Raw genomic sequence first — 57,671 nt, forward strand, 5'->3', positions numbered from 1 at the left:
GATCATTGCCGGGTTGCATTCCTACGCAGGGGCAGACTAGGATTGGTCGTTTCGTTTTGTAAAGTTCCGGAGAGAAGTCCATGAAACATATATGTAAGCCCCTGCTTCAATAGGGGCTTTCAAATATTGTTCGCCAGATCGAACATAATAGAAGTGATGAGGAGTTATTGTAAAGGGGCTGGAGTGGAATGGCTGAACATGAGAACCGTATACTGGTCGTGGATGACGAGGAGAGAATCCGCCGACTTTTGAAAATGTATCTCGAAAAAGAAGGTTATGAAATTGATGAAGCAGAAGACGGGGAAACTGCGCTGCGTAAAGCAACTGCGGGTGACTATGGTCTGATTTTGCTTGATGTGATGTTGCCGGGTATGGACGGCGTTGAAGTATGTACTCGTCTGCGTCAGGTGAAATCAACCCCGGTGTTGATGCTTACTGCAAAAGGTGAAGAAATTAATCGTGTTCAGGGCTTCGAAGTGGGAGCTGATGACTATGTTGTTAAACCATTCAGTCCACGTGAAGTGATTTATCGGGTTAAGGCGATTCTGCGTCGTTCTTCTGCGACAGCTTATCTGTCCAAAGAGAGTAATTCAAGCAACAATATTGTGTTTCCTCATTTGGTCATCGAACATGATGCTCACCGCGTAACCGCAGGTGGTGAAGAGATCAGTTTAACACCGAAAGAATATGAACTGTTGCATTATCTCGCGACATCTCCAGATAAAGTTTTCTCCAGAGAAGAGCTGCTGAAGGATGTATGGAACTATGAATTCTTTGGTGATCTTCGTACGGTGGATACACATGTGAAGCGTCTTCGCGAGAAGTTAAACAAGGTGTCGCCAGAATCAGCGGCGATGATTACGACGGTGTGGGGTGTGGGTTATAAACTGGAAGTACCGAAGTAGTTTTAGTTTCTGGAGATCGCTGGTCGGGAAGTTATGGATTACGATTATTTGCCTTGTGGGCTGTGTACTCATAGCATTGGGTCTTTTTTTGCTGCCGTATATTGATACGAATTTTGCGGAGTCTGAGTCGAGAGATATCAAACGTTTGTTCACGTATGTTTGTATTATCGGCTTCAGCTTGACGACCTTTTTTGCGCTGTTTCTTTTTACGAAAATTACGCAGCCGATGCAGCAGTTAATTCAGGCAGCCAATGCGATTCGGAAAGGAAACTACGGTACACGTCTCTCTCTTGTAACGAGCGATGAGATTGGAGAATTAGGTAATACATTTAACCATATGGCTGCACAGCTGGAAGATAACATTCGCAACCTTAACCATGAGAAAGAACACTTGGCGAGCGTGCTCCGAAGCATGACCGATGCGGTAGTTACTTTCGACGGGGAGGGAAAGGTTATTTTGACGAACCCCCTGGAGAGAAAATCATGCAGGCTTGGTGTGATTTGGACTGGGCACAGATGGGCGAGGGACAAGATTCGGAGAATTCTGTAAGCTCTTCTCGAGAGGTGCCGGAACCACTCGTTCCTTTGTTCAAAATGGTGATGGAGCAAGGTGGCGATCAGAACTCTAACGTGCATGTTCAACAGGGAGTCTGGTCTGTTCAGATGGCACCTTTATACGCAGATAGTGTCGTACGGGGCGCTGTAGCTGTGCTTCGTGATGTAACAGAAGAAGTACGACTAGAGAAGATGCGCCGTGATTTTGTCGCAAACGTATCTCACGAGATACGTACTCCGCTATCCATGATGCAAGGGTATAGTGAAGCTCTTTTGGATGGGATGGCGGCTTCTCCGGAAGAAAGTGAAGAGTTGATTCAAGTAATTCATGATGAGTCCTTGCGTATGGGCCGATTGGTTAAAGATCTGCTTGATCTTGCTCGAATGGAAGCGGGGCATACGGATATGGCCGTGAAGGAAGTGGATCTGGTTGAACTACTGGAACGAGTGTACAGAAAGTTCTCGGTACGTTCCAAAGAACAGGGGATCCATCTTCGGTTTGAGTGCAGACAGACTTTCATTGAACTTCATCAGGCCGATGAGGATCGTCTTGAACAGGTATTTACCAATTTACTGGATAATGCGTTTCGTCACACCCCATCAGGCAAAAATGTTCTTATCTCGGCAGAACTGTTAACGGATACTCGAACACCTGTAGCTAAAGTGATTGTAAAAGATGAGGGCGTAGGCATACCGTCTTCTGATTTACCATTCATCTTTGAACGTTTTTACAAAGCAGATAAGGCTCGGGTTCGGGTGAAAGTGTCGGTACGGGACTTGGGCTCGCAATTGTAAAAAATATTGTGGATGCCCATCACGGCACCATTATCGTTAATAGTGTACTTGGCGAAGGTACAGAGTTTATTTTACAATTTCCTGTGGATTCTTCGAAATAGCCCGATTTCATACAAAAAGTGCGAAAGCATCCTCATGCTGAGGGTGCTTTTTTTGTTGAACACTACCGTTTAATCTTGTTCAACGTGGAACAGTATGTTCGCTTTTTTTGTCTCAAAAAATGTGTCCAAGATAATTTTGCCTCTTATTAAACATAAGCTTGAAAAGCGAAGTAGTTAAAGGAGGAGTGGATTAGGCATGCCTGATGAAAGAAAAAGGGTGAATATAAAAGCTTTTCTAGAAGGAAGATCATTTCGAGCAGGATCGCCGTTTATTCCCATAACATCGAGTGAAGTGGAGCAGTTGGAATCCATATTGAAAGCACTGTCCGTGACTATTCCTGCAGCTGTCAGTCAGCGTCTAATATTCTCGCATTGCAAAACAGTTTACGGAGCTTGCTGACCTTTGTTAATACCTCTGGTTTTCGAGCTGGGGTGAAAGCGGAGTTGCAATCCGTACTGGAGCTAACCATAGCAGGTTCTGAAGTTGTGCCTGTTGCCGTCATCAATCTGGCTGGCAACTTGCAAAATTTGCTCGATGATTTATTAAGTGTAACGTTGCTTCTGGAAGTTCCACCTGCAGAAAAAGATAAACTGGTTGGGGTGATTCGGTCCATATCCGTATCATTGAGTCGTGCCACCAGTTCGTTTGGAACCCCTGGAACCCCAGGCCCACCAGGTCCCCCCGGAGTTCCAGGGGTTCCGGGCGTACCGGGCGTGCCAGGTCCTGCCGGGCCAGGAGGAGCCGCAGGAGCTGTAGGTCCAGTAGGTCCTGTAGGACCCCAAGGCGTACCAGGTCCACAGGGGTTACCTGGAGTTGGACTGAATGATATTTTCGTTTTTGATCCAGCTCAGGCACCTGGCTTTGTGGAAGGTCAAGTGGTGTCATATAATGGCAGTCTTTATGTTGTTAATGCGAATGGGCCCACGGGTATACCCGGAAGTTCTCCGGACTACACGTTGTTTTTGTCAGGCGGAACCACTGGAGCAACAGGGGAGGTTTAACGGGGGCGGTTCCGTTCGATCCGACGCTTGCACCAGCTTATCCGGCAGGACAAATTGTAACACTCGGTGGTAGTACCTACATTGCTAATGTGGCGTCACCAACGGGAACCCCGGGTAGTTCACCAGATTATACTTTACTAGCAGCGGCCGGAGCTACTGGAGCTACCGGGGCAACAGGTGTGGGACTCAGTGGCTCTGTGCCGTTTGACCCTGCTGTAGCACCAACGTATCCAGCGGGCCAGATCGTAACATTTGACGGCAGTACCTATATTACTAGTGTGGCTTCACCAACGGGAACACCTGGAACATCACCGGATTATACATTAATTGCAGGTGCAGGTCCCACAGGTGCTACTGGAGCCACTGGGGTAGGCTTAAGTGGTATTGTGGCCTTTGATCCGGCTGTAGCGCCAACTTATCCAGCAGGCCAAATTGTTACATTTGATGGAAGTACCTATATTACCAATGTAGCGTCACCAACGGGAACCCCAGGTACATCACCAGACTACACCTTGCTTGCAGGGGCAGGAGCTACCGGTACAACCGGAGCAACAGGCATAGGCTTGAATGGAGCAGTTCCGTTTGACCCAGCAGTGGCCCCAACGTACCCGGCCGGTCTAGTTGTAACTTTTGATGGCAGTACCTATATTACAAATGTGTCATCGCCGACGGGAACGCCGGGAACATCACCGGATTATACATTAATTGCAGGTGCAGGTCCTGCTGGACCTACGGGTGTAACGGGGGCGACTGGAGTAGGGCTGAGCGGGATTGTTCCATTCGATCCGGCAGTAGCGCCAACGTATCCAGCGGGTCAAGTGGTAACGTTTGATGGCAGTACGTATATTGCAAACGTGGCATCGCCAACAGGCACGCCGGGAACATCACCGGATTACACGTTGCTAGCTGGCGCAGGAGCCACCGGTGCGACTGGAGCAACGAGAGCAGGAGTAACCGGGAAACAGGGGATGCAGGTCCAACGGGAGCTACCGGAGTAGGGCTGAACGGGATCGTTCCATTCGATCCGGTAGTAGCGCCAACGTATCCAGCGGGTCAAGTGGTAACGTTTGACGGCAGTACGTATATTGCGAATATGGCATCGCCAACAGGTACGCCGGGAACATCCCCGGATTACACGTTGCTGGCTGGCGCTGGAGCCACAGGTGCAACAGGTGCAACGGGAGTAGGATTAACGGGTGTAACAGGGGATGCAGGTCCAACGGGAGCTACCGGAGTAGGTTTGAGTGGGATCGTTCCATTCGATCCGGCAGTAGCGCCAACCTATCCAGCGGGTCAAGTGGTAACGTTTGATGGCAGTACGTATATTGCGAATGTGGCATCACCAACAGGTACGCCAGGCACCTCCCCGGATTACACGTTGCTGGCTGGCGCAGGAGCCACAGGTGCGACAGGTGCAACGGGAGTAGGATTAACGGGTAGTACTGGTGATACGGGGGTAACTGGGTTGACTGGAGTTACGGGAGACACAGGAGCAACAGGAGGCACGGGAGCTACTGGCGTTAGTGTAACGGGAAGCACAGGGGCAACAGGTGATCCCGGAGTCACCGGAGCGACTGGGGTTACTGGCGATACAGGAGCAACGGGAGTCACAGGCGTAACCGGAGATACGGGAGCAACGGGAGTCGCAGGCGTAACCGGAGGTACGGGAGCAACGGGAGTCACAGGCGTAACCGGAGGTACGGGAGCAACGGGAGTCACAGGTGCAACCGGAGATTCGGGAGCAACGGGAGTCACAGGCGTAACCGGAGATACGGGAGCAACGGGAGTCACAGGTGTAACCGGAGATACGGGAGCAACGGGAGTCACAGGCGTAACCGGAGATACGGGAGCAACGGGAGTCGCAGGCGTAACCGGAGATACAGGAGCAACGGGAGTCGCAGGCGTAACCGGAGATACGGGAGCAACGGGAGTCGCAGGCATAACCGGAGATACGGGAGCAACGGGACTCGCAGGCGTAACCGGAGATACGGGAGCAACGGGAGTCGCAGGCGTAACCGGAGATACGGACTCGCAGGCGCAACCGGAGATACAGGAGCAACGGGACTCGCAGGCGCAACCGGAGATACGGGAGCAACGGGAGTCGCAGGTGTAACCGGAGATACAGGAGCAACGGGAGTTACGGGAGCTACTGGCGTAAGTGTAACGGGAGCAACGGGAGTCGCAGGCGTAACCGGAGATACAGGAGCAACGGGACTCGCAGGCGCAACCGGAGATACAGGAGCAACGGGACTCGCAGGCGTAACCGGAGGTACGGGAGCAACGGGAGTCGCAGGCGTAACCGGAGGTACGGGAGCAACGGGACTCGCAGGTGCAACCGGAGGTACGGGAGCAACGGGACTCGCAGGTGCAACCGGAGATACGGGAGCAACGGGAGTCGCAGGCGTAACCGGAGGTACGGGAGCAACGGGAGTCGCAGGCGTAACCGGAGGTACGGGAGCAACGGGAGTCGCAGGCGTAACCGGAGGTACGGGAGCAACGGGACTCGCAGGTGCAACCGGAGGTACGGGAGCAACGGGACTCGCAGGTGCAACCGGAGATACGGGAGTAACGGGAGTCGCAGGCGTAACCGGAGGTACGGGAGCAACGGGAGTCGCAGGCGTAACCGGAGATACAGGAGCAACGGGAGTTACGGGAGCTACTGGCGTGAGTGTAACGGGAAGTACGGGAGTCACAGGGGATACCGGAGCGACTGGGGTTACTGGCGATACAGGAGCAACAGGAGTTACGGGAGCTACTGGCGTGAGTGTAACGGGAAGTACGGGAGTCACAGGGGATACCGGGGCGACTGGGGTTACTGGAAATACAGGAGCACTGGGAGTCACGGGAGCTACTGGTGTCAGTGTAACGGGAAGTACAGGAGTTACCGGAGGTACAGGAGCTACTGGAGGTACAGGTACAACAGGAGCAACAGGAGCAACCGGAACTTCTGTAACTTCGAATTCGGCATTTGCTGAGAACACAAGTGGTACCATTATTGTAATTTTGGGTGGAACATTGATTACATTGCCGAATAACCAAAATATAGGCACTGGCATAACCGTCAATGGAACGAATGATACCTTCACTCTTGCCAATGCAGGGCGCTACTATATCTCTTATAAAATAAATCTGACAGCGGCACTTGCTATTCAATCCCGGATTTTACTTAACGGGACAGCAATTCCTGCGAGTGTTGTATCCCCAGTACTCTCTCTCAGTCAGTTGCAATCAGACTTTATTGTGACGGTTACAGCCGGATCTACTATCCAGTTCCAATTATTTGGGCTTGTTGCTACAGCTATCCTTTCTCCACCAGGGGCTACCATAAACATTATTCAATTAGCTTAATGCATGAATTAAGCTCTTAAAAAGAATTTTTGAGTTATAAAGAAGAGACGAACCCGATAAGGTTCGCCTCTTCTTTTTGTCCTATAAGTGAATAATCCCAGTAATTAATTCAAAACGATTTCAACAGCAGTATTGATTTCTGGAAGGGCTGCAAGTTGCACAAGCACGTCTTTTGGAACTTCCTTGTCAACAGTCAAAATCATGATAGCAGCTCCACCAATGATTTTACGTCCAACCTGCATGGAGGCGATGTTAACTTCATTTTCTCCAAGCAATGTCCCAACGCGTCCGATGATACCCGGTTTATCATTATGCGAAATCAAAATTTGATGACTTTCCGGAGCAATATCCACTGGGAATTTGTCCAGACGTACGATTCGCTCTCCGTAACCGGCAAGAAGTGTGCCCGCAACACGACGCTCTTCAGCATCCTGAGTCGTTACAAGTGTGACGGTAATGAGATTGGTAAACCCTTTAGTGGTCGATGTTTGGCTAACCACTACGTTGAGATCCCGCACTTTAGCCAAATGCATGGAGTTGACAATATTGGCTTCCCCGCCTAAATGTCTTGCCAAAATGCCTTTTACAATATAACGAGTCAAAGGAGAAGTATCCACTTCAGACAGATCTCCAGCATAGTCGATCCGAATTTCCTGAACCGCATTTTGAGTGATCTGAGCTGCAAAACTACCCAGTGTTTCGCCCAGTTTAAAATAAGGCTGCAGTTTGTTCATTACGGTTGGGGCTACTGCAGGCATGTTAACCGCGTTTTTGAACGGTTCATTGCGAAGGATATGCAGGACTTGCTCGGATACGTCGATCGCTACATTTTCTTGTGCTTCTACTGTGGATGCACCAAGGTGAGGCGTGACAATAATGCTAGGATGATTCAGGAACGGGTGATCAGCAGCTGGTGGCTCGCTCTCGAATACGTCGAACGCTGCACCAGCAACGATACCTTCATTAATGGCTTCAACAAGTGCCATTTCGTCAACAACTCCACCGCGGGCACAGTTGATAATACGCATGCCTTTTTTCATCACTTCGAATTGTGGGCGGGAAATCATATGGCGTGTCTCAGGTGTTAATGGTGTGTGAACGGTCATGAAATCAGCATTGCGAATGATATCATCCACACTAGCTAACTTAACTTGAAGTTTCTCCGCACGGTCTTGAGTGAGGAACGGGTCATAAGCCAGAATATCCATTCCGAATGCTTTGGCACGTTTAGCTACTTCGCTACCGATTCGTCCCATACCGAGCACACCCAGGGTTTTATTTCTTAACTCCACACCCAGGAAGGTTTTACGATCCCAAGTACCTTGAATGGTTTTGGCATATGCCTGAGGAATATGTCGTGCCAGTGCCATCATCATGGCAAATGTATGTTCACATGTCGTAATCGTATTACCGTCAGGAGCGTTAATAACAATGATACCGCGTTGGGTAGCGGCTTCCAAATCAATGTTATCTACACCTACACCAGCACGTCCGATGACTTTGAGGTTTGTACCTGCCGTCATAATACGATCCGTTACACGAGTCTGACTTCGAACCAGAAGGGCATCATAATCGCCGATAATTGCAACAAGCTCATCTTCGCTAAGACCTGTTTTCTTCTCAACTACAACATCATTTGCATCCACCAGTTGCTGAATTCCCAGATCACTAATGGGGTCCGACACTAACACTTTGTACATGGTTTCTTCCTCCTTAGGTATGTGTATCTATATCGTCAAGGTTTCACCTCACGAAAGAGGCATTCCTTAAAACCGTTGGAACTCTTCCTCTCGACAACGCGGTGTCGCAGCAGAGGAGGAGGGTGTGGCAAATAGGGCAATTCCACGTCTGTACTTTAAAATAAATCAAAAAACTCTCAATCCACATACTGCTTGCGCAATAAGGGACGAGAGTTGTCGTGGTACCACCCTAATTCACCGCCGTTTCGCAACGACAGTCTTAGCGGTCAATGAAGACCGAAGAGGATAACGGGTCTAAACCGATTGCACCTACTCCACTTTCAATGCAATAACTCAGGAGCGCTCAAGATCATCTGCCTGCCACCGATTTGCACCATCCATCGGCTCTCTGTAAGACAAAGCAACGTCTTTTTTCCATCATCGTGTTTAACGTGACTAATTTTTTCATAATGTATCATGGCTGACATGAGCATGTCAATAGGCTTAAATGTTTTAATTCGATTTCCTATAGTCATTTCCTTCAGTGGCAAAGGAAGCATACAAATATTAATAATGGAGCTCCCTAATGGATATAAATAGCTCGATTACAAGCTGTTTTATGAATTGAATTTTAATGCATTAATGAAATAACGCATTCGATACAGCTTCGCTTAAAAAACGGGACTTGGGGCAGGCCTTGAACCAATTTGGTTTTTTGGCTATCATTTAGTATACTATCCGATTGGACAACGAACTTGTTATCCATCAAATATAAGTCAAGAGGACAGACACAGGCGATGAAAAAATTAAAGTTTCCCAAGTTCAAGATTCAGAAGGCTGAACCACAGCAACTTACCGAGCGTTTGCTTCTGATCAATCTATACTTTACACAAGGGTTAACTTTGATCATTGGGGTTGTATGGATTTTATTGCAGAAGAGAAATCTGTTTGATGTGCTTGCTTGGCCTGACAGTTACCATTTTATTTGGTGGGGCCTTGGTCTGGCTGGAATTATGCTTGTTATGGACCTGGTTCTTTCTTATGTTATTCCTCAAGAAAGTATGGACGATGGGGGAATTAACGAGATGCTGTTCCGTCAGCGTCCGATCTGGCATATTGTATGCATAGCAGCCATCGTTGCTGTTTGTGAAGAATTGTTATTTCGCGGAGCCATACAGTATGCGTTAGGTCCTTACTGGACAAGTATTTTATTTGCGGTCATCCATATTCGCTATCTGCGGCATTGGATTCCGACGGGTTGGGTATTTGTCTCAAGCTATGGATTGGGTTGGATTTATATGCAATCCGGCACATTATGGGCGCCTATTTTATGTCATTTCATTATTGATTTGGTGTCTGGATTAGCGATACGTTTTCGGAGGGGATCATGAATCAGCAATTAAGTAGAATGAAAACTTACGGCAGTCAGCGCCATCGTAACTCAGATAAGACAGAGACATCTGAGCGTCCTGAAGCTTCTCAAACAAATCTGGTCGTTGAATCAGCTGCCGCCGCAGAGGTAGGAGAACTTACACCGATTACCTCTGTTTCTATACCAAGATCACAACGCAAGTCTTATACATCATCGCTGGAAAGTCCGGTACTTCCCCGGCGGGCACCAGCACGTGCCAATAAAGAACAAAAGCCATCAGAAGAATCCGTTTCCGAAGCGGGCACACTTCCTACACGGACGGAGCTTCATCCTTCTCGCCGTTTACGGCTCAGTAAACGATTTGTGAATTCACTCATTTTAATATTTGTTTTGCTCACAATCAGTCTGGTTTGGTGGGGAATAAAAGGAGCGCCTCCTCTGAATACTTTTCTTCCATGGCCATGGTAATGCTGGCCTGGGTCGTTGCTGTTATATTGGCAGGGATTGCATTGCTCGTTCATATGTGGAGGGAGGCCCATCTTCACCACATTGTTACAGAAGAGGTTGAAGTGCCGAATTTGCCGTCTTCTTTTGATGGAAGCAAAATACTGTATATATCTGATATTCATAAACGCAAGCTGAAAAACAATGATCTGGAACACCTTCGAAATCAGGTGGACTGGGTTATCATTGGGGGAGATGTGGCGGAAAGGGAATCTCATGGCCCATCGTCAGACATAATATGAGCTTGTTATCATATATTGCACCTGCGTATACTGTGTATGGAAACCATGATAAAAGAGCAGGAATTGCGCAGCTCGAACGTATATTCCGAGATACACGCGTTCAACTTTTACAAGATTCAACCGCCTATCTTCATAAAGGCAAAAGCAAACTGTGCCTGGTCGGAGTTGATTATCGTTCACGGCGAGGGGATTCGCTTCTTGCTGAATTGGATACAAAAGATTGCAAGATTGCCATCGTGCACGACCCCTTACAGGCTCTTCACTTGAATGAACCTGTGGATCTGATATTGAGTGGTCACACCCACGGTGGACAATTGGTAATTCCGGGCGTTGGCCCCGTGTTTCTTAACAAAGCGTACCGCTCCGTGTCTAGCGGGTGGTTCTCTTTGAAACGTGATGATAAGGATAATGAGCAAGAAGGCAAAATGCTGGTTAGCAAAGGATATGGAACAAATCATTTGCCACTCAGACTTTGTTGTCCAGCAGAAATGCATATCATTACATTGAGAATGCTCTCAAATAAACAGCCTTGATCCGCATAGGATCAAGGCTGTTTGAGTTAACTTTGTATGTTGCTTCGGGTCAATTCCAGATTGATCACTAAGACTACACCGATTGTAATTGAAACTCAGCGTGCTTCCAGTTCAATGGAGCGAGGGTCGACGAATGTGTAGCCTTTCTGTTCGAGTTTGGTTAACAACTCATCCAATGCTTCAACCGTCCATGGCAACTCATGCATCAAAATATTACTGCCGGGATTTAATTGATCCAGCACATTCTGAATGACTTTCTCCGGTTTGTTTTTGGTGCTCTTATCCCAGTCCAGTGAGCCATTGGACCATGTCATATATAACATGCCGTTATTTTTGACTGTAGCCTTCAGTGCATCATTTCCGGATCCGAAAGGCGGGCGGAAGAACTGAGGCTCCACGCCAATCGTTTCTTTTACAATTTTTTGCACATCGGTTACCTGTTTGGCGGCTGCCGTAGTGGACATCTTTTTCAGATCTTCATGATCCCAGGCATGATTTCCTACAATCTGACCACGTTTATGAATGATCTCCAGCAACTCGGGATGACTTTTCACGCGGTATCCGTTAACAAAAAATATTGCTTTCGCGCCATGTTTATCCAATGTGTCGATTAATCCGTCAATCATTTTTTCTTCTTTAGGTCCATCATCAAATGTCAACAATACAATCTTGCTTTCGCTAGCTTTGTCGTTGGGTTTGATGTAATAATTGGCGTTCATGTGATACGTTTTTTCAATATTATCTTCGGTTGTTTGTCCAGAAGTGGTGTCATTTCCTTCCTTTTCTATTGTGGACGTTTCGTCACGCCTAGGTGATTCTTGATCAGATGTTGTGTCCGTAGTGGACTTGGACTGGGAATCATTGGTTTGTGTTTCTTCTGTGTCAGTGGCAGTTGGCTCGTTAGATTGCTCCTGCGTCGAAGTAACCGATCCATTGCTGGACATCGTGGATTCAGGCGTTATTTCATCCTTGGCTCCACACGCTGACAACAGCATGCAAACGATCATAATTAAGGCGGTGGTGTGTCTAATCATGACTTCAACTCGCTTTCCTGTATTTATGCGGAATGAGATGACGCGCTCCCGCAAACACTAGTTGTGATTTTAACATTAAAAGGAGGTTGGTGTAATGAAGGCGTCATCCTTTTTCTGGGGTGTTGTAATTGGTGTAGCAGCCACTTCTTGGCTGTCCAAAGGTAAAATGTCTATGCTGTCTTCCGGTTCATCCCGCAACATGATGAATCAGGCCAAACACAAAATGATGGAGATGACGTTCCCTGGTATGGACGGGTTCAGCTCCAAGTCAAACGAACAAAGCGGAGATTCCCACAAAAGTACGCATAAAAAAACAGCAAAACCGATTACTCCGCAGGAAAAAGAAGAGAACATGAACATGCTCAAAGATTTTATTCGCACCAATCCGGATGTTAAACATGAAGTTGAGCAAATCTTAACTCAAACAAACACAACAGTACCGGGTTTATAAACACAAACTTCCCATTAGAATCATCCACAGTCTTGTTTTGATGTGGAATGATTCTTTTTTGTCGATTTTACTTCGTGCATTTGGAGGTATAAAATGATAACATAACTACATAGATTTATTTTCAGCACATATTGTTTTGTGCTTCATAATCTGTTATAAGACTTGCTTATAAAGGGGAGATCCTGTATGAAAATAGAACGATTAAGTCACGATAAGATACGGATTTTCCTGACCTTTGACGATCTGAGCGAGCGCGGAATACAAAAGGAAGATATGTGGCAGGAAATACCTAGAGTTCATGAACTGTTCACTGAAATGATGGACCAGGCTTATTCCGAACTTGGATTTGATGCTACAGGTCCGCTTGCTGTCGAAGTATTCGCACTTCCCGCTCAAGGGATGGTTGTCATTGTTACCCGGGGGAAATATGATCCGCAACAATATGGTTCAGGTAACGAGGATGATCTGCCTGAAGAAGTATATGAGATGGAAGTTACACTGGAGCAAAGCGATTCCATCGTCTATGCATTCAAAGATTTTGAAGTGCTAATTGAGGCTGCACATATGTTGCGTCAGCACGTAACGGATGCTGGAAGACTCTATTCCTATAAAGACAAGTGGTTTTTGCATTTGGAACCGGATGACGTGGATTCCACCAAACACGCAGCGTTGATTGCACTGCTGGCTGAATTTGGTGAAGGGTCTTCAGTTACTCCAGCAGTCATGGAAGAGTATGGAAAGGTTGTTATGCCTGAGCAAGCGATTGAGGTTATTTGCACCCACTTCAAACGTCAGGATTAAGCTCTAGTTGTAATTGCGTTCTTAGTCAGAGGAGGGAATTTCGGTGCTTTTGTTTTCGGTTTTAGCGGCAGCAGTAGCTCCGGGTCTCGCCTTGTTAACATACTTTTATCTGAAAGACCGTTATGACTCTGAACCTCTTCACATGGTATTTCGAGTCTTTCTCATGGGAATTCTGATGGTATTACCTGTGATGATTATTCAGCGTGGCATGATGATCTGGCTTGGAGATAATCCTTATGTTGAAGCCATCCTCATTTCAGGTTGGGTTGAAGAGTTCGTCAAATGGTTTGTGATATACCATATTATCTATAACCATACCGAATTTGACGAGCCTTATGATGGGATTCTTTACTCCGTTGCTGTTTCACTCGGGTTTGCTACGGTTGAGAATGTGTTGTATGCCTTTGCGGGGAATGCTTCCGTCTCTGCCATGTTTATTCGTGCTTTGCTTCCTGTATCGGGTCACGCCATGTTTGCAGTAATTATGGGTTATTACATGGGGCGGGCCAAGTTCACGGATGGCAAGAAAAAACGTTGGTTTCTTATGCTCTCACTCGTTTTGCCGTTCTTCTGGCATGCACTTTACGATGTCATTATGAATACCATGGTGAATCATTGGTTGTGGTTCATTGCGCCATTGATGGCGGGATTATGGTACGGAGCAATCGGCAAGATTACAAGGGCCAACAATCGTTCTCCTTTTCGTTTTGTGAAGCGTGAGGAAGAGATTAAATTATAAAAATACGGACACACTGGTGGACATGGAGCGCAACCTGCGCCTGATGCCCTGGTGTGTTTTTTTTGCTGCAACAATAAAAATTCCCGGGGAAAGACAAATAGAAACGGGGATAAGCGTGATGAGAATCAAAATTAAAATCAGATGCAAACAATGTGGAGAACGTTTTACACTGCGAGGCAAGAAGGAACGCGGAAGAATCGAGACCGGTTTTAAACAGTGTTTGTGTGACAATCGGGATCAGTTCGAAATTGAGGAAGATGGCGGTACAACCTGGGTTCAATTGAATTAAACTAACGTCTTGGAACCATTCGTAATAAGCCCGTCATTGGACAGACTGGAAATCGCATGCATAAGAGGTCTTTCTTCGATCCACAATAGAGGTAGTGGCTTAGAAGAAAGGAGACTCTATCGATGTATAAACGTTTAAGTTCAGTTATGTTTCCGATATTTGCAGTTCTGCTAATCGGTGCTCTCGTATGGGGATACCAAGAGAACCAGGAGAAAAATGCAATTCTGATCAAGGCAGAGAATCAATACCAGCGTGCTTTTCACGATTTATCATTTCATATGGACAAATTGCACTCGGAGATTGGGAATACACTGGCGGTTCATGCCACGTCCCAAGGGATGCATCGTAAAGGTCTGATGAATGTATGGCGACTTACCAGTGAAGCGCAGAATGAAATTAACCAATTGCCGCTCACGATGCTGCCATTCAGTGAAACGGAGGAGTTTCTCTCCCGCATCTCCAACTTTGCTTATCAAGCGTCCATGCGTGATCTGACCAATGAACCTTTAAGTGAAAAGGAAATGGGTAACCTGAAAAAGCTTTATGCGAATTCATCCGAGATTACCAAAAATCTGCAGAATGTTCAGCAGAAAGTCCTTTCGGACCGTTTGCGCTGGATGGATGCGGAGTCGGCTATGGCGACGGAACAGCAAACAATGGATAATACCATCGTGGATGGATTCCGGACGGTCAACAAAAAGGTCCAGGAGTACCCTGAACTTGACTGGGGTCCTTCAGTCTCCAGCATTTATGCCAAACGTTCGGTGAAAAAGCTGGATGGCTTACCGATGACCAAAGAGCAGATCCAAACGAAAGCTGCCAAGTTTTCTGACGCCGAGCATAGTAAGATTCAAGTACAGGAAAATGGGAAAGGCACAGATTGGGAATCGTACACAGCCACGATTAATCAGTCCAAAGACAGTAAATTGATGATGGACTTTACACGTAATGGTGGTCTGCTCATCTCATACAGTGACACTCGTCCGATCGGGACAAAGAAAGTAACACGTAAAGATGCCATGTCAAAAGCGGATCAATTCCTTTCCAATAAGGGTTACAAAGATATGAAGGCGGTCAATTACGATGAGTTTGGCAATCTCGGTAACCTGACCTATGTGCGCAAACAAGGCGATACATTGATTTATCCGGAAAAAATGTCTGTTCGAGTAGGTCTCGATAACGGGGATGTTACCGGCTTCCAGGCAAGTGACTTCGTGTATGAGCATCAGAAGAAACGGGAGATTCCAAAAGCTACACTCACAGTTGAACAAGCCCGCAAAAAGCTGAATCCGGAATTCGAGGAGAGCTATGTTCGTAAGTCACTCATTAAGAATGATTACAGCAAAGAAGTTCTTTGTTACGAATTCGGCGGACGCATTAACGGCACGAAATATAGAATTTACATCAACGCCGATACAGGTATGGAAGAAGCTGTTGAGGAAATCAAACCGGTGAATGAGACCACATAACCTCCAGAAGTCAGCAGCTTGTTAAAAGGCAATTAGATTACGAAACAGACCACTAGTTGGTCTGTTTTTTGTTGTCCACTATGAGAAAGGTCATGGTATAATAGTCCTTGTACATATGATGTCAAGATAAAAAGCTAAGGTGGCGGTGAACAGCTTGTTTCCCAAAATAAATGAAGTTTTATACATCCAGATTGCCTCTGCAGATGAAAAAGAGGAAAGCAAAGAATATAAATCACGCATAGCGGATGTGGATGAGCATAGTTTCCTGATCGAAGTTCCAATGCAACAGGGAAGCAGTCGGTTGAAAAGGTTGTTTTTTGGTGAGGAATTGTCCATTTCTTATATTACGGAAGACGGGGTTCGTCATTATTTCAACACGTACGTTACCGGATTTGAAGAAGATGTGGTTCGTCTTGTACGAATTCGCAAACCTTTGCCGGATGACATTACCAAAATTCAACGTCGCAGTTTTCTGCGTGTTCATGCAAACCTTGAAATGGCTATACAGGGTGAAGATCTGACCCGAGCCGTGGGCTTGACTGAAGATATTGGCGGCGGTGGGTTGTCCATTTACGGTGAACCCAGTTTTCCAATTGCGGAAGGGCAAAAGCTGAAATGCTGGCTGCTTATTCCATATCGTAATGCAGTGATTGAACATGCGAATTTTGAAGCCGAAGTGGTGCGGATCAAAACACTGGAAACGGGCAGACAGTTGTGTATGTTAAAGTTTGTGCAGATTTCGGATTCGGAGCGGCAGAAGATCATCAAGTTTTGTTTTGAACGGCAATTGGATTATCGAACGAAATAAGAATCGTGATTGTCTGGATAAAGAGACAGTGGCGGGCACTGTAATGGAAAAACGGAGGTTCGGGTTGTGAACAATCGTCGCCATGCGTCCCGCAGATACGAGCGCCTATATTATGTATTGTCCAAGCGAATGGAGAGAAGGGCTCTGAAACTGATTACAGCTCTTCTCATTCTGCTTGTGATCTACCAGTTAATACTTCTTGTGCCTGATATAAAAAAAAATATGACCTCTATTGATCGTCTGGAAGGAACACCAATACAGATACAAACGGTGCACGAATAATAGCATCACTGATTTGTCTGTTTTTGCATCCATGTGTATAGTGTGGTATAATTTTGACGATGCAGGCAATGCCTGTTTTTTTATTGAGGCTTATCGTTTGAGGAGGAATGCCCCGTTGGCAAGCCAGAACACATCAGAGAACGGGAAGATGAACGTTGCAATTGACGGACCTGCCGGTGCCGGGAAAAGCACGGTGGCCCGATTGGTTGCAGAGGCGCTCGCGTATATATACGTTGATACTGGCGCAATGTACCGTGCGGTAACCCTGCATATGCTTCGGAAAGGTATTTCACCGGAAGATGTGTCAGAGGTGCTTCAGGAAACCCAAAAGCTGGTCATTGATTTACAACCGGATCCCGACGGACAGAAAGTGTTCTGTAATGGGGAAGATGTAACCTCGGAAATCCGCTCCCGTGAAGTGACGGGAATCGTGTCCCGATATGCGCAAATCGAGGGGCTGCGTACGCAATTGGTGGATACACAGCGGCAAATGGCTTTGCGCAAGGGCGTCGTCATGGATGGACGCGATATCGGAACGACAGTATTGCCCGACGCGGAAGTGAAAATCTTCATGACTGCCAGTGTGGAAGAGCGTGCACTTCGCCGCTTCAAAGAACTGGACCCCTCAGAAGGACTGACGTTGCAGCAACTTGAGCGAGACATTGCCACCCGTGATAAATTGGATGAAAGTCGGGAAGTATCCCCGCTTCGTTGTGCTGAGGACGCTATCGTGCTCGATACAACTGAGATGAGCATCCATGAAGTGGTTGACAAAATCGTGTCTTATTGCACAATGGTCAGAGGAGAGATCGGTCTATGATTTACACATTTTGCAGCACATTACTGCGGATCATTTACACCATTCTTTTCCGCCTGGAGGCAGTTGGACGGGAGAACATCCCGAAAGAAGGCGGCGTACTTTTATGTTCCAATCATATCAGTAACTTTGATCCTCCAACGGTAGGTATCAAGATTAGCCGTCAGGTGCGCTTCATGGCCAAAAGTGAATTGTTTGATGTTCCGGTCTTCGGCCGAATTATCAAAGCCGTAGGCGCTTTCCCCGTTAAACGTGGAGGCGTCAGCAAGGAATCCATCAAGACCTCACTCAACATTTTGCGTGATGGTGAAGTGCTTGGCATTTTTCCTTCGGGAAGTCGACACAATGATGGTGGCATCGGCAAAAAAGGGGCAGCGAGCTTCGCCCTCCGAAGTGGTGCTACAGTTATTCCTGCTGCTATTATCGGTAACTACAAGGTTTTTCGTAAGATGAAAGTGGTCTATGGAGCACCAGTGAATTTGGACGAGTTCAAGGAAGATCCATCCGGCGATGCGCTGGAGAGAGCGACGGAGAAGATTATGTCCAAGATTAATGAAATGGTGCAGACAGGCGTGCCAAGCAAATAATGGCGTCGTCGTCAGACAGCTGAGTGCATGTTTCCATATTTTTGAGGGAAGCTAAAGATGTTCATTCAGTGATGAAAGTGTTTTGAACTCTGCTACAGGCAGGTTTGAATATAATGGGGTTTTTGAATTGAGGAGGGTATTTGACATGTCGGAAGAAATGAAAAATCAAGAAGCAACCCAAGATGAGTTGGATCAATTCGTTTCCTTGAAAAAAGGAGATACCGTAAAAGGAACCATCGTCAAATTGGAAGATAACCAAGCCTATGTGAGCATTGGATATAAATATGACGGTGTAATTCCAATTCGTGAACTGTCTTCTCTGCACGTAGACAGCGCGTCTGATGCAGTTGAAGTTGGACAAGAAGTTGAAGCTAAAGTACTTAGCATCGACGACGAGAAAGAAAAACTCGTTCTGTCCAAACGTGCAATCGACAGCGAAAACGCTTGGGATCAATTGCAAAAGCATTTTGAAGACCAAGACGTATTCGAAGTTGTTGTAGCTGACGTTGTTAAAGGCGGTCTGGTAGCAGACGTGGGCGTACGCGGATTTATCCCGGCTTCCATGGTTGAACGCCATTTCGTTGAAGATTTCAGCGATTACAAAGGACGCACATTGCGTGTTAAAGTGAAAGAGATCGATCGTGAGAACAACAAAGTGATCCTTTCCCAAAAAGACGTACTTGAGCAAGAATTCGAAGCAAACAAAGTTAACGTTATGGCTGGTTTGCAAGAAGGCCAAGTGATCGAAGGTACGGTACAACGCTTGACTCAATTCGGTGCTTTCGTTGATGTAGGCGGAGTAGACGGATTGGTTCACGTATCCGAGCTGGCTTGGACACACGTTGACAAACCATCGGACGTTCTGTCTGAAGGCGATAAAGTAAACGTAAAAGTGCTGAAAGTTGATCCTGAAAAAGGTAAAATCAGCCTGAGCATGAAAGCTGTTCAACCAGGTCCTTGGGAAACAGCTGGCGACAAATTCAACTCTAGCGATATCGTAACAGGTGTTGTAAAACGTCTGGTTGACTTCGGTGCTTTTGTTGAAATCGCTCCTGGTGTTGAGGGACTTGTGCATATCTCGCAAATCTCCCACAAACATATTGGCACTCCGCACGAAGTGTTGAAAGAAGGACAAGAAGTTCAAGTTAAAATCTTGGACATGAACCCTTCTGAGCAACGTGTAAGCCTGAGCATCAAGGAAACTGAAGAAGCTCCTGCTCAAGCACAAAAATCAGAAAGACCAGCAAGAAACAATGCTCCACGTGAAGAAATCAACAACCCGAACGTTTCCATGAGCAATCAAGGTCTGAGCATCACGCTCGGCGAGCGCTTCGGTGACAAACTCAGCAAATTCAAATAAGTTATACATGAATGGTTCTTAGTTATATACTGCATATTTTGCTGAACAATAAAAGCAAGATCGGCGAGCCCCAGCGGGTTCGCCGATTGTTGTTATTGCGAGTATAACGGCATGAAACGTTAGCCAAGACAGGTGTTTTTTGCTATGATGAGTATCGTAAGTATGGACAGGAGGAGTGGAATGTATGGCAAGACCCGTTGTGGCAATTGTCGGGCGACCGAATGTGGGTAAATCCACCATTTTTAATCGGATCATCGGCGACAGATTGGCCATTGTGGAAGACAAGCCGGGCATTACCCGTGACCGTATCTACGGAATCGGCGAATGGAACGGTAAACCATTTAGCATTATCGATACAGGTGGTATCGAAATCGACGGCGAGGACGTCATTTTAAAATCAATCCGGATGCAGGCAGAGCTCGCCATTGAAGAAGCGGATGTTATTGTATTCATGTGTGATGCAAAAGCAGGGATTACGCAATCTGATGAAGAAGTCGCAGAGATGTTGTACCGCTCAGGTAAGCCTATCGTTGTAGCCGTTAACAAAGTGGATAATATCGGGCGCAGTGAGCTCATTTATGAGTTTTATGGATTTGGATTTGGTGATCCAATCGGAGTATCAGGAAGTCATGGTACAGGTGTAGGAGATTTGCTCGACGCCATCGTAGAGAAATTACCTGAACTTGAGGAAGAGACTTACGATGACGATGTCATTCGTGTAGCTCTGATCGGACGTCCTAACGTGGGTAAATCTTCATTGGTGAACGCCATTTTGGGCGAAGAACGTGTTATTGTCAGTGATGTTGCTGGAACAACGCGGGACGCTATTGATACACCGTTTGAAAAAGACGGCCAGCGTTATGTGCTGATCGACACAGCAGGTATGCGTAAACGTGGTAAAGTCTATGAAACCACGGAGAAATACAGCGTAATGCGTGCGATGCGTGCCATTGAGCGTGCAGATGTTGTTCTGATTGTTATTAATGGCGAAGAAGGCATTATTGAGCAGGACAAGCACATTGCGGGTTACGCATTCGAAGCAGGTAAAGCTTCTATGTTTGTTGTGAACAAATGGGACGTTGTCGAGAAGTCTGATAAAACAATGAATGAGTTTGAGAAAAAAATTCGGGATCATTTCCTGTTTATGACTTACGCTCCGGTTGTATTTTTGTCAGCTAAGACAAAACAACGCTTACAAAAATTGTTGCCTGTTGTGCAGCGTGTAGCACAGCAGCATTCTATGCGTGTTCAGACGCATCTGCTTAACGATGTCGTGTCTGATGCAGTGGCGATTAATCCGCCGCCAACAGATAAAGGGCGCAGAATGAGAATTAACTATGTGACGCAGGTTGCCGTTAAACCTCCGACCATGGTTATCTTTGTAAACGATCCGGAATTGATGCACTTTTCTTATGAACGTTACCTGGAGAATAAAATTCGTGCAGCGTTTGATTTTGAAGGGACACCAATTCGCATATTTACTCGGAGGAAGTCCGACGAAGGTTAGGGGAGAAGTTTGTGATTTTACAAATCGCAGCGATTGTCCTGAGTTATCTGCTCGGTTCAATCAGCTTTAGTGTCCTCCTTGCAAAAGCACTACGGGGGATCGATATCCGTCAGCACGGAAGCGGAAATGCAGGAGCCACCAATACTTTGCGGATATTGGGAAAAGGGCCGGCAATTCTGGTACTGCTGCTGGATGTACTCAAAGGTATTGCGGCCGTTTGGATTGGGGTTTGGTTCAGCAACGGTTCCGATTGGATTCCTGCACTTAGTGGTATAGCTGCTATTGCAGGACATAACTGGCCGCTGTACTTCCGTTTCCGTGGAGGAAAAGGAATCGCGACAGCAATCGGTGTGCTCGTGACTCTTGCACTTATTCCTGCGCTGTGCGCCGGGGTATTTGCCATCCTGTCCATCGTATTGACACGATATGTTTCACTGGGTTCCCTTATTTTTGTAGCTTTGACACCGCTCTTCATCCTTGTGTTACCCGGATATTCAATGAGTATCTTCTGGGGAAGTCTGATTATTTGTCTGTTTGCGTTCTGGAGACATCGTACCAATATTGCGAAGCTCGCCAAAGGACAGGAAAATAAATTGGGATCGAAAAACCCTGGAGGGGAAAACGCGTTGTCTAAAAAAGTTGCTGTTCTGGTTGCGGGCAGTTGGGGTACTGCACTCGCCAGTGTATTGGCTGCCAATCAGCTGGATGTGATCATGTGGACACGTGGTGAAGACCAGGCCACAGAGATCAATACTAAACATACCAACCAACGCTTCCTTCCCGATGCAGAGCTGTCGCCCCGTATTCAGGCAACAACGGATATGGCAAAGGCAGTTGAAGGGGCTTCAGCTGTGTTAATTGTTGCTCCTTCATCGGCGATGCGTTCGGTTGCTCATCAGCTTAAGGCCCATTACAAACCGGAAATGTTAATCATTCATGCAACCAAGGGTTTCGAGACAGAAAGCTTGAAACGCATGTCCACGGTCATATCGGAAGAACTTGAATGTGAAGAAGGACGTGTCGTTGTACTTTCTGGTCCAAGCCATGCGGAAGAAGTGGTTAAGCGTTGCCCAACAACGGTTGTTGTGGCATCACTGGATAAAGCTTCTGCCGAGGCAGCCCAAGGTTTATTTATGAATGCTTATTTCCGTGTGTACACAAATCGAGATATGATCGGTGTAGAGCTGGCGGGAGCGTTCAAAAATATTATCGCGCTGGGAGCAGGTATGTCAGATGGCCTTAACTTTGGTGACAATGCCAAAGCTGCGCTGCTAACACGTGGGCTGGCCGAGATCACACGCATAGGTGTGGAGATGGGAGCGAATCCGCTCACGTTCTCTGGACTTGCAGGGATCGGCGATTTGGTCGTGACCGCGACGAGTCAGCACAGTCGTAACTGGAGAGCAGGTTCCTTGCTGGGCAAAGGCCAGAAGCTGGACGATGTTTTGAGTTCCATGGGCATGGTTGTGGAAGGCATTCGGACCACGCAGGCCGCCCACTTTATTTCTCAGAAATACGGTGTGCAAATGCCGATTGCAGATCAGCTTTATCACGTTCTTTTCAGAGAGACAGCCGCGGGATGCGGTTGAAGCATTGATGGGACGTGATCCGAAGACCGAAATGGAAGTCATGACGCTTGAAACCTGGGAGCAGTGGCATTCCTGATGGTCGCGTAGGCGGCTTTCCCGAAATGAGAAAGCTTATTCACCTTTTTTGCGGTGCACTCATACTATACACATGAGTATTGCCGGAGGAGGGGAGACGAATGGCTAACAACATTTCCAAGGAAGCGCTGAAAGCGATCAACAAAAAACAGGGAAACCGATTACGGAAGGTGCCGTCAAAAAATTGGCGAGTACAGTAAAACCGTCCACCATGCAAAATGAAGCTCAGTTGCGCCAACTGATCAAGCAAGTATCCGCCATGGCAAAAGTGCCGGTATCTGAGGATACAGTTCAGGATATCGTGAGTGCCGTCAAAAAAAGCGGATTAAACCCAAACAGTATGGAATCATTAATGAAAATGATGATGAAAAAATAATAGATCGCGCCTGTTCTGCAATCGATCGAGCAAGACAAAAAGACGAGTCGGCATCTGCCGGCTTGCTTTTTGTCTTTTTTTTGGAAAGTGGAGCTAAGTTTCGTGTTATAATAGTTACAATTGTCACAGTGTCAGTGATGAATAACGGACTGAAGGGGAGAACTCTGGAATATGAACGCAATGGACAAGATGTGGCTTTCATTGGTCGCAATCCTCATTATGGGACTTTCTGTATTCCTGATTACGTTTGCTCGTGCCAAAACGAAAGGAATTGTACGGGGAATTCTTTCGTTAATTGCTTTTCTCATTATGCTGATTGGCTTTTTCGGCGGAATAGCTTCTCTAACCTGATCTTTCTCGCCTGAGAGATAACATCCGCATAAACACATCATAAGAGCTGACACAACGAAAACGGATGAAGGGAAGGTGAGCCAATGAGGCCGCATAAAACGGAGGATCGGACAGAGCGCTATCCGGAATTACACGCGGCTTTGCTGGAGACGGCGAAAGCCTGGGATACAGAGCCTCATACGTGGTTGCTTGGGGGCAGCTGTGGATTATTGCTCCAACAGGTGGAGTTACAGCAGGCTCCCAGAGATATTGACATTTACGCTGATATCACCGCTGCGAAGGTGCTGCATAAATCTGCGCCTGGATTGGTGCTGGACGAGCCTGTGGTAGATAAGACTGGACCTTATGCCTCGCTGCTTAGTCATTATCAGGTAGGGGCTTGTGCGTTGGAGCTGGTTGGTGGTTTTGAAGTGTGGGCACGTAAAAGTTGGTACCGTATTGAAATTGAACATGTATTGTTCGAGTATGCACCTGAGGCGAAAGTGGGCTCGTACACATTGCGACTAATGCCGCTTGCGCATGAGCTGTTGTTCAATCTGATGAGAGGTCGAGCCGATCGGTATGAACCCATCGCAAGAGAGATTCGGAAGATGCCCGAATTACATCAACCTCTAATGATTTTATTGGGGCAGCAAAATATTTGGACAAGTCGATTCAGAGCAGAAGTGGAAGAGCTTGTTGGCTTCGAATGGCCTCAGTAGGTTGAGGGAGGAAGAGTTATGGATTACAATATTACTTTTTTACCACAAAATAAGACGATTCGGCTAAAGCCAGGGGTAACGCTGCTAAATGCTGCACGCCGTGCAGGGGTAAAGATAGCAACTCGTTGTGATGGAAAGGCAGCCTGCCTGATGTGTAAGGTGAAAGTAGATGCGGAATATTTTGCTGCGCTGCATCCACCAACAGATGCGGAGAAGCATAAGCTGGGTTCGCTGCTGGATGCAGGCACCCGGCTATCTTGTCAGGCGAAAGTGCGGGGATCCGTAACGGTTCATGTTCCGGAGGACCCCTTGAAGGCGGCGATTCGTAAACAACTGGAGCGTCAGCAGCAGGAAGAGGATGATTGGTTCTAAGAATACGGAGTGGAACGATTCAAGGAGGATACGGATGAACGTGAATATGACGAAGAACGTGAAGCCACGTAGGCAGAGGCGTCAGCTGCAGAAGATGTCCTGTCTACTCGTATTTCTGTTGTTTGCTATGACAGCAACAGGGTGTATGTATCAATCTCAGAGTAATCCCGATCCCAAAGTAGCTTATAAGGAGAGTGTAAGCCGTATTCAAACTGCGGTAGAAGCGTTCCAACAGGATCAAGGGATTTTGCCCATGATCAATGCAGATATGGAAACACCTAAATATGAAAAATTCAGAGTCGATCTGTCCAAGCTGAAACAGCAGGGATATCTGGATGAAATACCCGGAACGGCGTTCGAAAGTGGTGGCAGCGCTTACTTTCTCATTCAGGATGAAGAAGTGAAGCCAACAATTAAAGTCATGGATCTTCAAACCGTGCAGAAAGTAAATGATGTTCAACGAATGGTTAATCAGTATAAGTCCGTACATAACAATCAACTGCCACGCGGGGAAGAACTGTATCCGGATCTATACGTTGTAGATATGGAACAAGCTGCACAGGCTGGTACCCGAGCGGTTACGTTGAGTAGTGTATATTCAGGTCAGGAGCTGCCTTTCATGATGGATGTCGAGGGCAATGTCTATGTGGATTATGCCTTTGACATTATGCAGGCTGTAGAGAAGTCAGAGAAGCCTCCAACGAACGCGGAAGATATGCGTGAATTTTTGCTGGAGCATTCTTACTTTGTCCCTGTCAAATCGGTGGCCTACACGTGGCAGAATAACACTCCGGTTGCAAAAAAGTAATCATGAGGCATTCATTCGATTCGAATGCATGCGATCCAATGATTAGCCCTAAAAGAGATATTCCGCATCACGGGATATCTCTTTCTTGTATGTTAGTTTAAAGTCAAATTATATGGTCCGTAAGTTTTACTCAGATGATCTGTTCAGATCTCCACTTTATAACTCAAGTTAAGTTCATCGCCAGGCAATCCGCGGATACCCCAATGACTGCGTGGTGTTTCAAATATGGTAATTTCCACATCATTGGGCGACAGTTTTAACTGTTCATTTATTCGAGTGAATAATTGCTGAATAAGCTCTTTTTTGACTTGATCTGTTCGGCCTTCGAACATGCTGATTTCAATTATGGTATATCCATTTGATCGATCGGCGGGAAAAGAAAATCCGCTGTGTCCATGGGGAAATAACGATGAAACTTCTTGTTCTCAGCAACGAACCGGCATAAAAGCTTTGGTACGCTCATAAAGTAGATTGAAATAAAGACGCGCAGTCCGAGAGCGGGGCGATTCTCTTAAGGTCACTACCTTGAGAAAAAAACAAAAAATACGCGTCATAATGCTGCATACGGATACATAAGATGATACTAGTCCAATTGCATGTACGAGTTAACGCCGCTTTCGCCGGTTTCATCAGAATGCAACGTTCGGCGGCGGACGACTTCCGGGCACTCACAAAGGCGGCTCTACCGTTGCAGGGATTTCAGTCTTCTGATTGAAAAAACGAAGCGGATGCTCTTTAGCATTTTTCCTTCGGAGTAATTTAGGGAGGGGATTTCATTGGAGAAAGTGGACATTTTTAAGGACATTGCCGAGCGGACCGGAGGGGATATTTATCTCGGGGTTGTCGGCGCAGTCCGGACAGGTAAATCAACATTTATCAAACGTTTCATGGAAACGATTGTGCTGCCAAACATCACAAACGAGGCAGACCGTGCCAGGGCAGTAGATGAACTGCCCCAGAGCGCAGCTGGCAAAACCATCATGACGACGGAGCCAAAATTCGTACCGAATAACGCGGTTCAAATCAAGGTCGCAGAGGGACTTGATGTCAATGTGCGTCTTGTGGATTGTGTAGGTTACGCAGTGGAAGGAGCCAAGGGATACGAGGACGAGAATGGACCACGCATGATCTCCACGCCTTGGTTTGAAGAACCGATTCCGTTCCAGGAAGCTGCCGAAATTGGCACACGCAAGGTCATTCAGGAGCATTCCACACTGGGTGTTGTGGTCACAACAGATGGCACGATTGCGGAGATTGCCCGGAGCTCCTATGTGGAATCTGAGGAACGTGTCATTGCTGAACTGAAGGAAGTGGGTAAACCATTCGTGTTGGTGATCAACTCGACTCGCCCTCGCAGTGAAGAAGCGCTGCAATTGCGCAGTGAGCTTGCTGCCAAGTATGACATTCCGGTCATGACCCTCAGTGCAGCTACAATGACAGAAGACGATGTGACAGGTGTGCTTCGCGAAGTGCTGTATGAGTTCCCTGTACATGAAGTGAATGTGAATCTGCCGAGCTGGGTAATGGTGCTGAACGAAAATCACTGGCTGCGCAGCAACTACGAAAATTCCGTGCGCGACACGGTTAAGGATATTCGCAGGCTGCGTGATGTGGATCGGGTTGTTGCTCAGTTCATGGAATATGAATTCATCGACCGTGCCGGTCTGAGCGGCATGAACATGGGGCAGGGTGTGGCAGAAATTGATCTGTATGCACCGGATGAATTATACGATCAGATCCTCGTGGAAGTCGTTGGTATTGAAATTCGAGGCAAGGACCATCTGCTGCAGTTGATGCAGGAATTCTCCCATGCGAAGAGGGAGTACGATCGCTTCGCTGAAGCGCTGGAGATGGTCAAAACGACCGGCTACGGTATCGCAGCTCCATCCCTCGCCGAGATGGCACTGGATGAACCAGAGCTCATCCGGCAGGGTACGAAGTTCGGCGTCCGCCTGAAAGCAACCGCACCATCCATTCACATGATCCGGGTTGATGTGGAATCGGAGTTTGCACCGATTATCGGAACGGAGAAACAGAGTGAGGAACTGGTGAGGTACTTGATGCAGGACTTCGAGAACGATCCAATCAAGGTTTGGGATTCAGATATGTTCGGTCGTTCGCTGCATTCCATCGTGAGAGAAGGCATTCAGGGTAAAATTGCGATGATGCCAGATAACGCACGATACAAGCTGCAAGAGACGCTGGGACGCATCATTAACGAAGGTTCAGGTGGATTGATCGCCATTATTCTGTAAGGCCAAAAGACCGTAAAGGCCCCCCTTTACGGTCTTTTTCTTGTGTTATTTTCATGATTTTGGATGAACTGGATAAGATGATTTAGTTCCTGAAAAAACTTAGCGAGTTTTAGCTTTAAATTACTAAAACCCATTTACATACTAGGGATTAGCCGTTATATTAATATTCAATGATTGTGATCGAGATCACAGAGAGTGTGAACAGGGGGAGAAAGAGATGAGAAGGAAAGATTCAAAATGGGTATGGTTGAGTGTGCTGCTTGTATTTACATTGGCGCTGTCCGCTTGCGGAATTAAAAAAGAGCCTGCTTCAACTACAGCTTCTGGCACGACAGAGGACAAGCCTCAAACCGAAGCAGTAACAGGTCCACTCAGTGGAAAACGCATTGCATTGATTATGGAATTTAACACAGGTACGTTCTCGCAGCAATATGTGCAAGGGGTTAAAGAAGAAATTGAAAAATTCGGTGGAGAACTGACTACGTTTGTCGCCGATAATGATAAAGCCAAAATGGTATCGTTGCTCGATAGTGCAATTAACCAGAAGTTCGATGCTATTCTGACGGATCACGGGGATTCCTTGCTGGAGCCTGGGGTGAAAAAAGCAGTAGAACAAAAAATTCCGGTTGTTGTGTTCGATGCAGACATTAGTGTTCCGGGAGCAACAGTGTTGTCCCAAGATGATCAGAAGATGGCTGAGCTTACGCTGGAGCAAATGAAAAAGATATTAATGGACAAGGCAACATCGTAAAAGTATGGGTGGCTGGCTTTGCGCCAATGGAACGTCGTCAGGTTGCTTATGGCAAGTTCTTGAAAGAGAACCCGGACATCAAGGAGATTGCAACGTTTGGTTCAGCACAGAATCCGGCGCTGGATACACAAGCCAAAATGGAAGCGATTCTGAAACAATATCCAAAAGGTGAAATTACAGCGGTATGGACTGCATGGGATGAATTTGCCAAAGGTGCAGCGCGTGCTATTCAGCAAGCAGGACGTGACGAGATTAAGGTATACGGTATTGACATGAGTGATGAAGATTTGCAGATGATCCAGGATCCGAAAAACCCTTGGGTGGCTTCTGCTGCCGTTGATCCTACAGACATTGGGCGTGTTCAGGTTCGTTATGCGTACCAGAAGCTGAATGGGGATGAGACAGAGGATCAAGTGGTTCTTAATCCGGTGTATGTACAGCGTGATGCGTTGCCTGACAAACAAATCTCCACTTCAGAGCTGTCCGAGTACGTTGAGGGCTGGGGAGGAAGTACACAGGGAATCAAGGATTGGATGTCAGAATACGGAGTTACTGCTAAATAAAGCAGCGTAACGAGGCGCGTTTTTTCTAACCATGATGAAAATAAAACGACTTGAGAATAGTGATACTCCCAGAGGGGAGCGATTGGAGGTTTGTCTCATGAGTACTGCACCGATTCTGCTTCAAATGGAACATGTCCACAAGCAGTTCGCAGGCATTCCGGCACTGAAAGATGTTAAGTTCTCTGTAAAAGGTGGGGAAATTCATGCGCTGCTTGGTGCGAATGGTGCCGGTAAGAGCACTTTGATGAAAATTCTGTCAGGTGCCTATCAATTGGATCAGGGCACCATCTGGTTAAGTGGGCAAACTCTTCATCTGAATTCACCAGGAGATGCCAAAGCGAGTGGTATTCACTGTGTCTACCAGGAGGTGGATGCTGCACTTGTACCCCAATTGACAGCTGCCGAGAATATTATGCTGGATCAATTGGCATCGCCTGCCGGAGGTTGGTGGAAAAGTCCGCGGAAACTGCAACAGCGTGCGGCCGAAGCTCTGCAGCAGTTGGGAGCGAGCATATCCGTGCACAAAAAAGTAGCTGACCTGACCCTCGCGGAGAAGCAGATGATACTACTTGCACGTATTCTGATTCAGGATGCCAAGGTCATTATTTTTGACGAACCGACTGCGCCGCTGAGCCAGGAAGAGACGGATGCTTTTTTCCGAATCGTACATTTGTTGAAGGAACGCGGAGTGGCATGTATTTTCATTACTCACCGTCTTCCGGAAGTTACAAGTCACTGTGACCGCGTTACCGTTATGAGAGATGGACAACATGTGTTTACGGGTGAGGCACAGGAGCTTACGATCAATGATCTGGTGACGCAGATGCTCGGAAAACCGTTTGAGGAAGAGTTCCCCAAGACAGAAGCACCGGTAGGTGAAGTGCTGCTGGAAGCACGGGGACTTCGGCGTGGAGTCCGGGTCAAGGGTGTGGATCTGTCTGTTCGTCGTGGGGAAGTGCTTGCTGTGGTGGGGCTTGTAGGTGCGGGGAAAACGGAATGCTCCCGCTTGTTAATAGGTGCAGATCGGCTAGAGAGTGGAGAGATTCGACTTAACAATCTTGAACTTCACCTTTCTCAACCTGCTGACGCCGCGGCTCTGGGCATTGTCTCAGTGCCTGAGGAACGGCGGAAACAGGGGATTCTGATTGAGGAAAACGTGGAGCGGAATTTGAGCCTTCCCTTGCTTGGACGTCTCAGCAAATTAGGCTTTGTAAGCCGAAAACGCGAGCGGGAGAATGCGGAATCTTTGGTGCAGCAGCTGGGTATTAAGACATCGTCAGTGCGGCAGGAAGTGAAGTATTTAAGCGGAGGCAACCAGCAAAAGGTAGCCATCGGTAAATGGCTGAATGCGGACGCAGACGTCTTTATCTTTGATGAGCCGACAAAAGGTGTCGATATCGGCGCCAAAAGTGACATTTTTCGCATCATTAACGAACTGGCTTTGGCTGGCAAAGCCGTGATCTATTTTACATGTGAATTGGATGAAGGATTGGGTATCGGTGACCGGATCGCAGTTATGTGTGAAGGGACCATCGTAAAAGAATTTAAACGAGGCGAGACTAATCAAGAACAGCTGCTATACTACGCAAGCGGTGGACAAGAGGTGGAAGCATGAAGGATAAATCATTAGATTTTGCGTTCCGTTATGGTGCGATTATCGTTATTATTGGTGTTATTGCATTTTTCGGTATTAAATTGCCTTATTTCTTTACGTACAGTAACTTGACTGATATTTTGGGTTCTATCTCCATTGTGACATTTGTGGCTATCGGTGTTACCTTATCTCTCATTGTAGATGGATTTGACCTCTCGGTGGGCAACTGTCTCGTTAACCACTGTCGTTACTGCTTCGTTAATGATTTGGTACCAGCAGCCGCTGGCCGTTGTCATTATTGTGCCTCTAATCATTGGGGCTGTAATTGGTTGGCTCAATGCCTTGCTGATCGTGAAACTCCGTATCCCGGATCTACTGGCTACACTTGCCACAATGTACATCATTGGTGGAATTCACAAAACGTATGCTCAAGGCTATACGATCTATAACCATATGCAATTCCCTGACGGAAGCAAGGCAGCCGGAGAGATGGACCCACATTTCTGCAGCTTGGGCAGGGAAAATGGCTGGGAATGCCGATTTCGGTTATTCTGCTGCTCATTGCGGTGATCGGTGTGCATATCTTTTTGACCTATACGAAGTATGGGCGCCAGATGTACGTTACTGGAGGTAATGAGGAAGCTGCACGTCTATCCGGCATCAAGGTAAAAAAGGTGCGTACACTCGCCTATGTAGCTGCTGGAGTGTTTGCTGCAATCGGTGGTATTATCTATGCCTCCAAAGTAGGCTCAGGACAAATTGATGCGGGTTCTCCGTTGTTAATGGAATCCGTAGCCGCTGTGTTTGTCGGCTTCTCCGTATTTGGTGCAGGCAAGCCGAACGTCATTGGAACATTCATTGGCTCTGTTCTAATTGGTGTACTGGTGAACGGTTTGACGATGATGAATGTTCAATATTTCACGCATGATATTGTAAAAGGTGGGGTGCTCGTGCTTGCCCTGGCGGTTACATTTTACGTGTTAAACCGCAACCGCACTTGAAATTGTGTGCTGTCTGTATTAGTATAAAATTTGTTCGGCGTCTGGAACACCCTTGGTTTCAGGCGACATTCTGCCGAAAATGACTGTTGACCGCAGGCCGAGATTTGTGTTCATCACGCTCAAGATGTACGTAGATTTTTTGTGTATGAACGTATATTTCGCTATAAAACGGAAACACAGTATAACATTCAGGACATTGATTCAGGAGGTGAAAAACAAATGAACAAATCAGACTTGATTACACACGTGTCCGAAGCGACTGAATTGTCCAAAAAGGATGTAACGAAAGCGGTTGATGCCGTATTCGAAGCAATCTCTGAGGCTCTTCAAAGCGGAGACAAAGTACAATTGGTTGGTTTTGGGAACTTCGAAGTTCGCGAGCGCTCTGCACGTAAAGGACGCAACCCGCAAACAGGTGAAGAAATCGAAATTCCTGCGAGCAAAATTCCTGCATTCAAACCAGGTAAAGCGCTCAAAGACGGAATTAAATAAGATTTCTACATATTCCATATGTCGACAAAAAGACCGTGACTTGTTCACGGCCTTTTCTTTTGTCCTTTAATCATCTTTCTTCCTGCTGTCCAAAGGCTCTGGCTCATCCGGCTGCTGTGCATAGGCAATCAGAATGAGTTCTTCTCCGGCAGCTGAAGACAGATGCTGTTCAATTTCCTTTAACTGGTGAATATGCTCGTCTGTCAGGTCTGCGGGGGTGTACTTCAACGTGACTCTCCTTTCTGTGGCTGGATAACTTGTAGTATGACCCGGCGGTAACAGATTATTGCGCTCTATTCATATAAGGGCTGGTTGACAAATGAAACAATCTTTATCATCATTAACGCTATTGAACAAGGAGAGGGGATGTGCGTGATGGATCATCCAACCGGCAGTGATTATATCGTAATTAAGGCGGAAGAAAATGGTGTCCAGGTCATTGGCTTAACCCGAGGTCAGGATACCCGTTTCCACCATACGGAGAAGCTGGATAAGGGAGAAGTCATGTTTGCCCAATTTACCAATCATACTTCCGCCATTAAAATCCGTGGAAAAGCCACGCTGATCACCAAGCATGGACAGATTCAATCGGAATAATGAAAATTGCAGGCATAGCCTGCTTTTTTCATTGTACAATGAGGTATGAGCCTTTACCGGACAGACTACACTAACAGGTAAGGGCAGGGAGGCATTTATGAAACCGCGGATGATCGTGACTGCTTCACTGCTGGCAACGGTTGCGGCGGTCCTTCTGCTTGTTGCAATACAAACCTTACATATGCGTACCTTGGGCGGTGAAAACGTACAACCTGTTTCTGCCGCGAGGCATCCAGTCCAGCTAACGGAAGACAATCTGGTGGACGTGCTGAGTACCTTAAAACTTTCCACACCGATTGCCAGTGTGGAATGGAAACGATCCATTTTGACGCTTGACCTAAAGGTTACCGGAACCGACACAAGTTACACCGAAATCTATGGTAATATGGCTGCTGTGGCTGATCTTGGCTTTCGAAGCCTGGATAACGTGGACCAGGTGATGCTGCGTGTAATGGCTGAGGATGAATGGCTTCATAAAAGGCATTTGCTGCTCGCTGCCGATATTCGGCGTGGGGAGTGGCCGATGTATGCGATCGAAACGCTTCGAGACTGGAAAAGCCCGATCCTCTCCGATGAATTGAAGGACTGGTTTCACATGATGGAGACCGAACTTTGGAAGAAGCAATTCGAAATGTCAAGTCAGGGGTAATAGAATAGCAGGATTCAGTGCGTGCCCGATAAACATATGCTATAATATATAAGATTGTAGTGCAGAAAAGGTTTAACAATGCAAATGCTCGGAGGCTGAGAATGAATTCATATCGCGTACCCCAACTAGCAAAGAAATATACGGATTACGACATGATTCGACAACATACGGAAATCCCATCATTTCCGGATAGCCGGGCTCGTCTGCTGCAGGTATTTGTGGGCCGCACAGACGAAAAGGTGCATGATGAGCTATACGCTCTCGCAACCTCGCTCGTTCAGTTGGCCATGGATACGCATGATCGAATCGATACGATCTCTGGAGAGCGTAGAGAACTGGAGATGCGTTCACGCCAGCTGAACGTGCTTGCCGGAGATTATTTCAGTAGCCGTTTCTATCAGTTGCTTGCCCATGCAGGCAAAATTGAAATGATCGGCAAACTTAGTGGTGCTGTATCCGAAGTGAATGCACGCAAAATGACGCTGTATGAACGGATGAAAAAGCTTCTCGTTTCGGCTGAAGAATACTTGCGTGAAACAATACAGCTGAAGATGCAGCTGTTTCTTTCTTTTACAGGCATGATCCGCGATAACGAAGCGTCGTTATGGAACAATCTGCTGGCCGAATTCAGCTGCTGCGAAGCGATTATGGAAGAGCTGCGGCGGATGAATGACGAACAGAACTTTTATCACAGTTATGCCTTCTGGCATATATACGAGTACGGCAATGATGACGAGCGGAATTTGCTGCGCCAGCCCGAGCCGGATGCAAGAGCATGGAGCGGCATGGTGTTGAAGTATCGGATTGGCGATTTGTTGCTGGACAAGCTTCGTGAATGTACACGCCGTATACAACTGTTGCTGCAAGACGAGGAAGATCAACTGGGCCTGGATGAGTTCGATGCAATCCTGGAGCCTTACCTGACGTATTTGCAGCCTTCACATGCGGCAGTTAGGGAAGATTGAGGGGGAGACAGACGAATGGGGAGCGGAGAGACCAAACCGAAAGAAGAATTTGTCCATTCGGTTTTTCAGAGTATAGCCGGGAAATATGATGTCATGAATGACATTCTGAGTTTCCGCAGGCACAAAGCTTGGCGTAAATTCACCATGAAGAAGATGAATATGTCCAAAGGCGATACCGGGCTCGATTTGTGCTGCGGCACTTGTGACTGGACGCTCGCGATGGCAGAAGCAAGTGAAACGGGTCACATGCACGGACTCGATTTCAGCAGCAATATGCTGGAGGTTGGACAAACCAAGGTTAACGCTGTAAATCGACAAAATCAAATCACGCTGGTACAGGGCAATGCGATGTCACTTCCTTTTGAAGACAATTCATTTGATTATGTCACCATTGGATTTGGACTGCGTAATGTACCGGATCTAAGACAGGTTCTGTCGGAGATGAAGCGTGTAGTGAAACCGGGCGGCATGGTGGTGTGTCTGGAATTGTCCAAACCAACATGGCAACCGTTTAAAGGCATTTATTATTTTTATTTTGAACAAGTGTTACCGAACCTTGCCAAATTGTTTGCCAAACGTTACGAGCAGTATAAATGGCTGCCTGACTCACTGGCACTTTTTCCAGGAAGGAAGGAACTGGCCGACATTTTCGCAGAAACCGGATTGCAGCAAGTGCAGGCCTATCCTCTAACCGGAGGCATCGCGGCACTGCATATTGGAACCAAGGAGAATCAGCATGTTTAGGAAAATTCGCATCTTTTTAGAAATGATCAAGATTGAACATACGCTTTTTGCTTTACCTTTTGCATTTATGGGAGCCATCCTCGGTTCCATGGTAGTAAATGATACATTCCCGACCTGGATGCAGATTGTATGGGTACTACTGGCCATGATTGGTGCACGGAGCGCAGCTTTTGGCTTGAACCGTATGATTGACCAGGCGATAGACAAGAAAAATCCACGTACCGCGATGAGAGCAATTCCTGCTGGTTTGTTGAAAAACGGTGAGGTTGTTATCTTTATCGTATTGTCATTTGTACTCTTGTTCTGGGCCTCATCCAACCTTAATGTGTTATCCATGCAGCTGTTGCCAATAGCTGTATTTATGCTGGTATTATATTCATATACCAAACGTTTCACTTGGCTATGCCACATCGTTCTTGGGATGACTATCGGTCTGGCTCCGCTGGGCGGTTGGGTAGCTGTAACGGGTACGATGGATTGGACAGCAGTTGTGCTGTACGTTACGATTGTGTTCTGGACTGCAGGCTTTGATATCATCTATGCATGTCAGGATCTGGAGTTCGATCAGGGAGAGGGCCTTCATTCTATACCTTCCCGTTTCGGTCTTAACAAATCATTGCAGATTGCCAAGGTTTTTCACGTGATTACAGCGGTTGGTTTTCTAGCATTGTTACTGATGACAGATCTGAGCTGGTGGTATGGTGCAGGGATGCTGATTACTTATGGTATTCTTTTCTATGAGCACTATATCGTATCACCAAATGACATGAGCCGAGTACAAACTGCGTTCTTCACGATGAACAGTGTGCTGAGCCTGGTTGTATTTACGTTTACTTTAATTGATCTGGCGGTGAAATAAAGATGCAGCAACCGGACAATAAACGACTTGTTGTCGGAATTACCGGGGCCAGTGGAAGTATATATGGCATCAGATTAATAGAAACGCTGCTTGACCTGGAATACACTGTGCATTTGGTGATATCCAATGCTGGCTGGCGTGTATTGAAAGAAGAAATGGACTGGGATGTTACGAACCGGGACCGTGTACTGGAAGAAAAATTCAGCGGTCGGGCGGGTTCCCTGATCTATCATCCCGTTAGTGATATTGGTGCCTCCATCGCAAGTGGTTCTTTCCTGGCCGAAGGCATGATTATCATGCCATGCTCCATGGGTACTCTTTCATCCATCGCACAAGGGACATCGGACAATCTGATGTCCCGGGCTGCCGATGTCATGATGAAAGAGGGAAGAACACTGATTCTGGTGCCGCGCGAGACGCCGCTGCATGCGATCCATCTGGAGAATATGCTGAAGCTCTCCAGGCTCGGTGTCCGAATGATACCGGCCATGCCCGCTTTTTATTACAAACCCCAGACGATGGACGAGTTGATTCTATTCCTGGTGGGTAAAGTGCTCGATAGCCTGCGCATCCCACATCAACTGTTTACAAGGTGGGGAGAACCGGATGAACGGGGATAGGTGGAGTTCCTTACACATTGATCTGCTGATGAAGTGTAGGGATTTCTTGACCATCCCTGAATCCCGGGGTATTGGTGAGCGCTGATGGTGATGTTTGGATGTGACCACAGCCTTGACCCATGCTCCGGCAGCTTCTGTAATTATGTTTCAGAACAAGTCGCAGAGTTTAATTCCCGGATGTCGGCCTTGACATTCGAAGAAGAGCAGCACGTCTTAGAAGAATACAAGCAGGAAAGGCAAGCCCTGGTTTTTCGTTATGCCTGCAGGCCCGACTTGCTGGAGGGGAAGGTAAGCATGGATTTATGGACTGACAATACGCTGACACGGGTGAACGAATGAAACTATTGGATATTTTCGGGTTGTTAAAAAAGACATGGACTACATTGAAAAGAGCTCTATCGCAGTGTTCAGGGAGAACAGAAGCTGCTGAGCGAAACGTCACTTCACCTGCTCAAGGCAGGAGGTAAGCGGTTGCGGCCGGTATTTGTGTTACTCGGTGGGAAATTCGGTACATACGACATTGAACGTCTGAAGCTTGTAGCGGTTCCGTTGGAACTGATTCATTCGGCTTCTCTGGTTCACGATGATGTTATTGACAATGCCGCGACACGGCGAGGTAAACCAACCGTGAAGTCCAAATGGGATAATCGGATTGCCATGTACACCGGAGATTATATTTACGGCAAGGCACTTGAAATGACTGCGGGTCTGTCCGATCCGGCGATACACCGTATTCTGGCCAAAGCGATGGTGCAGATGTCCATCGGTGAGATGGAACAAATTCGTGACTTTTTCAATACAGGACAAAGTGTACGTAACTATCTCTTGCGAATTCGTCGCAAAACGGCACTTCTAATTGCAGTGAGTTGCCAGTTGGGGGCTTTGGCTACGCGTGCACCGGAACATGAATCTTCGTTGCTGTACACCTACGGTTACAATGTGGGTATGGCGTTCCAGATTCAGGACGATGTACTTGATCTGGTTGGTACCGAGAAACAACTGGGCAAGCCTCCAGGCAGTGATATGAAGCAAGGGAATATTACGCTGCCTGTCCTGTATGCATTGCAGGAGACCAATTTGCGTGAACCTTTGTTGGAGGAGATAACCCGCATCCAACACGAGGAGGGACGGGCGAGTGCATCGGATGCAATAGGAATGATTCGCCAAAGTCAAGGAATTGCTAAAGCAGAAGCCCTGGCTGACCGATATATGAAGAAAGCGCTCGATGCTCTGGATCAACTGCCTAACATCAAGACCACCAAAAACCTGCGGGATATCGCTCATTTTGTGGTCAAACGTACGCATTAATATGTTTGATCACACTCTAATATGGACGGGGCATCTTTTATGAATGAAGAAGGTCCTTGTGTATATGTTCTCACTAAAAAATTAACGTTCGTGTGATATTCCTCATTGGGAGGATTTGGACATGTATGTTACAATCAAAGAGATTACGTTTACATAATGAAATAACTTTGAACCGTGAGTGAGGAGTGAGCCGATGGATCGTACATTTTTGATGGTGAAGCCGGATGGTGTGCAGCGTGGTTTGATAGGACGTATCGTTAGCCGTCTGGAAGACAAAGGATTTAAGTTGGTGGCAGGCAAGCTGGTGCAGATGTCTGAAGATCAGGCCAAACGCCATTATGCTGAACATGAGGGGAAACCGTTCTTCGATGATTTGGTTCGTTTTATCACATCTGGACCTGTATTTGCTATGGTGTGGGAAGGCGACGATATCGTGGCGCTTGCGCGCATCGTCATCGGGAAAACCAATGTGAAGGAAGCGGCTCCGGGTACGATTCGCGGAGATTTCGCCAGCCACACACCGCATAATCTGATTCATGGGGCAGATTCACCGGAAAGTGCCTCTCGTGAAGCAGCAAACTTCTTTGCTCCGGATGAGCTGGTAACGTACGACAAGAGCATCGCAGCCTGGTTGTAATTTTTTAGCCAGAAGGGTGATACGATGCTGGAGCAGGAACAATTACTAGACCCGGATTATTCCGGATTTATTCGGAAAATTAAAGAGAGCACAGGCATTGATCTTGCTCAATACAAGGAAGGCCAGATGAAAAGAAGGCTGACCACACTTCGTAACAAAAACGGATTTCATACGTTTTCTAACTTTTTTGATGCCATGCAGAAGGACAAGTCCCTGTTCTTTGAGTTTCTGGATCGCATGACCATTAACGTCTCGGAATTTTGGCGTAACCCGAATCGCTGGGAGGTGCTGCGTGATGAAATCCTGCCCGAGTTGCTGGGTTCGAAACGGGGCGTTAAAGTGTGGAGTGCCGCTTGTTCCACAGGCGAAGAACCATACACTTTGGCGATGATCCTGGATACGATGGGCATTCTCAAGGGAAGCTCCATTACGGCAAGTGACCTGGATGAAGGTGCTCTCGCCAAAGCTAAGGAAGGGCGTTATATGGAACGCTCGCTCAAAGATGTACCGAAGGATACGGCTAACCGTTACTTCAAGCAGGATGGCTTGGTGTATCGTATTGATGAACAATTGAAAAGCTCGGTCAAATTCATGAAGCAAAATCTGTTGTTGGATCGTTTTGACGAGGGATATGATCTGATTGTGTGCCGAAATGTCATGATCTATTTTACCGAGGAAGCCAAAAACCTGTTGTATCAAAAGTTTGCAACCAGTTTGCGTCCAGGTGGTATTTTGTTTGTAGGCAGTACGGAACAGATTTTTTCCCTGGACAATATGGCCTCGAGACTGCAGAAACATTCTTTTATCGCAAAAAATAAGTTCAATTGATTTCATAACCGTCTGGTGCGCACATGTATATGTGTCCAGACGGTTATTTTCATAATGGATGAATGGATATTTCTCTGACACGTCGGAATCTCAATCAATCCCCAATCGAGTCGAATCCATTTTAGGACAACAAACGACTGGCTTTCTTGTCAAAGCCGGTCAGCTATACTATAATAAGCAAAGAAATTATGGGATTTTAGCAATGTGAAGTTTAACAGTTTAAAGGGGGAACGTATTATGAGTTTACGCTATTTAACCGCAGGGGAGACGCACGGACCCAATTAACCGCAATTATTGAAGGCTTGCCAAGCAATCTGAATATTGACTTTGAAGAGCTGAATTTTCAGCTTCACCGCCGCCAGAAGGGCTATGGTCGTGGACGTCGCATGCAAATTGAGAAGGATCAAGCCAATTTCGTTGGCGGTATCCGTCACGGATATACAACGGGTGCTCCCGTAGCACTGGTTGTACAAAATAATGACTGGAAACACTGGCAGAATATTATGAATATTGAGCCGATTGAAGGCAGTGACGAAGAGAAACGCCGCGTTCATCGTCCGCGTCCAGGCCATGCCGATCTGAATGGCGGACTCAAATATAACCTGAAAGATTTGCGTAATGTACTGGAACGTTCCAGTGCCCGTGAAACGACGGTGCGTGTAGCTTGTGGTGCTATTGCACGTCAATTCCTGGCTGAATTCGGAATCAAAGTCGCTGGACGTGTATTGCGTATCGGAGAAATTGAAGCTCCTTATCAAGATCTGCCGATCGATGAACTGATCGCAGTGACAGAAGCCTCCTCCGTACGTGTGACCGATGCAGAAACCGAGAAGAAGATGGAAGCCTACATCGACCAGATCAAGCAGGAAGGCGACTCCATCGGTGGAATCGTGGAATGTATCGTTGAGGGTGTGCCTGTAGGTCTCGGGAGCCACGTACAATATGACCGCAAACTGGATGCACGAATTGCACAGGGTGTCATGTCCATTAACGCATTCAAGGGTGTGGAAATTGGAATCGGGTTCGAAGCCGGAACCATTCGTGGTTCTCAGGTGCATGATGAGATCGTTCATAGTGAAGAGCGTGGTTACCACCGAGCTACCAACCGTCTGGGCGGATTCGAGGGTGGAATGACGAACGGCATGCCCGTCGTAGTGCGTGGGGTTATGAAACCTATTCCTACGTTGTACAAACCGCTTCAAAGTGTGGATATCGATACCAAAGAAGCATTTACAGCTCAGGTTGAGCGTTCTGATGCATGTGCTGTTCCGGCAGCTAGTGTCGTTATGGAGCATGTAGTAGCCTGGGAAATTGCAAGAGCTTTCCTTGAGAAATTTGGCGGAGACTCCATGGAGGAAATCCGCGCGAACTTTGCCAACTACAATAATCAACTGGAGAATTACTAAGATGCGCCAGCTGACAGTGCAGTTGGAGGAGCGCACTTATCCAATTCTGATTGGCAGCGGCCTGTTGGCTCAAGCGCCTCAATATTTTGAGCAATATGGCTTAACCAAAAAAAGCCCGCTACTCATTATTACTGATGAGCATGTAGCCCCCAAATACTTGTCCGATCTGGAGCAAACGCTGCGTACGGCTGGTTTTACAGTCGTCTCCGCAGTTGTTCCATCTGGTGAAACATCGAAATCCCTTTCGGTATATCAGGATATGATGACTATCGCCATTGAAGGCAAACTGGATCGCAGCTCGGCTATTGTTGCTCTAGGCGGCGGTGTAGTGGGGGATCTTGCTGGCTTTGTCGCAGCTACATATATGCGTGGAATCAAGTTTGTACAAGTGCCTACGACGATCCTCGCGCATGACAGCAGTGTTGGCGGCAAGGTGGCTGTCAATCATCCACTGGCTAAAAATATGATCGGTGCATTCCATCAGCCAGAGCTGGTGCTCTATGATGTGGATACGCTCCAATCTTTGCCGCCCCGCGATGTCTCGGCTGGTTTGTCAGAGATGCTGAAGCATGGACTGATTCGGGACGAAGCTTTTGCATATTGGTGTGAGGAGCATGCGGAGGATCTTCTTGCTCTTGATCCTGAAGCTCTGGAATATGGTTTGGAACGTGGCTGTAGCATCAAGGCAGAGATTGTATCTCGAGACGAACGTGAGAATGGTGAACGTGCATTGTTAAACCTGGGTCATACCATTGGTCATGCCATTGAAGCTATTGCCGGTTACGGCGAATTCCTGCATGGTGAAGCCATCTCGATTGGTATGGTGGGCTCCGCATTGCTCGGCGAAAAATTGGGAGCCCCAGCAGGGCTATATGACGATACGGTTCGTATGCTGCGTTCACTGCGGCTACCGGTGACGATGCCCGAACATCTGGATACGGATGCATTAATGGATGCCATGATGCACGACAAAAAGTTTCGTGAGGGTCATATGGTCTTCATTATTCCTGACCGGATCGGCGCTGCCAGAATTGTGAAGGATGTACCGGTAACGGCAGTGCGTGACGTCATTGAATTACTTAAGAAGGGAGATTAAAAGCATGGTTACTCGGGGAATTCGTGGGGCCACAACGGTCACGCATAACAACGAAGAGCATATTTTGAAAGAAACGGCCGTACTATTGCAGGAAATCGTGGATCGTAACGAGATCACACCCGAAGATATTTGCAGTGTGTGGATTACGATGACTGGAGATCTGGATGCAGCTTTCCCAGCAAAGGCCATTCGCCAGTTGGATGGCTGGGAGCTTGTTCCCTTGATGTGTGCGCTGGAAGTTCCAGTTGAAGGTGCCTTGCCACAGTGCATTCGTTTTATGGTACACGTTAATACAGCAAAAGGTCAGAATGAAATCAACCATGTGTATCTTAACGGTGCACAGTCTCTACGGCCTGATTTGGCGGCACCTTCCAATTCGTAAGATTAGAATGGTTGTCAAACCATTCGGAATGTTGTATAGTGAGAACCAGTTGAGTAGAGAAGAGATTGAGCTGAGAGCAGCTGAGCTGAGTGGAGTATATAGCAGAGTCCAGCGGGTGGTAACCGGAGCAACAGAATCCGGTCAACTGATTCGCGGTACGTCGTGCTACGGGATTATTTGATACAGGATGAAGGAAAGCAAGCGTGTCTAGCGACATCGTTTTGTTTTGGTATAACACGACCGATATCCTCATGGTTTTATGAAAGAATGAATGCCATGGATGAGATTCGTGTATGCCGATACATTTCCTTTGTATTTGATGGATGTATGATGCATCTATACAACAACCTGTGTGATAATTCGGTAAGGATGAATGTATAGGGACTTGTTATTTATGAAGCAACAACTTGTTGAAACAGCTTATAACCAAACCTCTACCTGATGGTAGAGGTTTTTTTGTTGTATATATTACTTTTTCTTCTACCTAATCTGAAAGGACGTGATCTAATGATAACGCCAAACGTTAATCAAGTACTGAAAATGTCGAATGAATATAATCTGATTCCGGTAGTCAAACGGATTTTAGCTGATATGGAGACCCCGATTCGGATTTTTCGCCGTTATGCTGACAACGACCGGGCATTTCTGCTGGAAAGTGTGGAGGGTGGTATTCAATGGGCGAGATATTCCTTCATCGGTACAGATCCGTTCCTGATGATCTCGGCCAAAAAAGGCCGGATTGTGGTAGAAGAAGCGGGACAGATTCGAGAGCTTCCAGGCAAACCGATTGAAGAACTCAAAGCGCTGCTGCGTAAGTATCGCAGTCCGAAGGATGATGAACTGCCGCCATTTACAGGTGGGGCGATTGGTTTCTTCGGATATGATCTGCTGCAATATTATGAAAAGCTCCCGGCCCACGCGCTGGATGATCTGAAAATGGATGATATTCGCTTCATGTTCTGTGACCAGATTATCGTGTTTGACCATGTGAAGCAGCAGATGCTGCTCGTGGGCAATGTGCACGTGAAAGACGGTGCAACGGATGATGATATCCGCCAAGCATATGCTTTAACTTCTGAGAAGCTGGAACAAGCCGCTGAACGCTTGCAGCAGCAAGGACCTGGGGAGAACCTGAACCCGCGTTCCATTCCAGGAGACGTGGATCTGGGGATATTCGATCCAATCTGACGAAGGAACAGTTTATCGGGAATGTAGAGCAGGCCAAAGAGTACATTCGGGCAGGAGATATTTTTCAAGTGGTATTATCCCAGCGTTTCCATATTGATACCGAAGTTTCTCCACTGCACGTATATCGCGTGCTTCGGACGTTGAATCCATCACCCTACATGTATTATCTGAAAATGGACGATGAGATTATTGTTGGGACATCACCGGAAGCGTTGGTAAAAGTGGATGGAAACCGCGTAGAGACACGACCAATTGCGGGGACTCGCCCAAGAGGAGTTACGGAAGCAGAAGATCGTGCCTTTGCCGCAGATCTATTGCAGGATGAGAAGGAACGTGCAGAACATCTGATGCTTGTCGATCTGGGACGTAATGATCTGGGACGTGTATCTACCTTCGGAAGTGTGAAATGTGACATGTTCATGGAAATTGAACGATATTCTCACGTCATGCACATGGTGTCTAACGTTACAGGTGAGCTTAGAGATGACAAGGATTTCTTTGATGCATTTCTTTCATGCTTGCCAGCGGGGACGGTATCCGGTGCACCGAAGCTGCGTGCGATGGAGATTATCGCAGAGCTGGAAAAAGAAGCACGGGGTGCTTACGCAGGTGCTATCGGTTATCTTGGTTTCTCCGGAAACATGGACTCATGTATTACGATCCGAACGATTATTTTCAAAAAAGGAAAAGCGTATGTGCAGGCCGGAGCCGGAATCGTATGGGATTCGGTGCCTGAGAATGAATATGAAGAAACCGTAAATAAAGCCAAAGCGTTGCTGAAGGCGATTCGTACAGCAGAAGCGATGTTTCCTGCCAAAGAGAAGGATCACACGTTGAAACTTGCCAACGCCGATTATTTTGTTACCCCAGCCACGGCTGCACAAAACTGAGAGAGGAGAGACCGGAAATGAATATGAACCCAGTCATGAATGAAGAATCCGAGCGATTCGCAACTGAAGTTAGTCATGCGGAAGGCATGAAGAACGGCCTTGCCAAAATTTTGGAGGGCAGCCATCTGGAGCAAGCGGAAGCACGCGATTTGATGTACTCCATCATGAGAGGTGAAGCCACTCCGGCTCAAATCGGAGGTTTGCTTATGGGCTTGCGGATGAAGGGGGAAACGGTGGATGAAATCACGGGTTTTGCCGAAGCCATGCGTGGGCAGGGCGGAAGGATTCTGACTGACGGCAATGGACTGCTGGACACCTGTGGAACAGGGGGTTCGGGTATTCATAAGTTCAACATTTCAACGGCATCTGCTATTATTGCTTCAGCCGTTTCTGTCCGGGTCGCGAAGCATGGCAATCGCTCTGCATCTGGCAAAGCGGGCAGTGCAGATGTACTTGAAGCATTGGGCGTGAATATTCATCTGGACGGAGAGCAGGCGAGACAATGTCTCGATGAGATCGGAATCTGTTTCTGTTTTGCTCAGGTGTATCACCCTTCCATGAAACATGCAGCTGCACCAAGAAAAGAGCTGGGTGTACGTACAATCTTTAACATGCTTGGACCGTTAACCAATCCTGCGGGAGCGGATCGACAATTGCTTGGCCTGTATGACCGCAGCCGGACACCGATGATTGCAGAAGTGCTGAATCGTCTGGGACTGAAAAGAGCTTTGGTCGTAGCCAGCCATGATGGTTTGGATGAAATCAGCATCTCCGCACCGACCCAGGTATCCGAGCTGCGCAATGGTGAAGTGCATACGTATGACATTGATCCACGTGATATGGGATTATCGTTACATCCACTGGAATCGGTTCTTGGAGGAGATGCGGCTCAGAATGCCGAAATTATTAAAAGGATCTTCCAGGGAGAACGAAGCGCATACCGCGATGTCGTGCTGTTAAATGCCGGGGCATGCATCTATGTATCCGGTCTAGCAAATACCATTGCAGAAGGTGTGTTGATGGCGACAGAAGCTGTAGACTCTGGCAAGGCTGCCAAGAAGCTGGAACAGTTAATTCATACAACGGAGGCGTACAGTCATGTATCTTGATCGAATCGTAGCAACCAAACATAAGGAAGTTGAAGTTCTCGCACAAACATTTCAGATGGATGATGCGCTGAAAAAGATAGAGGCATTACCTCATACGCGTGGATTCGAGCGTGCCTTATCAGAGAGACGTAACCGTAAGCTGGGGTTGATTGCCGAAGTGAAGAAGGCATCTCCGTCCAAAGGACTGATTCGTCCTGATTTCCATCCGGTAGAGATTGCTTCCGCATACGAACGGGCTGGAGCGGATTGTATATCGGTATTGACTGACGTTTCTTATTTCCAGGGAAATAGCGAATACTTGCAGGCCATTCATCAGGCTGTGAACATCCCGCTGCTGCGTAAGGATTTTATTATAGATGAACGACAGATTGCCGAGGCAAGGCTGCTTGGCGCGGATGCCGTTTTGCTGATTGCGAGTATTCTGACACCGGAACAGATGCGTCAATATCTGACGTTTGCCAAAAGTTTGGGGCTTGATGCCTTAATTGAAGTTCATGACCGTGCAGAACTGGAGCAAGTACTCGATATTCCGCAGGCAACACTTGTAGGCATCAACAACCGCAATCTGAAAACGTTCGAAACCAGTCTGAACACTACGCTGGATTTGATGGACCTGATACCGGATGGTGTGACATTAATCAGCGAAAGTGGAATTGACGGCCCTCAGCCATTGGAATCTCTTATTGAGGCAGGTGTACACGGAATTCTTGTTGGGGAGCATCTGATGCGTAAGGACGATGTTGAGGCTGCGGTATACGAACTGATGGGACCAAAAGCATGAATGCATTCAATCATGACGGCGCAAGCAGCAGAGAGGTAGATCTGCGAAACCGGCCGGCAGCGGCAGTAAAAATATGTGGACTTCAGGACGTTGAAGTGCTAAAATCGATGGTAAACTTGCCTGTGGATTACATTGGTGTTGTCTTTGCCCCATCCCGTCGTCGTGTTACGCCTGAACAAGGTGCCGAGCTGAGAACGGTTCTCTTGGACTGGACGAAGTTCGATCGGCCGAAGCTGGCAGGTGTTTTCGTGAATCCCACGCTCGAAGAGCTGGAGAGCATCATGAAGATTTCACTCCTGGATGTCATTCAACTGCATGGACAGGAATCGCCGGAATTTTGTGAACAGGTGAAGAAACGCTTCGGGACCGAAGTGTTCAAGGCCTTCTCTTTCCCAAGGATGAAACAGGTTCATTAGCTGACGATACTGCCTTGATGGCACTTGATCCATATAAAAATGTGGTGGACGCCATATTGCTCGATACGTTTGATCTTCTCTACGGTGGGGGCTCCGGTAAAACCTTTGCATGGGAACGAATTCCTTTCTACGCCGAATGGGCAAGAAAACATGGAATCGCGTTGTTCGTGGCAGGAGGGTTACAGCCGGATAATGTGCAACAACTGATACAGACATATGCACCGGACGGCGTCGATGTATCCAGCGGCGTAGAGTTCGAAGGTGTGAAAGACATTGCGAAAATAATAGCATTTGTAGAAAGGGTGAAGCAGGCATGACACATCAATTGCCGGATCAACACGGGCGTTTCGGTCCCTTCGGAGGCCGCTTTGTACCTGAGACACTAATGAACGCTCTGATCGAACTGGAGGAAGCGTACAGCCACTTCTCCGAAGACGAGGAATTCAATAAGGAACTGAATTATCTGCTAAGCGAGTATTCTGGACGGGAAACGCCTCTATACCATGCAGAGCAACTGTCCCGCCGCTTGGGTGGACCCAAAATTTATCTGAAACGTGAAGACCTGAACCATACAGGAGCGCACAAGATCAATAACGCTATTGGACAGGGATTGCTGGCTAAACGGATGGGGAAAAAGAAAGTCATTGCCGAAACCGGTGCAGGTCAGCATGGCGTTGCCACGGCAACAGTTGCTGCTTTGCTGGGTCTTGAATGCAAAGTGTTTATGGGCGAAGAAGATACACAGCGACAACAATTGAACGTATTTCGCATGAAGCTGCTAGGAGCAGAAGTCATTCCGGTGACATCTGGTACAAGGACATTGAAAGATGCAGGTAACGAGGCGCTGCGCTACTGGGTTAGTCATGTGGAGGATACCTTTTACGTGCTTGGATCGGTAGTAGGCCCTCATCCGTATCCAATGATGGTGCGTAACTTCCAGCGAGTGATTGGTGATGAGACGCGTCGTCAGATTCAGGAGATTGAAGGACGTCTGCCGGATGTGATTGTTGCAGCTGTAGGCGGCGGAAGTAATGCCATCGGCATGTTCTATCCGTTTATTGGCGACCAGGATGTGAAGCTTATTGGGGTTGAAGCAGCAGGTAAAGGGGTGGACACCGAGTTCCATGCGGCTACGATGAGTAAAGGGACACATGGTGTATTCCAGGGTTCAATGAGTTATCTGCTGCAAGATGAATATGGACAGGTTCAGCCAGCCCATTCCATTTCGGCGGGACTTGATTATCCGGGTGTTGGTCCTGAGCATTCTTATCTCAAAGATATTAAACGGGCAAAATACGTCCCAATCACGGATCAGGAGGCATTGGATGCCCTGCAGTTGCTGAGCCGAACAGAAGGCATTATCCCCGCTTTGGAGTCAGCCCATGCTGTTGCGCAGGTCGTCAAGCTTGCGCCTGAACTTAGCGCTGATGATATCGTTGTGATCTGTCTTTCCGGTCGTGGCGACAAAGACGTTGAATCGATTATGAAATATACAGGAGGGGACTTGGCATGAACCTGATGGACCAGACCTTCCAGCAACTGAAAGAACAGAACCGTACAGCACTTATTCCATTCCTCACGGTTGGAGATCCGGATGTGGACACGACGGTGGAAATCATTAAGGAATTGGAACAGGCCGGGGCGGACATTTTGGAACTCGGAGTCCCCTATTCTGATCCGCTCGCGGATGGACCGGTAATCCAGCGTGCTTCCGAGCGTGCATTGAAAAGTCAGATCACGATTCGGACTTGTATGGAAACCGCAGCAAGAGCTCGTGCCGCGGGTGTGAAACTACCTTTTGTGCTGTTTACCTACTATAATCCGGTGTTACAGACGGGACTGGATGTGTTTTTTGACGAGTTGGTCAAACATGAGATCAGCGGGATGATCATCCCCGATCTTCCGATTGAGGAAGCAGAGGATATGCGACGCCGTGCGGATGCTGCAGGTGTGCATCTGGTTCCGCTCGTAGCCCCTACGTCCAACGCAAGAATCGAGCGTATTGTCACGGGAGCACGTGGCTTCATCTATTGTGTCTCTTCTCTGGGTGTTACGGGAGAGAGAGCTTCCTTTTTCGATGGGGTAGAGAGCTTCATTGGAACTGTAAAGAGTCTGACAGATCTTCCGGTCGCTGTTGGCTTCGGCATTTCCAGTCACGAGCAGGTAGCGCGTTTCTCCCGGATCTGTGACGGCGTTGTTGTAGGCAGTGCTATCGTTCGTCAGGTGGAGGAAGCCATCCCTCTCCTTGGGAACCCGGATACTCGTCAGGCAGGACTGTTGCAAATTCGCAACTTTGTGGCACAATTAAAAGGATAGGGATTAAATGATGTTGCATCCCCGGGGCATGCTCAGTTCATACTGAGGCATGTCCATAACTATTTCAATAACAGGAGGCGGTCGGGTTGAAACCGAAGTCCCAGATTGTCAATCTGCCTGTATATAAACCGGGCAAACCGATTGAAGAAGTGAAACGTGAACTGGGTTTGGAGCAAGTGATCAAGCTGGCCTCCAACGAAAATCCACATGGAAGCTCTCCTGCTGCACTTGAAGCGATCACCAGAGAATTGGTCAATGTAAGCATATATCCGGATGGCAGTTCTACCGAACTGACTGAAGTGCTGGCAAATCATCTCGGTGTGGAGCCAAGTAATCTGATTTTTGGTTGTGGATCGGATGAGATCATTGCGCTGATCACTCGTGCATTTTTCCTCCCGGGAGATGAGAACATTATGGCTGACCAGACGTTCTCTGTATACAAAAGCAATGCTGATATCGAAGGTGCTGTGAGCATTGAAGTACCCCTTAAAGATGGAACTCATGACCTGACTTCCATGCTGGCACAAATCAATGACAAGACCAAAGCGGTTTGGGTTTGTAACCCCAATAATCCAACGGGTACAATCATCTCTGAGCAGGAATTGACTGCATTTATGGACCGTGTACCATCCCATGTTATGGTTGTGCTGGATGAAGCCTATTATGAGTTTGTAACGGATATGGCGTACCCACAAAGTGTCCCTATGATTGAGCGATATCCTAACCTGGTCATTTTGCGGACATTCTCCAAAATCTATGGCCTGGCTTCACTGCGTATTGGATACGGTATTGCACGCCCGGAAGTGATTGATCTGATCAACCGTGTGCGTGAACCGTTCAACACATCACGTTTCGGTCAGGCTGCGGCGAAGGCTGCGCTTGAGGATCAGGCTTTTGTCCAAGCGTGCGCGGAAAAAAATGCGATAGAGCGTGATTACCTGCAGAATGAATTCACGCGGTTAGAGCTGCCGTTTTTCCCTTCGCAGGGGAACTTCATCATGGTTGATCTGGACATGCCTTCTGCAACGGCGTTCCAGTCGCTGTTGAAACAAGGCATCATTGTTCGTCCTGGATTCCATGTATATCCAACATACATTCGTGTGTCCGTTGGAACAACAGAACAGAACCGTGCTTTTGTCACGGCACTGGAGAACACGCTGGCTGAGAAGGCGGTAGCACGCCCTTAAATCTGGCGATGAAAAGAGTGAGGACCCATGAAATTAAAAATTGCAATGATCGGTGTAGGGCTCATCGGCGGATCACTGGCGCTTTGCTTCAAAGACAAGCCTGGTGTTACGGTGATGGGCTACGCTCACCTGCCTGAACTGAAGGACAAGTACATAGCGAGTGGTGTAGTGGATGATGCTACGCTCTCTCTGGAGGAAGCGGTACAGGATGCCGACTTTATTTTTTTGTGCGTACCTGTTGGGCTGCTTGAATCCTATTTTGAACAATTGGTTAAGCTTCCTCTGAAACAAGGATGTATTATTACGGATGTGGGAAGCACCAAAGCGTCCATCGCAGCCTGTGCTGAGCATGTCCGCATGCGTGATGCATACTTTATCGGCGGTCATCCAATGGCCGGATCTGAGCGTGCAGGGGTGGATGCAGCCTCGGCTGTGTTATTCGAGAATGCATACTATGTCTTGACCCCTTCAGAACATGTACCTGAGGAAGCATACGACAGGTTATCTGACTTACTTGCGTATACTCGTGCCCAAATTGTCCGTGTAGAGCCGCTGCTTCATGATGACATTGTGGGAGCGATTAGTCATTTGCCACATGTTATTGCAGTTGCGCTGGTGAACCAGGTGCGTGAATATAATGAATTGAACCCTTTGTACAAAATGCTGGCTGCAGGCGGTTTCCGGGATATCACTCGGATTGCCTCCAGTGACGCCATCGTCTGGAGAGATATCCTGCTGAGCAACCGTGAGGTGCTGCTGGGATTGCTAAAGGACTGGAATAGCCAGATGACGGCTTTCACCGAAATGCTGGAGCAACAGAATGGTGAGGGCATTGAGGATGCATTCCGTCAGGCACGCGAGTTCCGTAGTGTGCTGCCAGAACGACGGAAAGGCATGATCTCGTCGTTGTTTGATCTTTATACGGATGTGCAGGATGCGCCGGGGATGATCGGCAAGATTGCCACCGAGCTTGGGGCGAATGATATTAACTTAAGCAACATGGAGATTATTGAGAACCGAGTCGATGTGCCGGGTATTATGCGTTTGTCGTTCAGGCAGGAAGAAGAAATGGAACGTGCCAAAACGTTGCTGGATTCCCTGGGGTATCAAGTGTGGGTTTAGGCTTTTGGAAGGGGGCGAAAGCCCTCTTTTTTTGTGTCTAAAACGAGTTGTTACCGTACATATCCTAAAAAAGGACAAAAAAAAGACCGCTTACATAAGCGGCCATTGCTCACGTGGAGCAATACAGTTATTGGATAGGAGTGGAGAGAAACCATACTGTACTTTTATTATATGTATACGTTTTCATTTTGTCAACACTTTGAGTAAAATTGTTTAAAGTAATTATAACATTCGTAAATTAAGGAAATATAATCCTTGCATAAAGGGGTATAAAACTTAGTGAATGCTTGGCGAAGTGAAGTTGATTGGTACATTTTTTAAAAAAATGTTATAACGAAATTCTTTTGAAATTTTAAATTTATTTCGTTTTCACCTAAACTTTTTTGGGTCTTCGTTCGTCCAATATAAGAGTGGCTTCACAAAAGGGATCAAATTGAAGTCATGGACGAGAAAATGGCTGCATAATAATGACTGGTCGGGCTTCAATGGATGCCATGGATTTGCCAGGATGATGCAGACCGTTGTACAATAAATAATGTTAATGTAGAAACGTTGGGGAAATTGCCATTACATAGGGGAATTTGGCGGGAAGGCCTGTTATGGCGCTGAACGCTGTTTTATGCGGTGAAAACCGCAACTTTTTTGTGCCTGTTCGGTAATACATGGATAGAGTCGAACGGGGAGAAGCACATGGATGGGCGAGGAGGGGTCGCACTCAAATGACGGATTCCCAGTTGATTCGAGAGATCAAGGAAGGTAACCTGGAGTTATATTCCGAGCTGATGAGTCGTTATCAGCGTAAAATACTGGCTTTCGTATATCATATGTTGAAAAGTTCTAATATGGAGCTGCTTGCGGAAGATCTCTGTTCTGAGACTTTCTATAAGGCGTTCCGCAGTCTGCACTCATTCCGAGAGGTGGATGCCTCGTTCTCAACCTGGTTATATACCATTGCGAGAAATACGGTACTGAGTGAGCTTCGCAAACAGCGTAGTGGGAGTGTTCCACTTGAAGAGAGCGGTATTGTACCTGTTGCTCCTTCTGAGAATGCGCCAGAGCATGCTGTATTGCGCAGTGAGCGGGTGATGCTGGTTAGGGATGCCATTAACAATTTACCGGAGAAGCAGCGTTCTGCCATTATACTCCGTGAGTATGATCAACTAGACTACCAGGAGATTGCAAATATTCTTGGGCAGAGCGTCAGTTCTGTGAAATCGTTATTGTTCAGAGCAAGGTCAAGCGTAAAAACTCAATTGGAACCTTATTTCTTCGAACCGGTCTACGAGCCATATGAAGGGATGAAGAACCGATGAATTGCAACGAAGCCCAGGAACTGTTTGCACTGGTCTGGGACTTGCCGGAAGCTCATCCTCAGCGGATTGCATTTCATGCTCATCTCGCTGGTTGTGAAGATTGCTCGCAGCAATTTGAGGTTTGGGAAGAAGCTCAAATTTTGCTGCACAGCATACCGGTCCCAGTGACAGAACAACAGGCAGAGAAAGTGAACCGTAATGTTATGGAACGGATCTATGCGGAGTCTCCATGGCTATTGCCGGAAGAGGCAAAGGTTAATCGTTTCTCTGCTGTGATCCGCAAGCATATGTCTTTGTGGATTGCTGCGTTCCTGGCAATTTTCTTATGCAGCTTTTTGTACATGGCGATGTTTAAGCCAGACGTAACAGAAGCTGAGCAGACCAGCGTGGTCTCTACGGGTATATTGGAGACAGGGGTAGCAGGCAGTGAGCCCTCTTCCTCCGGATTGTACAAGTACAACATGACGGGAGCAGACAGAGGGAGTATTATTGAGCCCTTCGTTGTGAGCATGGGCCCAGCGTATCCTCAATACTGGATGGGGTTGTCGTTGCTTGCAATAGGTATGGCTTTGTTCTCTCTTGGACGTATGCATCGTACAACGAACAAACGCAAACAAGGTGCACGTGCTTAGGTAAAGCTTTCGTTCACCGTATAGAGAAATGAGGGATGAGATGCGAATTGGGCTTATTCGTCACGGTCTAACAGACTGGAATGCAGCGGGACGTATTCAGGGACAAACAGACATACCTCTGAATACGGAAGGTCGTGAGCAAGCTGAGCGTCTGGGTAGACGTTTGCTTACCGAAGAGTACCGCTGGGACCACATCATTACAAGCGGGCTTTCCAGGGCTCAGGAGACGGGAGAGATTATCTCCGGGCTATTGAATGTTCCTCTGCTGGAGCCGGATGCACGCTTGAAGGAGCGGGCGTTTGGTCAAATTGAAGGTCTGACCTCCGAAGAGCGTGTTGCTCGCTGGGGCGCTTCCTGGGAAACTCTGGATTTAGGCCAGGAACAGATTGCTGATATTCAGACACGTGCTTTGGGCTTTCTGGAGGATTTGTGGGAGACGTATCAGGACAAAAATGTGCTGATTGTCTCTCATGGCGCCTTCCTTGCGAATCTGCTGTCAGCTTTGTTTAAAGACCGCTATACGGAACGAATTGGAAACCTGTCGCTTACGATTCTGGAAAAGGAACGTGAAGATTGGAGTCCATTGCTTTATAACTGTACACGACACCTTTCATTGGATCTGGCAAAACAACCTGAGTAATTAACTCAGGTTGTTTTTTTGCGTTATAGCAATGTGTAACTGTCATTCTATAGAGATTGAAATAAACATTACACGAGAACGGAGAGGACAGAAATAACCTGAGGAAGCGGAGCTAAAAGCTTTCTGAAAGAAAGCTGCTCGTAAGCATACGCTTCGCCTTTATCCCCGGAGTTTACCCTCTGAAAAAAGGGAATCCCAAAAATCTGGGAATAACAGCGATCAGAAGGTTGTTCTGTCATTGGAGTGGCAAGTGTACATATTCTTTAGTTCAATTTCTATATGATTTTGAACCTCTCATTCTTCTTCTGAGCAGGCAACTTCGGGCATAGTATGGTTAAAACATAAAAGATTTGCAAAAAAGAGGTTTAGATCATAGGAATTCCGTCAACGATGTTTACAAAACCAAACTACTCCAGGCCCCGAAGCATCAGCCGAAAAGTAGTCAAGGGCGAGGCGATGGACCCATGAATCTAGCGGATATGCTTACTTTTGCCGATATCGGCCAGCTTAATCGAATAGCAGACTATTACCAGTGCGAGTGTAAGCCCAATTCCAAACATGAACTCATCCAGAGTATTCTCACTACATTGGGCAGCAGACCTTTTTTGAGCAGCAGGTTCGCGAATTAAATCAGGTAGATCTGCGATTTTTGAACAACTTGCTGTTTGACGCCCGCCAATACTTCGGTATGGAGGAACTTGTCGCCATTGCTCGTCAGTCGATGGATAAAAAAGATAGCGAGGCTGGAGCCAGCCCACGTGATCTTATCGTACGCTTCACGAAGAGTGGATGGTTGTTCAATGGTACAACCCAACAGACCAGATACCTGTATCAGGTGCCCAAGGATCTGCAAATGAGATTTAGGGATGTGTTAGCCACGCACCTGAAGGCAGGCATTGCACAAACGAGCGAGCCTCCCGTTTACAGGGATGAATACCATCTGCTTGCTGATGATCTCAAACTGTTCCTGCAATTCGTCCAGCAGCATGAAATAGCATTAAACGCAGAAGGTATGATGTACCGTCGTTCTCAGCAGCAGATTATGGAGCATTTGCATGTGAGTGAGGCGCTGGTGGGTAAAGCCGGATGGAGATTCGGTTATGGGCGTTCGTTCAAAGACTACCCCGACCGATTTGCGTTCATCTATGATTACGCCTTTCATCATCGTCTGGTCCGCGAGGAGCAGGGAATGCTGAAATTGTCAGCTTCCGGTGAAGACAAGCTGGGGGCGGAGAATACAGCCGAGATGATACAGCTATTTCGGTTTTGGTTAAGACTTTATAAAGGTGCTATTCCAAATCTGTCCTCCATTGTGTACTGGACAGGGGAATGTGCAGCCGGCTGGTCCACAGCAGAGTCTTTGTTCCGCCAGATTGGTCCTTACATTCAGCCGTTCTATTACGACACCGCAGAGACGATTTATGACAACAGGATCCTCAAAATGATGCTGCATCTAGGCATGCTTCGCATTGGGGAACATGCAGAGGGGCGAACAGTACAAATGACAGCTTGGGGTTCACGCCTCGCGTCATCCTGTCGTTCGCTGTCCGGGGATATTACACCCGTTATGTTTGACAAGTGAAGGACAAGTTGCTAAAATCACTCCCAAATTAAGGAGTGATACTTATGATAATTCCATACAAAGGTATGCAACCACGGTTACACCCTTCGGTATATATGGCTGAAGGAGCCAAACTTATTGGTGATCTGACACTGGGTGAAGAATCTACGATCTGGTTCAATACTGTACTGCGCGCTGATCTGGCACCTATCGTGATTGGACGACGATGTAATATACAGGATAATGCTGTTGGACATGTCAACATGAATCAGCCTTTGATTTTGGACGACGATGTGTCTGTAGGGCATTCTGCGATTATCCATGGATGTCGTATTGGAACAGGTTCGCTGATTGGTATGGGCGCTATCCTTCTCAATGGAGCCGAAATTGGTGAATATACGCTGATCGGGGCCGGTTCTGTTGTTACTGAAAATACCAAAATTCCGCCCTATACCCTTGCTTTGGGCACACCTGCCAAAGTGATACGTGAGTTGACTGATGCAGATCTTGAGCGGATGTCGAGAACTACACTAGGTTATGTTGCCAAAGGAAAGGAATATAGGAGCTCTTAAATCCGTTTTGGAGGTGCATCCTATTGGATAAAATGAAAGTTACGTATGAAGTCATGTTGGGGCTGGCTGCTGAGATGGTGTGGGACGACGCGCTTCGTAAACAGCGCAGCGAGAAGCTGTATATGGAAATCGATAAGGCATTAGCTACCGGAGACGAAGTAGCTTTCCGGAATCTGACGGATGAACTGAAGGCCATAAACTGATGAGCAAATCCAAATAAAATTAAACACAAAAAAGAAATGCGTGAAAAACGCATTTCTTTTTGTGTTCACTATAATTTATACACGGGTAAAGGATGAATCTCTGGATTTATAATATAAGCTCATATATAATATGGGAATAAAATGGATAGAGAGGGGAATTAGGGAATTGAAATTCAGTGAGATGACTCAAGACAGCTGGGCGGAACTGCAACTCTATCTGGATACATGCCTTATTCCATACACAGCCCTGACGGGAAAGCAGTCTCCGGTTGAAGCAACCGAGGCGTTGGAGCGCCTTAGAGATTTTTTGGATCTGGTGGAGATTCCTTTTAAAGGACGTATTATGACTTACCCTGCATTCCATTATGCTTGTCCGGATATGTCAATGGCATTAAATACCTTATCCGAACAACTCAAATCTTCAGGTTTCAAATATGTGGTTATAATGTCATCTGATGGTGTGTTGGAACAGAGCCAAATAACTTCAGCAGATCTGGTATTAAGCCATTCCATTTTATCCCAAGAGGTAGGAGAAGAGGGGATTGCGCGTTTTGTTGGGGAGAAAATCCGTGAGTTATGGAAAAGATGACCTTCATGTGACAAATGTGACAATTTACCAACATTTTTTTAATAACGCTTACAAATGAACCTTAAAAATGTGTGACAAATTCTTGACGGTGTTCTAGGGCTACTATATGATTATGTATGTTCTAGTAAGTCGTGGAATTTCTGATAATGAAAACGATTGAGAGAGTTGGCTGAAAAAGGGGGTTGGAGACAGTATGAGCAGTGAGCATGACCAGCACGAAGCTTCGATGAAATTGCCAAGCCGCATGGAAATGTCACGCAGGCAGTTTTTGACGTACACGCTTGGTGGAGCTACAGCCTACATGGCCGCCGGTGCAATACTCCCCATGGTCCGTTTTGCGGTGGACCCGATTTTGCAGCACAAGGGAGAAGGCACCTCTGTCAAAGTAGCGGAAATCAGCAAAATTACGAATGAACCTCAAGAATTTACGTTTGAACTGAAACAGCAAGATGGTTGGTATTTGAGCAATGCTTCGTTAATCGCCTGGATCAGGAAAGATGAACAGGGCAAAATCTATGCGCTTTCACCCATTTGTAAACATTTGGGCTGCACCGTAGGTTGGAATAGTGATAAGCAATTTCCCGACGAATATCATTGTCCATGTCATGGTGCGCATTATACCAAAGAAGGCAAGAATCTTGCCGTAGCCCCGAAGCCGCTGGATGAGTATGTGGTTAAGGAGGATCAGGGTTGGGTTTATCTGGGCGACATTATTCCGAACACCCGAGTCAAATAGGAGGCGTGAACGCAGATGTTTAAAAATGTCTATGACTGGATTGACGAGCGTCTCGATATCACGCCAATCTGGAGGGACGTTGCGGATCATGAAGTTCCAGAGCACGTAAACCCGGCTCATCACTTTTCCGCATTCGTGTACTGCTTTGGTGGATTGACGTTCTTTATCACTGTTATTCAGATTTTGTCAGGGATGTTCCTGACCATGTATTATGTGC

55 protein-coding genes, 13 pseudogenes and 1 other annotated feature (2 of these 69 running past the window's edge) are annotated in these 57,671 nt (G+C 47.1%); of the genes and pseudogenes, 64 read left to right on the top strand and 4 right to left on the bottom strand.

Features of this window, described 5'->3' with window-relative positions:
- The 6 genes and pseudogenes from ccsA to ACTWJ7_RS14710 form a co-directional block, all read left to right on the top strand.
- A pseudogene (ccsA, locus tag ACTWJ7_RS14685) lies at positions 1-40 on the top strand (cytochrome c biogenesis protein CcsA) (it extends 1,222 nt beyond the left edge of the window).
- A gap of 148 nt (positions 41-188) precedes the next feature.
- Positions 189-905 carry a response regulator transcription factor gene (locus tag ACTWJ7_RS14690; RefSeq protein WP_017687664.1) on the top strand — a complete coding sequence of 239 codons (717 nt, stop codon included), beginning with the start codon at positions 189-191 and terminating at the stop codon, positions 903-905.
- 55 nt (positions 906-960) lie between these two features.
- A pseudogene (locus ACTWJ7_RS14695) lies at positions 961-2,356 on the top strand (ATP-binding protein).
- Between the two features lie 363 nt (positions 2,357-2,719).
- The gene (locus ACTWJ7_RS14700) at positions 2,720-3,358 is read left to right on the top strand and encodes a collagen-like repeat preface domain-containing protein (RefSeq protein WP_443146376.1); all 639 of its coding nucleotides are present in this window, start codon (positions 2,720-2,722) and stop codon (positions 3,356-3,358) included.
- Between the two features lie 89 nt (positions 3,359-3,447).
- On the top strand, positions 3,448-4,356 hold the full coding sequence (locus ACTWJ7_RS14705; RefSeq protein ID WP_443145578.1) for a hypothetical protein: 909 nt from the start codon (positions 3,448-3,450) through the stop codon (positions 4,354-4,356).
- A 95-nt stretch (positions 4,357-4,451) separates the two neighbouring features.
- Positions 4,452-6,706, top strand: a pseudogene (locus ACTWJ7_RS14710) (BclA C-terminal domain-containing protein).
- Positions 6,707-6,810: 104 nt separating this feature from the next.
- On the opposite strand, the gene serA reads toward ACTWJ7_RS14710, so the two are convergent.
- Positions 6,811-8,406 carry a phosphoglycerate dehydrogenase gene (gene serA / locus ACTWJ7_RS14715; RefSeq protein WP_079349437.1) on the bottom strand — a complete coding sequence of 532 codons (1,596 nt, stop codon included), beginning with the start codon at positions 8,404-8,406 and terminating at the stop codon, positions 6,811-6,813.
- Positions 8,407-8,605: 199 nt separating this feature from the next.
- Positions 8,606-8,836 (bottom strand) — a binding site (T-box leader).
- A 346-nt stretch (positions 8,837-9,182) separates the two neighbouring features.
- Between serA and ACTWJ7_RS14720 the strand changes: the two genes are divergently transcribed.
- The 4 genes from ACTWJ7_RS14720 to ACTWJ7_RS14735 are packed head-to-tail and all read left to right on the top strand — an operon-like array spanning position 9,183 to position 11,036.
- Positions 9,183-9,776 carry a type II CAAX endopeptidase family protein gene (locus ACTWJ7_RS14720; protein WP_024630696.1) on the top strand — a complete coding sequence of 198 codons (594 nt, stop codon included), beginning with the start codon at positions 9,183-9,185 and terminating at the stop codon, positions 9,774-9,776.
- Entirely contained in the window at positions 9,773-10,225 is a 453-nt protein-coding gene (locus ACTWJ7_RS14725; protein WP_079349435.1) for a hypothetical protein, read from the top strand. Before ACTWJ7_RS14720 ends, ACTWJ7_RS14725 begins: the two co-directional genes overlap by 4 nt.
- Positions 10,213-10,503 carry a hypothetical protein gene (locus ACTWJ7_RS14730; protein ID WP_443145579.1) on the top strand — a complete coding sequence of 97 codons (291 nt, stop codon included), beginning with the start codon at positions 10,213-10,215 and terminating at the stop codon, positions 10,501-10,503. Before ACTWJ7_RS14725 ends, ACTWJ7_RS14730 begins: the two co-directional genes overlap by 13 nt.
- Positions 10,500-11,036, top strand: a complete 537-nt coding sequence (locus ACTWJ7_RS14735; protein ID WP_443145580.1) for a metallophosphoesterase — start codon at positions 10,500-10,502, stop codon at positions 11,034-11,036. The genes ACTWJ7_RS14730 and ACTWJ7_RS14735 overlap by 4 nt, the downstream gene beginning before the upstream one ends.
- A 95-nt stretch (positions 11,037-11,131) precedes the next feature.
- Here the strand turns inward: ACTWJ7_RS14735 and ACTWJ7_RS14740 are convergent, their stop codons facing one another.
- Positions 11,132-12,070 carry a polysaccharide deacetylase family protein gene (locus ACTWJ7_RS14740; RefSeq protein WP_301877624.1) on the bottom strand — a complete coding sequence of 313 codons (939 nt, stop codon included), beginning with the start codon at positions 12,068-12,070 and terminating at the stop codon, positions 11,132-11,134.
- 94 nt (positions 12,071-12,164) lie between these two features.
- Here ACTWJ7_RS14740 and ACTWJ7_RS14745 point away from each other — a divergent pair, with 94 nt between their 5' ends.
- From ACTWJ7_RS14745 to ACTWJ7_RS14830, 18 genes and pseudogenes are all read left to right on the top strand, one after another.
- Entirely contained in the window at positions 12,165-12,521 is a 357-nt protein-coding gene (locus tag ACTWJ7_RS14745; RefSeq protein WP_024630692.1) for a hypothetical protein, read from the top strand.
- Between the two features lie 186 nt (positions 12,522-12,707).
- A complete protein-coding gene (locus ACTWJ7_RS14750) occupies positions 12,708-13,322 on the top strand; it encodes a genetic competence negative regulator (protein WP_024630691.1) in 615 nt (204 codons plus the stop codon).
- Positions 13,323-13,365: 43 nt separating this feature from the next.
- Complete coding sequence (gene prsW, locus ACTWJ7_RS14755; RefSeq protein ID WP_024630690.1) at positions 13,366-14,061, top strand: glutamic-type intramembrane protease PrsW; 696 nt, start codon at positions 13,366-13,368, stop codon at positions 14,059-14,061.
- A gap of 118 nt (positions 14,062-14,179) precedes the next feature.
- Positions 14,180-14,350 (top strand): hypothetical protein, encoded by a 171-nt coding sequence (locus ACTWJ7_RS14760; RefSeq protein ID WP_167666101.1) that lies wholly within the window; start codon positions 14,180-14,182, stop codon positions 14,348-14,350.
- Between the two features lie 122 nt (positions 14,351-14,472).
- A complete protein-coding gene (gene ypeB, locus ACTWJ7_RS14765) occupies positions 14,473-15,819 on the top strand; it encodes a germination protein YpeB (RefSeq protein ID WP_079349432.1) in 1,347 nt (448 codons plus the stop codon).
- 154 nt (positions 15,820-15,973) lie between these two features.
- On the top strand, positions 15,974-16,627 hold the full coding sequence (locus ACTWJ7_RS14770; RefSeq protein WP_079349431.1) for a flagellar brake protein: 654 nt from the start codon (positions 15,974-15,976) through the stop codon (positions 16,625-16,627).
- A 66-nt stretch (positions 16,628-16,693) separates the two neighbouring features.
- Entirely contained in the window at positions 16,694-16,909 is a 216-nt protein-coding gene (locus ACTWJ7_RS14775) for a hypothetical protein (RefSeq protein WP_079349430.1), read from the top strand.
- 115 nt (positions 16,910-17,024) lie between these two features.
- On the top strand, positions 17,025-17,729 hold the full coding sequence (cmk, locus tag ACTWJ7_RS14780; protein WP_079349429.1) for a (d)CMP kinase: 705 nt from the start codon (positions 17,025-17,027) through the stop codon (positions 17,727-17,729).
- Entirely contained in the window at positions 17,726-18,313 is a 588-nt protein-coding gene (locus tag ACTWJ7_RS14785) for a lysophospholipid acyltransferase family protein (protein ID WP_024630685.1), read from the top strand. Before cmk ends, ACTWJ7_RS14785 begins: the two co-directional genes overlap by 4 nt.
- A gap of 145 nt (positions 18,314-18,458) precedes the next feature.
- Positions 18,459-19,673 carry a 30S ribosomal protein S1 gene (gene rpsA / locus ACTWJ7_RS14790; RefSeq protein ID WP_024630684.1) on the top strand — a complete coding sequence of 405 codons (1,215 nt, stop codon included), beginning with the start codon at positions 18,459-18,461 and terminating at the stop codon, positions 19,671-19,673.
- A 184-nt stretch (positions 19,674-19,857) separates the two neighbouring features.
- A complete protein-coding gene (der, locus tag ACTWJ7_RS14795; protein ID WP_024630683.1) occupies positions 19,858-21,180 on the top strand; it encodes a ribosome biogenesis GTPase Der in 1,323 nt (440 codons plus the stop codon).
- A gap of 11 nt (positions 21,181-21,191) precedes the next feature.
- Positions 21,192-21,770: pseudogene (gene plsY / locus ACTWJ7_RS14800) on the top strand (glycerol-3-phosphate 1-O-acyltransferase PlsY); the annotation flags it as partial.
- A gap of 36 nt (positions 21,771-21,806) precedes the next feature.
- Positions 21,807-22,845, top strand: a pseudogene (locus ACTWJ7_RS14805) (NAD(P)H-dependent glycerol-3-phosphate dehydrogenase).
- 100 nt (positions 22,846-22,945) lie between these two features.
- Positions 22,946-23,220 (top strand): annotated as a pseudogene (locus ACTWJ7_RS14810) (stage VI sporulation protein F).
- A 171-nt stretch (positions 23,221-23,391) separates the two neighbouring features.
- Positions 23,392-23,571 carry a DUF2768 family protein gene (locus ACTWJ7_RS14815; protein WP_024630679.1) on the top strand — a complete coding sequence of 60 codons (180 nt, stop codon included), beginning with the start codon at positions 23,392-23,394 and terminating at the stop codon, positions 23,569-23,571.
- Between the two features lie 83 nt (positions 23,572-23,654).
- A complete protein-coding gene (locus ACTWJ7_RS14820; protein ID WP_301877609.1) occupies positions 23,655-24,272 on the top strand; it encodes a hypothetical protein in 618 nt (205 codons plus the stop codon).
- An 18-nt stretch (positions 24,273-24,290) separates the two neighbouring features.
- The gene (locus ACTWJ7_RS14825; protein ID WP_301877608.1) at positions 24,291-24,644 is read left to right on the top strand and encodes a 2Fe-2S iron-sulfur cluster-binding protein; all 354 of its coding nucleotides are present in this window, start codon (positions 24,291-24,293) and stop codon (positions 24,642-24,644) included.
- Between the two features lie 34 nt (positions 24,645-24,678).
- Positions 24,679-25,452: a hypothetical protein gene (locus tag ACTWJ7_RS14830; RefSeq protein WP_443145581.1), complete on the top strand. Its 774-nt coding sequence runs from the start codon at positions 24,679-24,681 to the stop codon at positions 25,450-25,452.
- A gap of 143 nt (positions 25,453-25,595) precedes the next feature.
- Here the strand turns inward: ACTWJ7_RS14830 and ACTWJ7_RS14835 are convergent, their stop codons facing one another.
- Positions 25,596-25,799, bottom strand: a complete 204-nt coding sequence (locus ACTWJ7_RS14835; protein WP_443146377.1) for a tautomerase family protein — start codon at positions 25,797-25,799, stop codon at positions 25,596-25,598.
- Positions 25,800-26,228: 429 nt separating this feature from the next.
- Here ACTWJ7_RS14835 and spoIVA point away from each other — a divergent pair, with 429 nt between their 5' ends.
- From spoIVA to ACTWJ7_RS14860, 5 genes and pseudogenes are all read left to right on the top strand, one after another.
- Entirely contained in the window at positions 26,229-27,707 is a 1,479-nt protein-coding gene (gene spoIVA, locus ACTWJ7_RS14840) for a stage IV sporulation protein A (protein WP_024630674.1), read from the top strand.
- Between the two features lie 217 nt (positions 27,708-27,924).
- Positions 27,925-29,021: pseudogene (locus tag ACTWJ7_RS14845) on the top strand (sugar ABC transporter substrate-binding protein).
- A gap of 97 nt (positions 29,022-29,118) precedes the next feature.
- Positions 29,119-30,636 carry a sugar ABC transporter ATP-binding protein gene (locus tag ACTWJ7_RS14850; protein WP_301877603.1) on the top strand — a complete coding sequence of 506 codons (1,518 nt, stop codon included), beginning with the start codon at positions 29,119-29,121 and terminating at the stop codon, positions 30,634-30,636.
- A pseudogene (locus tag ACTWJ7_RS14855) lies at positions 30,633-31,616 on the top strand (ABC transporter permease). Before ACTWJ7_RS14850 ends, ACTWJ7_RS14855 begins: the two are co-directional and overlap by 4 nt.
- 219 nt (positions 31,617-31,835) lie before the next feature.
- Entirely contained in the window at positions 31,836-32,108 is a 273-nt protein-coding gene (locus tag ACTWJ7_RS14860) for an HU family DNA-binding protein (RefSeq protein ID WP_024630670.1), read from the top strand.
- A gap of 66 nt (positions 32,109-32,174) precedes the next feature.
- Here the strand turns inward: ACTWJ7_RS14860 and ACTWJ7_RS14865 are convergent, their stop codons facing one another.
- Entirely contained in the window at positions 32,175-32,336 is a 162-nt protein-coding gene (locus ACTWJ7_RS14865; protein WP_161634208.1) for a hypothetical protein, read from the bottom strand.
- 147 nt (positions 32,337-32,483) lie between these two features.
- Here ACTWJ7_RS14865 and mtrB point away from each other — a divergent pair, with 147 nt between their 5' ends.
- From mtrB to qcrB, 31 genes and pseudogenes are all read left to right on the top strand, one after another.
- Positions 32,484-32,705 carry a trp RNA-binding attenuation protein MtrB gene (mtrB, locus tag ACTWJ7_RS14870; protein ID WP_024630669.1) on the top strand — a complete coding sequence of 74 codons (222 nt, stop codon included), beginning with the start codon at positions 32,484-32,486 and terminating at the stop codon, positions 32,703-32,705.
- 97 nt (positions 32,706-32,802) lie between these two features.
- Entirely contained in the window at positions 32,803-33,354 is a 552-nt protein-coding gene (locus ACTWJ7_RS14875) for a hypothetical protein (RefSeq protein WP_301877591.1), read from the top strand.
- A 101-nt stretch (positions 33,355-33,455) separates the two neighbouring features.
- The gene (locus ACTWJ7_RS14880) at positions 33,456-34,319 is read left to right on the top strand and encodes a heptaprenyl diphosphate synthase component 1 (protein ID WP_079349419.1); all 864 of its coding nucleotides are present in this window, start codon (positions 33,456-33,458) and stop codon (positions 34,317-34,319) included.
- Between the two features lie 15 nt (positions 34,320-34,334).
- Entirely contained in the window at positions 34,335-35,063 is a 729-nt protein-coding gene (locus ACTWJ7_RS14885; protein WP_301877590.1) for a demethylmenaquinone methyltransferase, read from the top strand.
- A complete protein-coding gene (locus ACTWJ7_RS14890; RefSeq protein WP_024630665.1) occupies positions 35,056-35,922 on the top strand; it encodes a UbiA-like polyprenyltransferase in 867 nt (288 codons plus the stop codon). Before ACTWJ7_RS14885 ends, ACTWJ7_RS14890 begins: the two co-directional genes overlap by 8 nt.
- Positions 35,923-35,924: 2 nt before the next feature.
- Positions 35,925-36,542 carry a UbiX family flavin prenyltransferase gene (locus ACTWJ7_RS14895; protein ID WP_094938626.1) on the top strand — a complete coding sequence of 206 codons (618 nt, stop codon included), beginning with the start codon at positions 35,925-35,927 and terminating at the stop codon, positions 36,540-36,542.
- A gap of 84 nt (positions 36,543-36,626) precedes the next feature.
- Positions 36,627-36,881, top strand: a complete 255-nt coding sequence (locus ACTWJ7_RS14900) for a hypothetical protein (protein ID WP_079349417.1) — start codon at positions 36,627-36,629, stop codon at positions 36,879-36,881.
- A 132-nt stretch (positions 36,882-37,013) separates the two neighbouring features.
- Positions 37,014-37,850, top strand: a complete 837-nt coding sequence (locus ACTWJ7_RS14905) for a polyprenyl synthetase family protein (protein ID WP_443145582.1) — start codon at positions 37,014-37,016, stop codon at positions 37,848-37,850.
- A 193-nt stretch (positions 37,851-38,043) separates the two neighbouring features.
- A complete protein-coding gene (gene ndk, locus ACTWJ7_RS14910) occupies positions 38,044-38,487 on the top strand; it encodes a nucleoside-diphosphate kinase (protein WP_024630661.1) in 444 nt (147 codons plus the stop codon).
- A gap of 24 nt (positions 38,488-38,511) precedes the next feature.
- Positions 38,512-39,305, top strand: a pseudogene (locus ACTWJ7_RS14915) (CheR family methyltransferase).
- 247 nt (positions 39,306-39,552) lie between these two features.
- Positions 39,553-40,721, top strand: a pseudogene (aroC, locus tag ACTWJ7_RS14920) (chorismate synthase).
- A gap of 1 nt (position 40,722) precedes the next feature.
- Complete coding sequence (gene aroB / locus ACTWJ7_RS14925) at positions 40,723-41,817, top strand: 3-dehydroquinate synthase (RefSeq protein WP_301877583.1); 1,095 nt, start codon at positions 40,723-40,725, stop codon at positions 41,815-41,817.
- A 4-nt stretch (positions 41,818-41,821) separates the two neighbouring features.
- Positions 41,822-42,199 carry a chorismate mutase gene (gene aroH, locus ACTWJ7_RS14930; protein WP_024630657.1) on the top strand — a complete coding sequence of 126 codons (378 nt, stop codon included), beginning with the start codon at positions 41,822-41,824 and terminating at the stop codon, positions 42,197-42,199.
- A gap of 49 nt (positions 42,200-42,248) precedes the next feature.
- On the top strand, positions 42,249-42,380 hold the full coding sequence (locus ACTWJ7_RS14935; protein WP_301877581.1) for a hypothetical protein: 132 nt from the start codon (positions 42,249-42,251) through the stop codon (positions 42,378-42,380).
- 326 nt (positions 42,381-42,706) lie between these two features.
- Positions 42,707-44,277 (top strand): annotated as a pseudogene (gene trpE, locus ACTWJ7_RS14940) (anthranilate synthase component I).
- An 86-nt stretch (positions 44,278-44,363) separates the two neighbouring features.
- Positions 44,364-45,386: an anthranilate phosphoribosyltransferase gene (gene trpD, locus ACTWJ7_RS14945; protein WP_029880978.1), complete on the top strand. Its 1,023-nt coding sequence runs from the start codon at positions 44,364-44,366 to the stop codon at positions 45,384-45,386.
- The gene (gene trpC, locus ACTWJ7_RS14950) at positions 45,376-46,167 is read left to right on the top strand and encodes an indole-3-glycerol phosphate synthase TrpC (RefSeq protein ID WP_301877577.1); all 792 of its coding nucleotides are present in this window, start codon (positions 45,376-45,378) and stop codon (positions 46,165-46,167) included. The genes trpD and trpC overlap by 11 nt, the downstream gene beginning before the upstream one ends.
- Before the next feature lie 107 nt (positions 46,168-46,274).
- Positions 46,275-46,900, top strand: a pseudogene (locus ACTWJ7_RS14955) (phosphoribosylanthranilate isomerase).
- Positions 46,897-48,096, top strand: a complete 1,200-nt coding sequence (gene trpB, locus ACTWJ7_RS14960) for a tryptophan synthase subunit beta (RefSeq protein WP_301877571.1) — start codon at positions 46,897-46,899, stop codon at positions 48,094-48,096. The pseudogene ACTWJ7_RS14955 and the gene trpB overlap by 4 nt, the downstream one beginning before the upstream one ends.
- Entirely contained in the window at positions 48,093-48,899 is an 807-nt protein-coding gene (gene trpA, locus ACTWJ7_RS14965) for a tryptophan synthase subunit alpha (RefSeq protein WP_301877569.1), read from the top strand. The genes trpB and trpA overlap by 4 nt, the downstream gene beginning before the upstream one ends.
- Positions 48,900-48,985: 86 nt before the next feature.
- Positions 48,986-50,086, top strand: coding sequence for a histidinol-phosphate transaminase (gene hisC / locus ACTWJ7_RS14970; protein ID WP_301877568.1), 1,101 nt, complete (start codon positions 48,986-48,988; stop codon positions 50,084-50,086).
- 27 nt (positions 50,087-50,113) lie between these two features.
- Positions 50,114-51,208, top strand: coding sequence for a prephenate dehydrogenase (locus tag ACTWJ7_RS14975; protein ID WP_301877567.1), 1,095 nt, complete (start codon positions 50,114-50,116; stop codon positions 51,206-51,208).
- Positions 51,209-51,927: 719 nt separating this feature from the next.
- Positions 51,928-52,521, top strand: a complete 594-nt coding sequence (locus ACTWJ7_RS14980; protein WP_053780698.1) for an RNA polymerase sigma factor — start codon at positions 51,928-51,930, stop codon at positions 52,519-52,521.
- Positions 52,518-53,153 carry an anti-sigma factor family protein gene (locus tag ACTWJ7_RS14985; protein ID WP_079349405.1) on the top strand — a complete coding sequence of 212 codons (636 nt, stop codon included), beginning with the start codon at positions 52,518-52,520 and terminating at the stop codon, positions 53,151-53,153. The genes ACTWJ7_RS14980 and ACTWJ7_RS14985 overlap by 4 nt, the downstream gene beginning before the upstream one ends.
- Before the next feature lie 40 nt (positions 53,154-53,193).
- Positions 53,194-53,793 carry a histidine phosphatase family protein gene (locus ACTWJ7_RS14990; RefSeq protein ID WP_301877564.1) on the top strand — a complete coding sequence of 200 codons (600 nt, stop codon included), beginning with the start codon at positions 53,194-53,196 and terminating at the stop codon, positions 53,791-53,793.
- Between the two features lie 464 nt (positions 53,794-54,257).
- Positions 54,258-55,375: pseudogene (locus ACTWJ7_RS14995) on the top strand (hypothetical protein).
- A 44-nt stretch (positions 55,376-55,419) separates the two neighbouring features.
- Complete coding sequence (locus ACTWJ7_RS15000; protein ID WP_301877559.1) at positions 55,420-55,926, top strand: gamma carbonic anhydrase family protein; 507 nt, start codon at positions 55,420-55,422, stop codon at positions 55,924-55,926.
- A 23-nt stretch (positions 55,927-55,949) separates the two neighbouring features.
- Complete coding sequence (locus ACTWJ7_RS15005) at positions 55,950-56,129, top strand: IDEAL domain-containing protein (RefSeq protein WP_024630643.1); 180 nt, start codon at positions 55,950-55,952, stop codon at positions 56,127-56,129.
- A 166-nt stretch (positions 56,130-56,295) separates the two neighbouring features.
- Positions 56,296-56,718: a DUF2487 family protein gene (locus ACTWJ7_RS15010; RefSeq protein WP_301877556.1), complete on the top strand. Its 423-nt coding sequence runs from the start codon at positions 56,296-56,298 to the stop codon at positions 56,716-56,718.
- 193 nt (positions 56,719-56,911) lie between these two features.
- Positions 56,912-57,454 (top strand): QcrA and Rieske domain-containing protein, encoded by a 543-nt coding sequence (locus ACTWJ7_RS15015; RefSeq protein ID WP_079349401.1) that lies wholly within the window; start codon positions 56,912-56,914, stop codon positions 57,452-57,454.
- A gap of 15 nt (positions 57,455-57,469) precedes the next feature.
- On the top strand, positions 57,470-57,671 hold the 5' end (the start) of the coding sequence (qcrB, locus tag ACTWJ7_RS15020; protein ID WP_017687726.1) for a menaquinol-cytochrome c reductase cytochrome b subunit. Its footprint extends 470 nt past the window's final position; only the first 202 of its 672 coding nucleotides appear in the window; its start codon is at positions 57,470-57,472; the stop codon falls past the right edge of the window.

Origin of the sequence: Paenibacillus sp. 1A_MP2, assembly GCF_052244825.1 — a bacterium.
In the GTDB taxonomy this organism is placed as follows: Bacteria; Bacillota; Bacilli; order Paenibacillales; family Paenibacillaceae; genus Paenibacillus; species Paenibacillus vandeheii.

Coding starts and splice junctions, on each gene's coding strand:
- aroH (WP_024630657.1), top strand. CDS start 41,822: ATGGTTACTCGGGGAATTCGTGGGGCCACAACGGTCACGCATAACAAC.
- ACTWJ7_RS14820 (WP_301877609.1), top strand. CDS start 23,655: ATGAGGCCGCATAAAACGGAGGATCGGACAGAGCGCTATCCGGAATTA.
- ACTWJ7_RS14880 (WP_079349419.1), top strand. CDS start 33,456: ATGAATTCATATCGCGTACCCCAACTAGCAAAGAAATATACGGATTAC.
- ACTWJ7_RS14885 (WP_301877590.1), top strand. CDS start 34,335: ATGGGGAGCGGAGAGACCAAACCGAAAGAAGAATTTGTCCATTCGGTT.
- ACTWJ7_RS14730 (WP_443145579.1), top strand. CDS start 10,213: ATGGCCATGGTAATGCTGGCCTGGGTCGTTGCTGTTATATTGGCAGGG.
- ACTWJ7_RS14735 (WP_443145580.1), top strand. CDS start 10,500: ATGAGCTTGTTATCATATATTGCACCTGCGTATACTGTGTATGGAAAC.
- ACTWJ7_RS14860 (WP_024630670.1), top strand. CDS start 31,836: ATGAACAAATCAGACTTGATTACACACGTGTCCGAAGCGACTGAATTG.
- ACTWJ7_RS14890 (WP_024630665.1), top strand. CDS start 35,056: ATGTTTAGGAAAATTCGCATCTTTTTAGAAATGATCAAGATTGAACAT.
- ACTWJ7_RS14815 (WP_024630679.1), top strand. CDS start 23,392: ATGAACGCAATGGACAAGATGTGGCTTTCATTGGTCGCAATCCTCATT.
- ACTWJ7_RS14740 (WP_301877624.1), bottom strand. CDS start 12,070: ATGATTAGACACACCACCGCCTTAATTATGATCGTTTGCATGCTGTTG.
- ACTWJ7_RS14825 (WP_301877608.1), top strand. CDS start 24,291: ATGGATTACAATATTACTTTTTTACCACAAAATAAGACGATTCGGCTA.
- ACTWJ7_RS15000 (WP_301877559.1), top strand. CDS start 55,420: ATGATAATTCCATACAAAGGTATGCAACCACGGTTACACCCTTCGGTA.
- mtrB (WP_024630669.1), top strand. CDS start 32,484: ATGGATCATCCAACCGGCAGTGATTATATCGTAATTAAGGCGGAAGAA.
- ACTWJ7_RS14850 (WP_301877603.1), top strand. CDS start 29,119: ATGAGTACTGCACCGATTCTGCTTCAAATGGAACATGTCCACAAGCAG.
- ACTWJ7_RS14830 (WP_443145581.1), top strand. CDS start 24,679: ATGAACGTGAATATGACGAAGAACGTGAAGCCACGTAGGCAGAGGCGT.
- ACTWJ7_RS14895 (WP_094938626.1), top strand. CDS start 35,925: ATGCAGCAACCGGACAATAAACGACTTGTTGTCGGAATTACCGGGGCC.
- ndk (WP_024630661.1), top strand. CDS start 38,044: ATGGATCGTACATTTTTGATGGTGAAGCCGGATGGTGTGCAGCGTGGT.
- ACTWJ7_RS14985 (WP_079349405.1), top strand. CDS start 52,518: ATGAATTGCAACGAAGCCCAGGAACTGTTTGCACTGGTCTGGGACTTG.
- ACTWJ7_RS14875 (WP_301877591.1), top strand. CDS start 32,803: ATGAAACCGCGGATGATCGTGACTGCTTCACTGCTGGCAACGGTTGCG.
- aroB (WP_301877583.1), top strand. CDS start 40,723: ATGCGCCAGCTGACAGTGCAGTTGGAGGAGCGCACTTATCCAATTCTG.
- ACTWJ7_RS14720 (WP_024630696.1), top strand. CDS start 9,183: ATGAAAAAATTAAAGTTTCCCAAGTTCAAGATTCAGAAGGCTGAACCA.
- trpC (WP_301877577.1), top strand. CDS start 45,376: ATGTATCTTGATCGAATCGTAGCAACCAAACATAAGGAAGTTGAAGTT.
- serA (WP_079349437.1), bottom strand. CDS start 8,406: ATGTACAAAGTGTTAGTGTCGGACCCCATTAGTGATCTGGGAATTCAG.
- ACTWJ7_RS14980 (WP_053780698.1), top strand. CDS start 51,928: ATGACGGATTCCCAGTTGATTCGAGAGATCAAGGAAGGTAACCTGGAG.
- der (WP_024630683.1), top strand. CDS start 19,858: ATGGCAAGACCCGTTGTGGCAATTGTCGGGCGACCGAATGTGGGTAAA.
- trpB (WP_301877571.1), top strand. CDS start 46,897: ATGACACATCAATTGCCGGATCAACACGGGCGTTTCGGTCCCTTCGGA.
- ypeB (WP_079349432.1), top strand. CDS start 14,473: ATGTATAAACGTTTAAGTTCAGTTATGTTTCCGATATTTGCAGTTCTG.
- trpA (WP_301877569.1), top strand. CDS start 48,093: ATGAACCTGATGGACCAGACCTTCCAGCAACTGAAAGAACAGAACCGT.
- ACTWJ7_RS14725 (WP_079349435.1), top strand. CDS start 9,773: ATGAATCAGCAATTAAGTAGAATGAAAACTTACGGCAGTCAGCGCCAT.
- rpsA (WP_024630684.1), top strand. CDS start 18,459: ATGTCGGAAGAAATGAAAAATCAAGAAGCAACCCAAGATGAGTTGGAT.
- ACTWJ7_RS14690 (WP_017687664.1), top strand. CDS start 189: ATGGCTGAACATGAGAACCGTATACTGGTCGTGGATGACGAGGAGAGA.
- ACTWJ7_RS14785 (WP_024630685.1), top strand. CDS start 17,726: ATGATTTACACATTTTGCAGCACATTACTGCGGATCATTTACACCATT.
- ACTWJ7_RS14900 (WP_079349417.1), top strand. CDS start 36,627: ATGGTGATGTTTGGATGTGACCACAGCCTTGACCCATGCTCCGGCAGC.
- trpD (WP_029880978.1), top strand. CDS start 44,364: ATGAAGAACGGCCTTGCCAAAATTTTGGAGGGCAGCCATCTGGAGCAA.
- ACTWJ7_RS14750 (WP_024630691.1), top strand. CDS start 12,708: ATGAAAATAGAACGATTAAGTCACGATAAGATACGGATTTTCCTGACC.
- ACTWJ7_RS14760 (WP_167666101.1), top strand. CDS start 14,180: ATGAGAATCAAAATTAAAATCAGATGCAAACAATGTGGAGAACGTTTT.
- ACTWJ7_RS14990 (WP_301877564.1), top strand. CDS start 53,194: ATGCGAATTGGGCTTATTCGTCACGGTCTAACAGACTGGAATGCAGCG.
- ACTWJ7_RS14975 (WP_301877567.1), top strand. CDS start 50,114: ATGAAATTAAAAATTGCAATGATCGGTGTAGGGCTCATCGGCGGATCA.
- ACTWJ7_RS15015 (WP_079349401.1), top strand. CDS start 56,912: ATGAGCAGTGAGCATGACCAGCACGAAGCTTCGATGAAATTGCCAAGC.
- ACTWJ7_RS14745 (WP_024630692.1), top strand. CDS start 12,165: ATGAAGGCGTCATCCTTTTTCTGGGGTGTTGTAATTGGTGTAGCAGCC.